The sequence below is a fragment of the Nitratireductor sp. J20-h4 genome (assembly GCF_056780505.1).
On sequence record NZ_CM165557.1, the window covers coordinates 3,788,501 to 3,844,007 of the forward strand.

Annotated in this window: 56 protein-coding genes, 1 riboswitch and 1 other annotated feature (2 of these 58 cut by a window edge); of the genes, 29 read left to right on the plus strand and 27 right to left on the minus strand. The window is 65.7% G+C overall.

The features are described 5' to 3' along the window. A protein-coding gene (locus ACT2B0_RS18200; protein WP_473459741.1) for an N-formylglutamate amidohydrolase crosses the window boundary here: on the plus strand, positions 1-257 show its 3' end. The gene continues 559 nt to the left of window position 1, outside the view; only the last 257 of its 816 coding nucleotides appear in the window; its start codon lies beyond the left edge, outside the window; the stop codon is at positions 255-257. After that, complete coding sequence (locus tag ACT2B0_RS18205) at positions 254-562, plus strand: DUF1244 domain-containing protein (RefSeq protein WP_473459742.1); 309 nt, start codon at positions 254-256, stop codon at positions 560-562. Before ACT2B0_RS18200 ends, ACT2B0_RS18205 begins: the two co-directional genes overlap by 4 nt. Here ACT2B0_RS18205 and ACT2B0_RS18210 read toward each other — a convergent pair. The 3 genes from ACT2B0_RS18210 to ACT2B0_RS18220 form a co-directional block, all read right to left on the minus strand. Continuing rightward, entirely contained in the window at positions 559-972 is a 414-nt protein-coding gene (locus tag ACT2B0_RS18210) for a GNAT family N-acetyltransferase (RefSeq protein ID WP_473459743.1), read from the minus strand. The genes ACT2B0_RS18205 and ACT2B0_RS18210 overlap by 4 nt on opposite strands. Before the next feature lie 62 nt (positions 973-1,034). Continuing rightward, on the minus strand, positions 1,035-2,873 hold the full coding sequence (locus ACT2B0_RS18215) for an ABC-F family ATP-binding cassette domain-containing protein (protein WP_473459744.1): 1,839 nt from the start codon (positions 2,871-2,873) through the stop codon (positions 1,035-1,037). 6 nt (positions 2,874-2,879) lie between these two features. Then, positions 2,880-3,527 (minus strand): thiamine diphosphokinase, encoded by a 648-nt coding sequence (locus ACT2B0_RS18220; protein WP_473459745.1) that lies wholly within the window; start codon positions 3,525-3,527, stop codon positions 2,880-2,882. Between the two features lie 133 nt (positions 3,528-3,660). Next, positions 3,661-3,781, plus strand: a riboswitch (TPP riboswitch). A gap of 90 nt (positions 3,782-3,871) precedes the next feature. Here ACT2B0_RS18220 and thiB point away from each other — a divergent pair. The 4 genes from thiB to ACT2B0_RS18240 all read left to right on the plus strand — a co-directional run bounded on the left by thiB (position 3,872) and on the right by ACT2B0_RS18240 (position 8,870). Then, on the plus strand, positions 3,872-4,843 hold the full coding sequence (thiB, locus tag ACT2B0_RS18225; RefSeq protein ID WP_473466079.1) for a thiamine ABC transporter substrate binding subunit: 972 nt from the start codon (positions 3,872-3,874) through the stop codon (positions 4,841-4,843). Further along, the gene (thiP, locus tag ACT2B0_RS18230; RefSeq protein ID WP_473459746.1) at positions 4,843-6,444 is read left to right on the plus strand and encodes a thiamine/thiamine pyrophosphate ABC transporter permease; all 1,602 of its coding nucleotides are present in this window, start codon (positions 4,843-4,845) and stop codon (positions 6,442-6,444) included. Before thiB ends, thiP begins: the two co-directional genes overlap by 1 nt. Beyond that, the gene (gene thiQ / locus ACT2B0_RS18235; RefSeq protein ID WP_473459747.1) at positions 6,441-7,181 is read left to right on the plus strand and encodes a thiamine ABC transporter ATP-binding protein; all 741 of its coding nucleotides are present in this window, start codon (positions 6,441-6,443) and stop codon (positions 7,179-7,181) included. The genes thiP and thiQ overlap by 4 nt, the downstream gene beginning before the upstream one ends. Before the next feature lie 84 nt (positions 7,182-7,265). Then, on the plus strand, positions 7,266-8,870 hold the full coding sequence (locus ACT2B0_RS18240) for a M48 family metalloprotease (RefSeq protein WP_473459748.1): 1,605 nt from the start codon (positions 7,266-7,268) through the stop codon (positions 8,868-8,870). Between the two features lie 39 nt (positions 8,871-8,909). Here ACT2B0_RS18240 and ACT2B0_RS18245 read toward each other — a convergent pair whose 3' ends face one another. Next, positions 8,910-9,779: an RNA polymerase factor sigma-32 gene (locus tag ACT2B0_RS18245; RefSeq protein ID WP_473459749.1), complete on the minus strand. Its 870-nt coding sequence runs from the start codon at positions 9,777-9,779 to the stop codon at positions 8,910-8,912. Positions 9,780-9,926: 147 nt separating this feature from the next. Between ACT2B0_RS18245 and ACT2B0_RS18250 the strand changes: the two genes are divergently transcribed. Further along, positions 9,927-11,717 (plus strand): acyl-CoA dehydrogenase family protein, encoded by a 1,791-nt coding sequence (locus tag ACT2B0_RS18250; protein ID WP_473459750.1) that lies wholly within the window; start codon positions 9,927-9,929, stop codon positions 11,715-11,717. 44 nt (positions 11,718-11,761) lie between these two features. Here ACT2B0_RS18250 and ACT2B0_RS18255 read toward each other — a convergent pair whose 3' ends face one another. The 17 genes from ACT2B0_RS18255 to ACT2B0_RS18335 form a co-directional block, all read right to left on the minus strand. Further along, a complete protein-coding gene (locus ACT2B0_RS18255) occupies positions 11,762-13,015 on the minus strand; it encodes a sensor histidine kinase (RefSeq protein WP_473459751.1) in 1,254 nt (417 codons plus the stop codon). Positions 13,016-13,045: 30 nt separating this feature from the next. Next, entirely contained in the window at positions 13,046-13,741 is a 696-nt protein-coding gene (locus ACT2B0_RS18260) for a response regulator (protein WP_473459752.1), read from the minus strand. Between the two features lie 42 nt (positions 13,742-13,783). Then, positions 13,784-14,317, minus strand: a complete 534-nt coding sequence (locus tag ACT2B0_RS18265; protein WP_473459753.1) for a Spy/CpxP family protein refolding chaperone — start codon at positions 14,315-14,317, stop codon at positions 13,784-13,786. A gap of 119 nt (positions 14,318-14,436) precedes the next feature. Beyond that, on the minus strand, positions 14,437-15,837 hold the full coding sequence (locus ACT2B0_RS18270) for an adenylate/guanylate cyclase domain-containing protein (RefSeq protein WP_473459754.1): 1,401 nt from the start codon (positions 15,835-15,837) through the stop codon (positions 14,437-14,439). Positions 15,838-16,023: 186 nt separating this feature from the next. Beyond that, the gene (gene lpdA / locus ACT2B0_RS18275) at positions 16,024-17,430 is read right to left on the minus strand and encodes a dihydrolipoyl dehydrogenase (protein ID WP_473459755.1); all 1,407 of its coding nucleotides are present in this window, start codon (positions 17,428-17,430) and stop codon (positions 16,024-16,026) included. A 241-nt stretch (positions 17,431-17,671) separates the two neighbouring features. Further along, on the minus strand, positions 17,672-18,223 hold the full coding sequence (locus ACT2B0_RS18280) for a hypothetical protein (protein WP_473459756.1): 552 nt from the start codon (positions 18,221-18,223) through the stop codon (positions 17,672-17,674). Positions 18,224-18,225: 2 nt separating this feature from the next. After that, positions 18,226-18,654, minus strand: coding sequence for a VOC family protein (locus tag ACT2B0_RS18285; protein ID WP_473459757.1), 429 nt, complete (start codon positions 18,652-18,654; stop codon positions 18,226-18,228). A 55-nt stretch (positions 18,655-18,709) separates the two neighbouring features. Next, entirely contained in the window at positions 18,710-19,324 is a 615-nt protein-coding gene (locus ACT2B0_RS18290) for a LysE family translocator (RefSeq protein WP_473459758.1), read from the minus strand. 26 nt (positions 19,325-19,350) lie between these two features. Beyond that, entirely contained in the window at positions 19,351-20,925 is a 1,575-nt protein-coding gene (gene odhB / locus ACT2B0_RS18295; RefSeq protein ID WP_473459759.1) for a 2-oxoglutarate dehydrogenase complex dihydrolipoyllysine-residue succinyltransferase, read from the minus strand. 40 nt (positions 20,926-20,965) lie between these two features. Further along, positions 20,966-23,953: a 2-oxoglutarate dehydrogenase E1 component gene (locus ACT2B0_RS18300; RefSeq protein ID WP_473459760.1), complete on the minus strand. Its 2,988-nt coding sequence runs from the start codon at positions 23,951-23,953 to the stop codon at positions 20,966-20,968. A gap of 120 nt (positions 23,954-24,073) precedes the next feature. Then, the gene (gene sucD / locus ACT2B0_RS18305) at positions 24,074-24,979 is read right to left on the minus strand and encodes a succinate--CoA ligase subunit alpha (RefSeq protein ID WP_473459761.1); all 906 of its coding nucleotides are present in this window, start codon (positions 24,977-24,979) and stop codon (positions 24,074-24,076) included. 106 nt (positions 24,980-25,085) lie between these two features. Continuing rightward, positions 25,086-25,706: a hypothetical protein gene (locus ACT2B0_RS18310; RefSeq protein WP_473459762.1), complete on the minus strand. Its 621-nt coding sequence runs from the start codon at positions 25,704-25,706 to the stop codon at positions 25,086-25,088. Positions 25,707-25,710: 4 nt separating this feature from the next. Next, the gene (sucC, locus tag ACT2B0_RS18315; RefSeq protein WP_473459763.1) at positions 25,711-26,907 is read right to left on the minus strand and encodes an ADP-forming succinate--CoA ligase subunit beta; all 1,197 of its coding nucleotides are present in this window, start codon (positions 26,905-26,907) and stop codon (positions 25,711-25,713) included. Positions 26,908-26,921: 14 nt separating this feature from the next. Next, positions 26,922-27,887 (minus strand): malate dehydrogenase, encoded by a 966-nt coding sequence (mdh, locus tag ACT2B0_RS18320; RefSeq protein ID WP_473459764.1) that lies wholly within the window; start codon positions 27,885-27,887, stop codon positions 26,922-26,924. 263 nt (positions 27,888-28,150) lie between these two features. After that, the gene (gene zapE / locus ACT2B0_RS18325) at positions 28,151-29,335 is read right to left on the minus strand and encodes a cell division protein ZapE (protein WP_473459765.1); all 1,185 of its coding nucleotides are present in this window, start codon (positions 29,333-29,335) and stop codon (positions 28,151-28,153) included. Positions 29,336-29,382: 47 nt separating this feature from the next. Continuing rightward, on the minus strand, positions 29,383-29,952 hold the full coding sequence (locus tag ACT2B0_RS18330) for a protease inhibitor Inh/omp19 family protein (RefSeq protein ID WP_473459766.1): 570 nt from the start codon (positions 29,950-29,952) through the stop codon (positions 29,383-29,385). A 100-nt stretch (positions 29,953-30,052) separates the two neighbouring features. Beyond that, positions 30,053-30,520 (minus strand): VOC family protein, encoded by a 468-nt coding sequence (locus ACT2B0_RS18335; protein WP_473459767.1) that lies wholly within the window; start codon positions 30,518-30,520, stop codon positions 30,053-30,055. 182 nt (positions 30,521-30,702) lie between these two features. Here ACT2B0_RS18335 and ACT2B0_RS18340 point away from each other — a divergent pair, with 182 nt between their 5' ends. The 7 genes from ACT2B0_RS18340 to ACT2B0_RS18370 all read left to right on the plus strand — a co-directional run bounded on the left by ACT2B0_RS18340 (position 30,703) and on the right by ACT2B0_RS18370 (position 36,872). Further along, positions 30,703-31,245: a hypothetical protein gene (locus ACT2B0_RS18340; RefSeq protein ID WP_473459768.1), complete on the plus strand. Its 543-nt coding sequence runs from the start codon at positions 30,703-30,705 to the stop codon at positions 31,243-31,245. Positions 31,246-31,351: 106 nt separating this feature from the next. Then, positions 31,352-31,513, plus strand: coding sequence for a DUF1328 family protein (locus tag ACT2B0_RS18345; protein ID WP_473459769.1), 162 nt, complete (start codon positions 31,352-31,354; stop codon positions 31,511-31,513). A gap of 88 nt (positions 31,514-31,601) precedes the next feature. After that, positions 31,602-32,483, plus strand: a complete 882-nt coding sequence (gene dapF / locus ACT2B0_RS18350) for a diaminopimelate epimerase (RefSeq protein WP_473459770.1) — start codon at positions 31,602-31,604, stop codon at positions 32,481-32,483. Continuing rightward, positions 32,483-33,763, plus strand: coding sequence for a tRNA (N(6)-L-threonylcarbamoyladenosine(37)-C(2))-methylthiotransferase MtaB (gene mtaB, locus ACT2B0_RS18355; protein ID WP_473459771.1), 1,281 nt, complete (start codon positions 32,483-32,485; stop codon positions 33,761-33,763). Before dapF ends, mtaB begins: the two co-directional genes overlap by 1 nt. 11 nt (positions 33,764-33,774) lie before the next feature. Continuing rightward, positions 33,775-35,598, plus strand: a complete 1,824-nt coding sequence (gene ftsY / locus ACT2B0_RS18360) for a signal recognition particle-docking protein FtsY (protein ID WP_473459772.1) — start codon at positions 33,775-33,777, stop codon at positions 35,596-35,598. A gap of 5 nt (positions 35,599-35,603) precedes the next feature. Further along, a complete protein-coding gene (locus ACT2B0_RS18365; protein ID WP_473459773.1) occupies positions 35,604-36,254 on the plus strand; it encodes a septation protein A in 651 nt (216 codons plus the stop codon). Positions 36,255-36,257: 3 nt separating this feature from the next. After that, positions 36,258-36,872: a pyridoxamine 5'-phosphate oxidase family protein gene (locus ACT2B0_RS18370; RefSeq protein ID WP_473459774.1), complete on the plus strand. Its 615-nt coding sequence runs from the start codon at positions 36,258-36,260 to the stop codon at positions 36,870-36,872. Between the two features lie 16 nt (positions 36,873-36,888). Here the strand turns inward: ACT2B0_RS18370 and ACT2B0_RS18375 are convergent, their stop codons facing one another. Both ACT2B0_RS18375 and ACT2B0_RS18380 read right to left on the minus strand, forming a co-directional pair. After that, a complete protein-coding gene (locus tag ACT2B0_RS18375) occupies positions 36,889-37,929 on the minus strand; it encodes a DUF2332 domain-containing protein (RefSeq protein WP_473459775.1) in 1,041 nt (346 codons plus the stop codon). A gap of 31 nt (positions 37,930-37,960) precedes the next feature. Next, a complete protein-coding gene (locus tag ACT2B0_RS18380; RefSeq protein WP_473459776.1) occupies positions 37,961-38,485 on the minus strand; it encodes an NUDIX hydrolase in 525 nt (174 codons plus the stop codon). Between the two features lie 171 nt (positions 38,486-38,656). On the opposite strand from ACT2B0_RS18380, the gene ACT2B0_RS18385 reads away from it, so the two are divergent. The 4 genes from ACT2B0_RS18385 to ACT2B0_RS18400 all read left to right on the plus strand — a co-directional run bounded on the left by ACT2B0_RS18385 (position 38,657) and on the right by ACT2B0_RS18400 (position 41,650). Continuing rightward, positions 38,657-39,454: a transporter substrate-binding domain-containing protein gene (locus ACT2B0_RS18385; protein ID WP_473459777.1), complete on the plus strand. Its 798-nt coding sequence runs from the start codon at positions 38,657-38,659 to the stop codon at positions 39,452-39,454. Between the two features lie 67 nt (positions 39,455-39,521). Next, positions 39,522-40,343, plus strand: a complete 822-nt coding sequence (locus tag ACT2B0_RS18390; protein ID WP_473459778.1) for an amino acid ABC transporter permease — start codon at positions 39,522-39,524, stop codon at positions 40,341-40,343. Positions 40,344-40,455: 112 nt separating this feature from the next. Further along, positions 40,456-41,097, plus strand: coding sequence for a class I SAM-dependent DNA methyltransferase (locus tag ACT2B0_RS18395; protein ID WP_473459779.1), 642 nt, complete (start codon positions 40,456-40,458; stop codon positions 41,095-41,097). 61 nt (positions 41,098-41,158) lie between these two features. Beyond that, the gene (locus ACT2B0_RS18400) at positions 41,159-41,650 is read left to right on the plus strand and encodes an MgtC/SapB family protein (protein WP_473459780.1); all 492 of its coding nucleotides are present in this window, start codon (positions 41,159-41,161) and stop codon (positions 41,648-41,650) included. Positions 41,651-41,686: 36 nt separating this feature from the next. Here the strand turns inward: ACT2B0_RS18400 and ACT2B0_RS18405 are convergent, their stop codons facing one another. Then, complete coding sequence (locus ACT2B0_RS18405; RefSeq protein ID WP_473459781.1) at positions 41,687-42,403, minus strand: hypothetical protein; 717 nt, start codon at positions 42,401-42,403, stop codon at positions 41,687-41,689. 97 nt (positions 42,404-42,500) lie between these two features. On the opposite strand from ACT2B0_RS18405, the gene ACT2B0_RS18410 reads away from it, so the two are divergent. The 6 genes from ACT2B0_RS18410 (at position 42,501) to ACT2B0_RS18435 (ending at position 49,377) form a co-directional block, all read left to right on the plus strand. After that, a complete protein-coding gene (locus ACT2B0_RS18410; RefSeq protein ID WP_473459782.1) occupies positions 42,501-43,058 on the plus strand; it encodes a MarR family winged helix-turn-helix transcriptional regulator in 558 nt (185 codons plus the stop codon). Positions 43,059-43,143: 85 nt separating this feature from the next. Beyond that, positions 43,144-43,199, plus strand: a sequence feature (sul1 is cis-regulatory element that is thought to sense ions involved in sulfur or methionine metabolism; They are found in Alphaproteobacteria). Positions 43,200-43,271: 72 nt separating this feature from the next. Then, positions 43,272-44,756 carry a SulP family inorganic anion transporter gene (locus ACT2B0_RS18415; protein WP_473459783.1) on the plus strand — a complete coding sequence of 495 codons (1,485 nt, stop codon included), beginning with the start codon at positions 43,272-43,274 and terminating at the stop codon, positions 44,754-44,756. Positions 44,757-44,792: 36 nt separating this feature from the next. Then, positions 44,793-45,641 carry a universal stress protein gene (locus ACT2B0_RS18420; RefSeq protein ID WP_473459784.1) on the plus strand — a complete coding sequence of 283 codons (849 nt, stop codon included), beginning with the start codon at positions 44,793-44,795 and terminating at the stop codon, positions 45,639-45,641. Positions 45,642-45,980: 339 nt separating this feature from the next. After that, entirely contained in the window at positions 45,981-47,387 is a 1,407-nt protein-coding gene (gene leuC, locus ACT2B0_RS18425) for a 3-isopropylmalate dehydratase large subunit (protein ID WP_473459785.1), read from the plus strand. 287 nt (positions 47,388-47,674) lie between these two features. Further along, positions 47,675-47,983 (plus strand): hypothetical protein, encoded by a 309-nt coding sequence (locus ACT2B0_RS18430; protein ID WP_473459786.1) that lies wholly within the window; start codon positions 47,675-47,677, stop codon positions 47,981-47,983. Positions 47,984-48,177: 194 nt separating this feature from the next. Then, positions 48,178-49,377 (plus strand): GGDEF domain-containing protein, encoded by a 1,200-nt coding sequence (locus ACT2B0_RS18435; RefSeq protein ID WP_473459787.1) that lies wholly within the window; start codon positions 48,178-48,180, stop codon positions 49,375-49,377. Between the two features lie 15 nt (positions 49,378-49,392). On the opposite strand, the gene ACT2B0_RS18440 is transcribed toward ACT2B0_RS18435, so the two are convergent. The 3 genes from ACT2B0_RS18440 to ACT2B0_RS18450 all read right to left on the minus strand — a co-directional run bounded on the left by ACT2B0_RS18440 (position 49,393) and on the right by ACT2B0_RS18450 (position 52,062). After that, positions 49,393-50,241 carry a COG3904 family protein gene (locus ACT2B0_RS18440; protein ID WP_473459788.1) on the minus strand — a complete coding sequence of 283 codons (849 nt, stop codon included), beginning with the start codon at positions 50,239-50,241 and terminating at the stop codon, positions 49,393-49,395. Then, positions 50,238-51,590 (minus strand): hypothetical protein, encoded by a 1,353-nt coding sequence (locus ACT2B0_RS18445; protein WP_473459789.1) that lies wholly within the window; start codon positions 51,588-51,590, stop codon positions 50,238-50,240. Before ACT2B0_RS18445 ends, ACT2B0_RS18440 begins: the two co-directional genes overlap by 4 nt. A 103-nt stretch (positions 51,591-51,693) precedes the next feature. Further along, positions 51,694-52,062, minus strand: a complete 369-nt coding sequence (locus ACT2B0_RS18450; RefSeq protein ID WP_473459790.1) for a hypothetical protein — start codon at positions 52,060-52,062, stop codon at positions 51,694-51,696. Between the two features lie 130 nt (positions 52,063-52,192). Between ACT2B0_RS18450 and ACT2B0_RS18455 the strand changes: the two genes are divergently transcribed. The 5 genes from ACT2B0_RS18455 to sdhA form a co-directional block, all read left to right on the plus strand. Further along, positions 52,193-52,654 (plus strand): GNAT family N-acetyltransferase, encoded by a 462-nt coding sequence (locus tag ACT2B0_RS18455; RefSeq protein ID WP_473459791.1) that lies wholly within the window; start codon positions 52,193-52,195, stop codon positions 52,652-52,654. Between the two features lie 126 nt (positions 52,655-52,780). Further along, complete coding sequence (locus ACT2B0_RS18460; RefSeq protein WP_473459792.1) at positions 52,781-53,050, plus strand: MliC family protein; 270 nt, start codon at positions 52,781-52,783, stop codon at positions 53,048-53,050. Between the two features lie 207 nt (positions 53,051-53,257). Further along, positions 53,258-53,674 (plus strand): succinate dehydrogenase, cytochrome b556 subunit, encoded by a 417-nt coding sequence (gene sdhC, locus ACT2B0_RS18465; RefSeq protein WP_473459793.1) that lies wholly within the window; start codon positions 53,258-53,260, stop codon positions 53,672-53,674. A gap of 2 nt (positions 53,675-53,676) precedes the next feature. After that, on the plus strand, positions 53,677-54,060 hold the full coding sequence (gene sdhD / locus ACT2B0_RS18470; protein WP_473459794.1) for a succinate dehydrogenase, hydrophobic membrane anchor protein: 384 nt from the start codon (positions 53,677-53,679) through the stop codon (positions 54,058-54,060). A gap of 8 nt (positions 54,061-54,068) precedes the next feature. Continuing rightward, on the plus strand, positions 54,069-55,507 hold the 5' portion of the coding sequence (gene sdhA / locus ACT2B0_RS18475; protein WP_473459795.1) for a succinate dehydrogenase flavoprotein subunit. 394 nt of this gene lie beyond the right edge of the window; the window shows 1,439 of its 1,833 coding nt (coding positions 1-1,439); its start codon is at positions 54,069-54,071; its stop codon lies off the right edge, out of view.

Sequence of the window (55,507 nt, forward strand, 5' to 3'; positions counted from 1 at the left end):
ACCTCGTGGTGGGCGACAACGAGCCTTACGACGGCGCGTTGCGCGGCGACACCATGTTCCGCCATGCAATCGTCAACGGCTACGCCCATATACTGATAGAGCTGCGCCAGGACCTGATCGCGACCGAGGTCGGCGCGGCGCGCTGGGCCGAGCGGCTGGCGCCGATCCTTGACGCGGTCGATCGCCGGGACGATATCCATCAGGTGAAACAGTTCGGTTCGCGAACCGGTCCGGCCTCACAGGGAGCGAGCACATGAAAAAATTGACGCCGGAACAGCAGCGCGATTTCGAGGCCGCCGCATTCCGTAGCTTGCGCGATCATCTGCGCGCGCGGCCCGACGTGCAGAATATCGACCTGATGAACCTGGCCGGATTCTGCCGCAACTGCCTGTCCAACTGGTACCGAGACGCGGCCGAGGCCGATGGCGTCACGCTGTCGAAGGAGGACGCACGCGAGATCGTCTACGGCATGCCCTACGAGGAATGGCGCGCAAAACACCAGACCGAGGCTTCCGCCGACCAGAAGGCCGCTTTCGAGAAAAGCCACCCGCGGCACGGTTAGAGGTCAAGTACCAGGCACGGCAGGAAACGGCCGGGGATCGAGCCGGAGGGCGACCGGCCGGCGTCGCGCGCGCCATATTTGCGGTAGAAGGCTGCCGCATCGGGGTCGGCCTCGATGACCATGCGCAGGGCGCCGCCGTGCCGGCACGTCGCCACCGCCCATTCCAAAAGCATGCCTCCCACGCCGCAGCCCATCGCCTCGGGAACGACGAACAGTTTTTCCAGGCTGGCCTCGTCATCGGCCAGCGCGATCTCGGCCACGCCGACGATCGCGCCGTCGCGCTGGGCGACCCGCAGCCGGCCCCGGTCGAGATCGGCCTCCGCCAGCGTGAGTTCCGCGCGGCAGGCCTCCATGAACGCCCGGTCATAGCCCCAATGCGCCTTGGATCGCAGGCACACGGTCGTCAGCAAGCCGGCCTCGCCCGGTCGCGGCGGCCGCAAGGTCACCGCGGAGGCCGACCCGCGCACCGGTCCTACCCCTGCTCGACCGTCTCGCGCAGCATCTCCAGTTCCAGCCATTCCTCCTCCATGGCGGCCAGTTCCGCCTTCTTGCCGTCCAGCCTGGCGGCAATTTTGGCAAAACCGTCGGGATCGCGCACGTAAAACTCCGGGTCTGCCAGCCGGGCCTCCAGTTTTTCGATCTCAGCTTCGGCCTGATCGATCTTGCCCGGCAAGGTCTCGAGCGCGAATTTCTGCTTGTAGGACAGTTTCCGGGCCGGCTGTCTGGCTGGTTGCGGTCGCGCGGCCGATGCGACCGATGACGACGGGGCGCCGTCCGGCTTGGTCCCGCCTTTCTTGTCGCCGCCCCCAAGCGCAAAGCGCGCGCTGCCGCGCTGGGCAAGCATGTCGCTATAGCCGCCGGCATAGGCGACCCAGCGGCCGCCTCCCTCCGGGGCGATCGTGCTGGTCACCGTGCGGTCGAGGAAGTCGCGATCGTGCGAGACCAGGATCACCGTGCCGGGAAAGCCGGCGACGAGTTCCTGCAACAGGTCGAGCGTCTCCATGTCGAGATCGTTGGTCGGCTCGTCGAGCACCAGAAGATTGGCCTGCCGCGCCAGAAGCCGGGCCAGGATCAGTCGCGCCTTTTCGCCGCCCGATAATTCCCGCACCGGTGTGCGCGCCTGTTCCGGCGTGAACAGGAAGTCCTTCATGTAGGAAACGACATGGCGTTCCTCGCCATTGACCGACACCGTATCGCCGCGCCCGTCGGTCAGGAAATGCGCCAGGGTTTCGTTGGGGTCGAGCGCGTCGCGCCGCTGGTCGAGCGTGGCGATCTCCAGGTTCGCGCCGAGCCGGACGGTACCGCTGTCGGGCGCAAGCGCCCCGATCAGCATCTTCAAAAGCGTGGTCTTGCCGGCACCGTTCGGGCCGACCAGGCCGATCCGATCGCCGCGCTGGATACGGATCGAGAAATCATCGACCACGGGCGGACCGTCGAAGCGCTTGGCGATCGCCTTGGCCTCGATGACGAGCTTGCCCGAGTCCGCAGCGTCGCTGGCGACAAGCTTGGCCGCGCCCTCCGCGCCGCGATGACTGCGAAACCGCTCGCGCAGCGTGGTCAGTTCACCGAGACGGCGCACATTGCGCTTGCGCCGCGCGGTCACGCCGTAGCGCAGCCAATGTTCCTCGCGCACGATCTGGCGGCCGAGCTTGTGCTGCTCACGCTCCTCCTCCTCCAGGAGCGTGTCGCGCCAGGCCTCGAAATGGGCGAACCCCTTGTCGAGGCGCCGCGCCGATCCGCGGTCGAGCCACACGGTCGCGCGTGTCACCGTCTCCAGGAAACGCCGGTCGTGCGAAATCACCACGAGCGCGGAGCTTGTCCGCGACAGCTCGTCTTCCAGCCACTCGATCGTCGACAGGTCGAGATGGTTGGTCGGTTCGTCGAGCAGGAGAATGTCCGGCTCGGGGGCGAGGACCCGGGCAAGCGCCGCCCGGCGCGCCTCGCCGCCTGAAAGTCGATGCGGATCCGCATCCGCCTCAAGCTCAAGACTCTCGATCAGATAGGTCGCGCGATACGCATCGTCCGCCGGACCGAGCCCGGCCTCGACATAGGCCTCGACGGTGGAAAACCCTTCGAAATCCGGCGCCTGCGGCAGATAGCGGACCGTCACGGCGGGATGACGAAACACCTCGCCGTCCTGCGGTTCGACCAGTCCGGCCGCGATCTTCAACAAGGTTGACTTGCCCGATCCATTGCGTCCGACAAGCGCGATCTTTTCGCCCGGCGCGACCGAAAGCGTCACATCGTCGAGAAGTGGCGTGCCGCCGAATGTAAGACGAATGGCGTCGAGGCGCAGCAGCGGTGGAGCCATGAGCGGTCAGTCCGCCTTTCCCGGTTGCGGATGGGCAAGCAGCATCGCGCGCCCCGTGTCGAGAGACAGATGCAGCCGCCCGGCCACCTCGTTCGACAATGTCAGAGAGGACCCGAACGCGATCTCGACATTGTCGAGCGGCCATTTCGCGCCCTCAACGCTCAGGCCGGACAAGGCCGAAAACGCGAGAACGCTAAACAGCGTGCCGGGCGCGTAGTCGTAATGCGTGTCCGTCCCGGCCAGGAGCGGATGGCCCTCCTCAACGCCGCTTGTAAGCATGGTCGCCACGCCGCGTTCGGCCAGCCTGATCGCCGCAGACATGTGCAAAAAGGCATGGTCGGCGCGCGGACCGCCGAACGCGCCCACCAGAGCGAGCCCGCTCGCCCCCCTGGCCAGCGCCGCCTCGATGGCGAGTTCGCCGTCGGTCTGGTCCTTGTCCGGCGGAAAGACCTCGCGCGCGACCGTGCCGTGCCGGGCGATCTCGGCTTGCGAGACCGAATCGAAATCGCCGACCCACAATTCCGGCACGACCCCGAGCGGGGCCGCGTGGCGCATGCCGGAATCGGCTGCGATCACCCGCGCACCGGCAAGCTTGGCGTCGAGACGCGGCGTGCGGACCACGTCGCCGCCGAGAAGAATGGCAAATCTGCTCATGCCGAGCCCCAGTATCAAGGACCGGAGCCGAGAGGAAGCCCAGGTCGTCAACAAGAGCGTTCGCCAGGTCAGCAATCGACGGCACGGTGTTGTCGGCTGGCTTGCATGGGTCCGCGCAACGTCTTATGAAACCGGTGCTCTAACGGGGTGCCACGGCAGGTTTGCCGCGGCTGAGAGGCATTCGGGTCCGTCCCGGCCAACCCGCCGAACCTGATCCGGTTTGTACCGGCGGAGGGATTAGACGCTCCTTGCAAAGCGCCTGATTTCCCTTTCAACACCAACGAGAGGAGGCGCTCATGCGCGCACTGGGACCAACGACGATTTTAACGACCGGCCTGGCGGCCATGCTGCTCGTCCAGCCTGCGGTCGCGCAGGACGTCAAGGACAAGGTCACCGTCTACACTTATGACAGCTTTACCGCCGAATGGGGCCCCGGCCCGCTGGTGGAAAAGGCTTTCGAGGCCGAATGCGCCTGCGATCTGGAATTCGTCTCGGTCGCGGACGGCGTCGCGCTTCTCAACCGGCTGCGCCTGGAAGGCGATGCCGGCAAGGCCGATATCGTGCTCGGGCTCGATACCAATCTCGTCGTCGACGCCAAGCAGACCGGCCTGTTTGCCCCGCACGGGATCGACACCGGCAACGTCTCGGTTCCCGGCGGCTGGGCCGACGAGGTTTTCGTGCCGTATGATTACGGCTATTTCGCCATTGTCTATGACGGCGAAGCGATCCAGAACCCGCCAGCCAGCCTGAAGGCCCTGGTCGAGGGCGACAGCGAGGACAAGATCGTCATCCAGGATCCGCGCACCTCCACACCAGGCCTCGGCCTGCTGTTGTGGGTGAAGTCGGTCTATGGCGAAGACGCCGCCGCGGCCTGGGAGAAGCTCTCCGACCGCGTCCTGACCGTGACGCCCGGCTGGAGCGAGGCCTATGGGCTGTTCACCAGCGGCGAAGCGCCGATGGTGCTGTCCTACACGACCTCGCCCGCCTATCACATGATCGCCGAGGACACCGACCGCTACCGGGCGGCGGCGTTCGCCGAAGGCCATTATCTGCAGATCGAGATCGCCGGCCTGACCCGCAAGGGAGCGGAAAACCCGCTCGCGCGTGCGTTTCTTTCCTTCATGACCGGACCCGCCTTCCAGGATGTCATCCCCGAGACCAACTGGATGTTTCCGGCCGGAAAAACCGATAAGCCGCTCGATCCGGCCTTCGACAAGCTGGTTCAGCCGCAAGAGAGCCTGCTGTTCAGCCCCGAGGAGGTCGCCGAAAACCGCGACGCGTGGGTCGACGAATGGCTGGCCGTCATGAGCCGCTGATGACCGCCGGCCCTCCCCGGGCCGGCTTCGCCGCGCTCGCCTTCATCGCACTGCTCGTGGCGGGTGCGGGCGCCGGCCTGCTGTTGGAGGCGATGCGCGCGCCGCAGGCGCTTATCGTCGCGCCCGACGCCTATCTGCTGCGCGTTGTGCGCTTCACGCTGTGGCAAGCCCTGCTGTCGACCGTGCTGTCGGTCGTGCCGGCGATCTTCGTGGCGCGGGCGCTGGCGGGTCACCCGAATTTTCCCGGCCGCACCCTGGTGCTGCGGCTGTTCGCGCTGCCGCTCGCCCTGCCGCCGCTGGTCGCCGCTCTCGGCATTCTGGCGCTGTTCGGCCGTTCGGGCCTGATCGCCGATCTTTATGCCGCGCTGGGCGGCGGCCGCTGGCCGGGCATCTACGGTCTCGCCGGTATCCTGGTCGCCCACACCTTCTTCAACCTGCCGCTTGCCACGCGTTTCCTGTTGCAGGCGCTCGACACCGTACCGGCCGATCAGTGGCGCCTGGCCAGCCAACTCGGCATGAACGCCCGCGCCCGTTTTCGCTTCATCGAATGGCCGGCGATCCGCGCCAGCCTCGGCGGCGTGGCCGGCATCGTCTTCATGCTGTGCGTGACCTCCTTCACCATCGTCCTCGTGCTCGGCGGCGGGCCGGCCGCGACCACGCTCGAAGTGGCGATCTACCAGGCGCTGCGCTTCGATTTCGATCCCGCGCGCGCGCTGGTCCTGACCGGGTTGCAACTCGCCCTGACCGGATTTGCCCTCTATTTGCTTTTTCGCCTCGGCGCGGACCTGACTGCCGAGGCCAACCCCTCCGTGTCGGCGCGGCGCTTTTCGGCGCCCGGAACCGGCGAGCGCCTTGCAAATCTATGCCTGATCGTGCTCGCCGCAACCTATGTCGCCGCGCCGCTGGCGGCTGTTCTGGTCGCCGGGCTGCGGGCCGACCTGCCGCGCCTGGCCGGCGAGGCCGCCGTTCATCGGGCCGCCGCGACCAGCCTCATCCTGGCGGTCTGCGCGGCAACCTTATGCCTGATGCTGACTTACGCGCTCGTCAGGACGCGCCACGCGCTGGCAGGCGCGCGCGCGGCAAGCCCGGCCTCGCTCGCCGAACGCGCCATGGACCAGGGCGCCGGCCTGGTGCTCGTCGTGCCCCCGATCGTCCTGGGCGCGGGCTGGTTCATATTGTTGCGCCATTTCGCCGACGCCTTCGCCATCGCTCCGATCATGGTGATCACCGTCAATGCGGTGATGGCGATGCCGTTTGCGCTCAGGGCGTTGCGCCCGGCCCACGATGCGGCGGCCGAACGCCACGACCGACTCTGCGCCAGTCTGGGCATCACCGGCTTCACCCGGTTGCGGCTGATCGATTGGCCGGCGCTCAGGCGTCCATTCCTGACCGCGTTCGCCTTCGCCATGGCCCTGTCGCTCGGCGACCTCGGCGTGATTGCGCTGTTTGGCAGCGACCAGGTGCAGACATTGCCCTATCTGCTGTTTGCGCGGCTCGGCAGTTACCGTACCGCCGACGCGGCCGGGCTCGCACTGGTGCTTGCGGTCTTGTGTTTTGCTCTGATGCTGCTGGTCGACCAGCGCGGGAGGACCTCGTCATGACCGGCCCCGCCACCGGACCATCCGCCGACATCGTTCTCGACCGGGTGGGCTTCGCCTATCCCGGCGGTACCGAGATGGTCTTCGACCTGACCGTGCCCGCCGGACAGATCATGGCGCTGATGGGTCCCAGCGGATCGGGCAAGTCGACGCTTTTGTCGTTAATTGCCGGCTTCGAGACACCGCGTTCAGGCCGCATCCTGATCGGCGGCCGCGATATCGCGCCCTTGTCGCCGGCCGCGCGGCCGGTCACGATGGTGTTTCAGGAAAACAACCTGTTCGCCCATCTCGACGTCGCCGCGAATGTCGGGCTCGGCCGCGCGCCCAATCTGCGCCTCACCGCGTCCGACCGTGCCGACGTGGCCGACGCCCTTGCCCTGGTGGGCCTCGCCGGCAAGGAGAAGCGGCTGCCGCGCGAATTGTCGGGCGGCGAACGGCAGCGCGTCGCGCTCGCCCGGGTTTTCGTTCGCAATCGCCCGGTGCTGCTGCTCGACGAGCCCTTCGCCTCGCTGGGACCGGCCCTGCGCCAGGACATGCTCGCGATCGTGGCCGACCTTCAGCGAAAAACCGGCATGACGGTGGTCATGGTGACCCACAATCCCGACGACGCGCGCGCCATCGCGCCGCATCTCGCCTTCCTCGAAAATGGACAGGTGGTTGAAACCGGGGCCACGGACCACATGTTCTCACACAAGGGCGGCGCCGCGCTGGGGCGATATCTCGGCGACGCACGGTCATAATTGACGAATTTCGGTCCCGGTAACGGAAAGTTGCCCGCAAGCCGCCAAAATTGTACGCCACATCTGTGGCGTTGCAATAAAGGCATGCGTGCTATCGTTGATCATCGCGCATGGCCGAAACCGGTGGCGATCGGACGCGCCACACGTCGCGAGGCCAGGAAAGGAAGCGTTCTGTCCACGACAACTCAGCCAACCCTTGCGGGGCACGAATTAGTGTTTCCCGGCCGCTTGGCGCGCCGCCTTGCCGGCGTGCTTGCGCTCGCGCTGTGGGTTGGCGCGTGCCAGAGCCTGGACGGCGCCATAAGCGAACAGGCTTTCGTGCCGTCCACCAATCCGGTGACCGTCGACACGGTGACGCGCAACGACCGCATGGTCGAGCTGGCGCGCGCCCAGCATCCGCGCATCCTGGCAACCTATGGCGGCGAGTATTCCGATCCCAAGCTGGAGCGCATGGTCGCCAAGGTGGTCGGCAGCCTGACTCTGGTTTCAGACAATCCCGAGCAGACCTACCAGATCACCATCCTGAATTCGCCCAACGTCAATGCCTTCGCCCTGCCCGGAGGGTTCCTATACGTGACCCGCGGCCTGCTGGCGCTCGCCAATGATTCGGCCGAGCTGGCCGCCGTCATCGCACACGAAATGGGCCACGTCACCGCCAATCACGGCCTGCAACGCCAACAAAAGGAAGCCGAGGAACTGCTGGCCTCCAAGGTCGTCAGCGACGTGCTCGGCGGCAGCCAGGTAGCCAAGGCCGCGCTGGTGCGCGGCAAGCTGCGCTTGGCGCAATTTTCGCGCAACCAGGAATTGGAGGCCGACAAGATCGGCATCGGCATGATCGCCGAGGCCGGTTACGACCCTTACGCGGCGGCGCGCTTTCTCCAGTCGATGGCCTCCTATTCCGATTTCCGCAGCATAAGCGGCGCCACCGACGCCAGTCTCGACTTCCTCGCCTCGCACCCCAACGCGCCGCAGCGCATCGACCTGGCACGCGGCCATGCGCAGCGCCACGCGCAATCGGGCGCCAACGGCCGCGATCGCGATTCTTTCCTGAACGGGATCGACGGCATGCTGTTCGGCGACACGCCGGAAGAGGGTTTCGTGCGCGGCAACAATTTCCTGCATCCGCGGCTTGGCATCGCCTTCGCGGTCCCCGACGGGTTCGTGATCGACAACTCGGCCACCGCCGTCACCGCCGCCGGTCCCGGCGATGTCGCCATCCGTTTCGACGGCGTGACGCTCAAGCGCGGCGTGTCGCTGGAAGACTATCTGAAATCGGGCTGGGTCACCGGTCTCGATGCCAACAGCATCCGTTCCACCACAATCAATGGCAGCCAGGCCGCGACCGCGCGCGCGCGCGCGGAGGGCTGGCAGTTCCACATCGCGGTTTTTCGCGCCGGCGACCAGGCCTACCGCCTGCTGACGGCCGCGCCGCAGGCAAGCAGCGCGCTGATGCCGACGGCCAACACCGTGGCCGGCAGTTTCCGGATTCTCAGCGCGTCCGAACGGCGCAACCTCAAGCCGCTGCGCGTGCGGGTGGTGACGGTTCAGCCTGGCGAGACGGCGGGTTCGCTTGCCGCGCGCATGAGCGGCCTGGGCCGCGCGCTGGAAATGTTCCGGTTGTTGAATGCCATGCCGCCCGGAGCCGGCATCTCGGCAGGCGACCGGGTAAAGATTGTCACCGACCGCTGAGTTCTCCCGTACCGCACCAAGGCGGGAGCGCCGCCGCGCTCACCTTACGAACGGCGCTGCGTCCGGATAGCGCTCAAGCAGTACCGACTTCAGCTTCGCCAGGGCGCGGTTTTCGATCTGGCGCACCCGTTCCTTGGACACTCCAAGCCTGTCGCCAAGGCTTTCCAGCGTCGCGCCGCTCTCGTGCAGGCGCCGCCGTTCGATGATCTCGCGCTCGCGCGGGTCCAAAGCCTCCATCGCCTCGCGAAGCCAGCGGCTGTGACGCTCGCCGTCGATCATGCCGCCGACCGTCTGGTCCGGCAAAGGCGCGTCCGAAACCAGAAAATCCTGTCGTTCACCACCCGGCCCGTCTTCCCGCTCGCCAATCGGCGCATTTAGGGACTGGTCCGGCGCGGACAGCCGTGCATCCATCAGCGCGACGTCGGCCGCCGACACGCCGACCGCGTTTGCGATCCGGTCGAACAGCACCCTGTCGGGCACACCCGGCTCCATGCGCGCAAGCCTGGCGCGCAATCGCCTGAGACCGAAGAACAGAGATTTTTGCGAGGAACTCGTGCCGCTGCGTACGATCGACCAGTTGCGCAGGATATAGTCCTGGATAGAGGCGCGTATCCACCACGTCGCATAGGTCGAGAAGCGCACGCCACGGTCGGGGTCGAAGCGCGCGGCCGCCTCGAGCAGCCCGACATGGCCTTCCTGGACCAGTTCGCTCATCGGCAATCCGTAGCGGCGAAACTTGGCGGCCATCGAGATGACCAGACGCATATGCGCCAGAACGACCTCGTGCAATGCCTCCTGATCCTGACGTTCCTTCCAGCGAACCGTGAGCGCGTGTTCCCGGTCGCGCTGGAGATAGGGCGCCTTCATCGCCGCCCGCACCATGCTGTCATTCGCGATATGCCTGTGCATTCGACCCTCCGCTTGCGATGGCATGCGCCACGTTCTACGCTTTCGCGGCGGGCCTGGATCAGCGCCACTGCGGTGCGCTTGAGGCCCCCACGGGCGGGGGTCGATCGGTCTGTTGAATGCGAAACGCAAAATGACGTCATTCGTTGCATGATCACCATCGACCGGACCGACCTTGCCTTTCAACTGCACGATCTGCTCGACAGCGCACGGCTTGCCGCACATGCGCGTTTTGCGGACTATGACCGGGCCGCGATCGACGGCGTTCTCGACACGGCCGAACGGATCGCGATCGACCATTTCCTGCCGCACGCGGCGCTGCTCGACGCAAACGAACCTGCATTCGTCGACGGCAAGGTGAAGATGGATGACGCGGTGGGCGAAGCGTTGCGGCATTATCGCGAGGCCGGCTTCTTCGGCGCCGCCTTCGACCACGAATGGGGCGGCATGCAGATGCCGGAAACGGTCCGGCAGGCGGCAGCGTTCATGTTCATGATGGCCAATGTCGGCACGTCGGGTTATCCCTTCCTGACCGCCGGCGCCGCCAATCTTGTCGCCAGTTTCGGTAGCCCAACGCAAAAGGAGCTGTTCCTGCGCCCGATGGTCGAGGGCCGTTTCTTCGGCACGATGTGCCTGTCCGAACCGCAGGCCGGCTCCTCGCTCAGCGATATCACCACCAGTGCTGTGCCGGCGGGCGACGGCGAGTACCGGATTGCCGGCCGCAAGATGTGGATTTCGGGCGGCGACCACGAGATAGCCGACAATATCGTCCACATGGTTCTCGCCCGCATCGATGGCGCGCCGCCCGGCGTGAAAGGCATATCCTTGTTCATCGTGCCCAAATACCGTCTCGGGCCAAACGGCGAACCCGCAGAACGCAACGGCGTCGTCTTGGCCGGCCTCAATCACAAGATGGGATATCGCGGCACCACCAACACCCTGCTTCATTTCGGCGAGGATGAACCCGCGATCGGCTGTCTTCTCGGCGAGCCGCATCGCGGCCTCGCCTACATGTTCCAGATGATGAACGAGGCGCGGATCGGCGTTGGCCTCGGCGCGGTGGCGCTTGCGGCGGCGGGATACCGGGCCTCTCTCGCCTACGCCCGCGAACGCCCGCAGGGACGCCATCCCGACAGCAAGGACCCGGCAAGCCAACCGGTGGCCATCATCGGGCATGCCGACGTCAAGCGCCTGCTTCTGGCGCAGAAGGCGGCGGTAGAGGGGGGGCTCTCACTCGCCCTTTATGCGGCCGACCTGGTCGATCGTATCCGCGTGGTACAGGACGGGGAGGCACGCCGCGAAGACGAACGCCTGCTCGACCTGTTGACGCCGCTGGTGAAATCCTGGCCGTCCGAATACTGCCTGGAGGCCAACAAGCACGCCATCCAGGTGCTGGGCGGCTACGGCTATACGCGCGACTATCCCGTCGAGCGGCTTTATCGCGACAATCGGCTCAATCCGATCCATGAGGGTACGCACGGCATCCAGGCTATGGATCTCCTCGGTCGCAAGGTCACGCAAGCCGGCGGGACCGGCGTCAAAACGCTGGCCGAGCGCATCATGACCGACATCAAGATCGCACACGGGCTGGACGGGCTCACCGGTTTCGCCGAGACGCTGGCCGCCCATCTTTCCGAAACGGTCGCCACCACCGGCAGGCTTGCAGGAACGGTCGCGGAGAACCCGCGCCTGGGGCTCGCCAACGCCACGATCTATCTCGACATGCTCGGCCATGTCGTCATCGCCTGGATGTGGTTGAGGCAGGCGGTCGTCGCGGCAGGCAAACGCGCAAACGGCGAAGGCAACCCGGACTTCCTCGACGGCAAGCTTGCCGCCTGCCGCTATTTCTTCGTGCACGAGCTGCCGGCCGCCCGCGTCAAGCGCGCGCTGCTTGACAGTCTCGACGACACGACCCTGACGATGAAACCCGACTGGTTCTGAATGCCGACGGCGGGCGGGCGACAAACGCAGGCGCCGGTTTCCGCTCAGCGCGCATCCGGATACGGAAAGTCCACCACGAACCGCGCGCCGCCGCCTTCCGGCGTTTCGAGCCGAACGCGTGCACCGTGATGGCGGGCGATCTGGCGCACCAGCGACAGGCCGAGCCCCCAGCCGCCGGCCGTCTCGCCACGGCCTGCCGGCCGATAGAACGGCTCGAACACCCGCTCGCCTTCGCTCTCCGGGATCCCCCCACCGTGATCCTCGACGCTCAGCCGGACGAAATCGGGGGTCAGCGCGACGCCGACCGTCACCGGGCGGGCGCCGTGGCGCAGCGCGTTCTGCATCAGATTGCGCACCAGCCGGGTGATCAGCCGCGCATCGCCCGTGATCTGCGCGGGCGTGCCGCTGACCGGAATTTTTAGGCGCGCGCCCTCTTCTGTCACGAGCGCGAGGAGATCGAGCGTCTGGGGATTGTCGAGTCGCTCGAGATGGTCGAGCCGGCTTGCCAGCAGGATCTCGTCGACCAGTTCGTCGATCTCGGCCAGGTTGCGGATGATCTCCTGCTTTGTGGCCTCTGTCGGCGCACGCTCGTAGAGGTCGATCGCCATGCGCAGCCGGGCGAGCGGCGAACGCAGTTCATGACTGGCATTGGCGAGCAGGCTGCGGTGCGCCGTAATCAGATGCTCGATCTGGGCCGCGGCGCGGTTGAAGCTTTTCGCCACCGCGGCAACCTCGTCACTGCCACGGTCGTCGACGCGCGTCACCAGCGCGCCGTCGCCCCAGGCGTCGACCCCGTGGCGCAGCCGTTCCAGGCGCCGCGTCAACTGCCGCACGACCGGATAGGCGGCCAGGCCGATAACGCCGGCTATCAGCGCCAGATAGGGAATGGGGTTGCGGCCGGGAGGTCCGAAAGGCCGATCCATGCGCGCGGCCAGCGCGCGGCCGTCGGCAAGCCGCATGACGAAGACATGGTGATCCTCGCGCCGCGCATGCATGCCGCGCCGGTCCAGCACCCTGGCATCGATCGGCGCACCGGCGCGCGCCAGCACGACACCGTAGCGATCGAACAGGGTCAGGTCGGTGTCGAACGTCTCGGAAAGGCGTCTTAGCGTCGCCGCGATGTCTTCCGGCCTGCCGTCGGCGGGCAGGATCGCCGCCACGAACAGGTCGCGCTGTGCGCGCCAGCCGGTATCGCGCTCGTCCAGGCCGATCCGCACGACCACGGCAGCGACGATCGCCACCACGGCCAGGCTTGCCAGCAGGGTCACATATATCTTGAAAAAAAGACTGCCGCGCATGAGCCGGTTCCGATCGAGACAACGAGAAAGCTAGAGATCGTCCTGATAGCGCGCGAAAACATATCCGGCGCCGCGCACGGTGATAAGCCGGCGCGGATGTTTCGGGTCGGCCTCGATCGCGGCGCGGATGCGCGACACATGCACGTCGATCGACCGGTCGAACGCCTCCAGTTCCTCGCCGCGCGTCATGTCCATGAGTTGGTCGCGCGACAGGGTTCGTCCCGCGTTCCTCGCCAGCGCCAGCAAAAGGTCGAACTGGTGGCTGGTCAGCCTGCATTCGCTCCCGTCGAGCCTGGCCGCGCGCGAGCCCGGATCGATCTCCAGTCGCCCGAAGCGCAGCACGCGCTCGCTGCCGGCGGCGCCATGGCGCCGGCGCAGGATCGCCTTGAGCCGGGCCAGCAATTCGCGCGGGTTGAACGGTTTCGGCAAATAGTCGTCCGCACCGAGTTCGAGCCCGACGATGCGGTCTGTCTCCTCCCCTTTCGCCGTCAGCATCAGCACCGGAACGTCGGACACCGCGCGGATGCGCCGACAGGTCTCGAACCCGTCCATGTCCGGCAGCATGATGTCGAGGATGACGGCGTCGGGCGCCCGCCTTTGCAGGTCGGACAGCCCCTCCGCCGCGCTCGCCGCGCTTCGCACGGCGAAGCCGTTCCCGGTCAGGTAGTCGGCCAGCATGGCGGACAGGCGGGTGTCGTCGTCGACGATCAGAACCTGTTCCGCCATGCCCGGCCTCCTTCCACGACCGCCGGCCCCAGAGCCGTCCGGTTAGCGGCGATGACGCCCGCCGCGCTTGTTCATATGCTCGGCCAGTTTGGCGCGCTGCTCCGGCGTCAACACCTCGGCGGCGTCGAGCAGGGCCGCGGTCATCCTGCGCGAGGCCTCGTCCATCGCCTGCACCCTCTCGCTGCGCAGCTTTTCGGCCGCTTCGCGATCGATGGTCGGCGCGCTGATGATATTGACGATATCCGCGTGCGTGTCACGGAATTCGCGGAACATCGGCCGCATTTCGGCGCGCGCGGCGTCGATGATCTTCCACAATTTGTCCTGCTGCTCGTCCGTCGCGTCGATCTGGTCGAGCATGTTGCCCATCCGCCGTTCCATCATGAAACCGCCCATGCCGCCCATGCCGCCCATATGGCCGTTCGAAGCCCCGAAACCACCGGCGGCGGCGGCCACCAGTCCGGTGCCGGCGATCGCGGCCAGAGCCAACCCGCCCACGACCGCGCCACGCATCCAGCCGCGCGAACGCGGCGCGCCGTCGTTGATCGAATCGTCGAAATGATGCTTGTCGTCCTGCATGGTCCCGATCCTCTGTTGGGCAGCACTGTCGCTGCAATGGGATCAGACTAGGCGGCCAACGTTTCCCGCCTTACCGGTGGTTGTAAAGAAGTGTGAAGCCGCATCGTGCCCGTGCGAACCTATCGCGATATGCGGATGCCGCCGGCCGCCAGGACAGGCACCATGTCGGGCTCGGGAAGCGACAACTCCATAACGTCGACCGCGCCGTCGATCCCCTCGACCGCCACCCGGCGCGACACCGCCGTCAGCGACCCGTCATAACCCTGCGCGATCGCCAGCCGCCAACTCGCCGCATCGACGATGCAGGCGCTTTTGAGGTGCTTGTTGAGCTTCTCGAGCTTCGCCGCGAGATTGACGGGCGCGCCGATCACCGTCATCTCCAGCCGCTCGTCGCGCCCGACCGTGCCCCAGCTGACCAGCCCGGAGGCAAGGCCGATGCCGATCTCCAGCGGGCCGTCGTGGCCGGAAAACGCGGGCTCCCGCGACCAGCCGCTGGCATCGCGCAGGATCGCCTCCGCCGCCCGCAGGCCGTCGGCGGCGAACGTCTCACTGGCCCGTCCGAGACCGAAAACGGCCAGAATGCCGTCCCCAATGAACTTGTCGATGAGGCCGCCCTGAGCATGGACAAGCGGCAGGACCCGGCCCTGATAGGCGCCGAGAATGCGCATGACGGTGTCCGGATCGCACCGGTCCGCAATTTTGGTGAAGCCGCGAATGTCGACGGTCAGCACCGTCACGTCCTGACGCTCGGCCTTGCCCGGCACCAGCCTTTCACTGGCGGAGCGGATCGTGCGGGCAACCGGCGCGTCGAAGAAACGCGCGAATTCGGCCGCTGCGATGCCCTCCGTCATCGAGGTGACCAGAAAGTTGCGCGACCCGTTCACCGCCAGCGCCAGCACGACCGTGACCAGGAAGATCGACAGAAGCTTGTCGAGCTCGGCGCCGATCAGGATCGAATTGGAGGTCAGATAGTCGACATAAGAGCGCGTCAGCATGCTGTCATGGGGATCGATGCGTGTCACATAGACCATGATCGCCGCCCAGCCGACCATCGCGGCGAAGCCTGAAAACAGCACGAATTTCGGGTTGAAGCGCAGCGCGCGGATGGCGATGAAAATGAACACGTAAAGCAGTGCCGGCGCCTTGAGGACGAAGGTCGCCGGCTGCTCGTACTGGATGTGGAAACTGACCATCAGCCCGTAGAGCAGGCCAAAATCAAAGAGAATGGAGACATAACTCGCCCAGTCAGGCGGCTCGCGAACAACGCACCACACGATGCCGATCAGCGACAGCGCGAGATAGGCGGCCAGCACATAGGGCGCGATCGCCATCGCGCCATCGGGATGCGTCTTCGGCGAGACGGCGTAGATCACGCAGAAAATTACGATCACGGCGAGCTGGATCGACCGCAGCAGGAGCTCGTTGGCCCAATCCCGCTCGCGGATCCGGTCTCGGATGCGCTGCGGAAGCACGGCAAGATCCGGCGCGGTAAGAAAGGTGCGGCGTGCGTCGCTCAGCAAGAACCGGACTCCCGGAAAAGCGTTCCTGATCGTCGGCGAGCTTACGGGCGTTTCGCCTCACCGGCGATCACATCGGCGCGGGCATCCGTGATCGGCGCACCGTGCACGCCCTCGCACGAAAAAGCCCGGTCGGGGTCCGGCCAGGCCTTGTCGCGCATGGTCTCGGAGGCCGAAGCCGCGTCAAACCTACATATGGATCGGCTTTGCGAAGGTGGCGAGCGCTGCTTCCTTGACCGATTCCGACATGGTCGGATGACCGTGACACGTGCGGGCCAGGTCTTCCGACGAACCGCCGAATTCCATCAGAACCGCGACTTCATGGATCAGTTCCCCGGCCCCGAACCCGACAATATGGGCGCCGAGTACGCGATCGGTCTTCTTGTCGGCGAGGATTTTGACGAATCCGTCGGTTTTCAGCATCGCGCGCGCGCGTCCATTGGCCGAGAACGGGAATTTTCCGGTCCGGTAGTCGACGCCGGCCTTTTTCAGCTCTTCCTCGGTCTTGCCGATCGAGGCAACCTCCGGGCTGGTATAAACGATGTTTGGAATGACGTCGTAGTTCACATCGCCGGCCTGGCCGGCGATGATTTCGGCAACTGCCACGCCTTCGTCCTCGGCCTTGTGCGCCAGCATCGGGCCGGCGATCACGTCGCCGATCGCGTAGATGCCCGGGATAGACGTGCGGAAATGACCATCCGTGCGCACCCGCCCGCGTTCATCGAGCACGATGCCGGCCTGTTCGCAGCCGAGACCTTCGATGAACGGCTTGCGCCCGGTCGCGACAAGCACGACATCGGCGTCAAGCGTTGCGGCGTCGCCGCCCTTGACCGGTTCGAAGGTGACGGTCACGCCCTTTTTGGCCTTTTTCACCCCGGTCACCTTCTGGCCGAGCTTGAACTCGAGGCCCTGCTTGCCGAGCAGGCGCTGGAACTGCTTGGCGACCTCGCCGTCCATGCCGCCGAGAATGGTGTCGAGAAACTCCACCACGGTGACTTTGGCGCCGAGGCGCGCCCATACCGAACCCAGTTCGAGCCCGATCACGCCGCCGCCGACCACCACCATCGAGGACGGCACCTTCTCCAGCGTCAGCGCCCCCGTCGACGACACGATCGTCTTTTCATCGAACTCCAGCTCGACACCGGGAATGCCGGCGACGTCGGAGCCGGTGGCGATCACGATGTTCTTCGCCTCGATCTCCCTGGTCGCGCCATCGGCGTCGGTCACCTCCAGCTTGCCTTCGCCGAGGATCCGGCCGGTGCCGCGCAGGCCGTCGATCTTGTTCTTCTTGAACAGGAAATCGAGACCCTTGGTGTTCTGGTCGACCGTCTGGGTCTTGTGCGCCATCATCGCCTTGAGATTGAGCTTCGGCTTGCCGACCTCCACGCCCAGCGCCTCCAGGCCGTGCCCGGCCTCCATGAAGGCCTCCGAGGCGTGCAGCAACGCCTTGGAGGGAATGCAACCGACATTGACGCACGTCCCGCCATAGGTCGGGCGCTTTTCCACCACCGCCGTCTTCAGTCCCAGTTGCGCGGCCTTGATGGCACAGACATATCCGCCCGGCCCGCCCCCGATCACGACAACGTCATATGTCATGCCTGCTTCCTTTCATTCGGTTCTTTCAGCGGCCGCCGCCCACTTTTTGGGATCGCGCCCGTGGTATAAGACGCCTCGTCGGACAAATGCCAGAGCACCACCGATGCTATTTCGTCCGGTCTGCCTTCCCGTTTCGTAGACGCGGACCCGCGCAGGCGCCCGAGCCCGGCGGGCGGCCATACATGGAGCCGCTTCCCGTGAGAACGCAACCCGCCGGTGTCCGGATACACGTTGCCGCCACTCATTCCTGGCACCCGCTGAGCGCAAAAACGTCCCAGGGAAGGACGCTGACGCCATCGGCGCCGAAGATGCGTGAATGGCGCACGGCTGCGCCGAAACCGGGCAAAAGCAGTTGCGCGGCCGCCGACGTTCCGCGTTCGGGCATCGTCGCGACAGCGCCATCGGCATCGATGCCGTAGATCGGCCCTTCCCAGATCGTACACGCCGCCAGTTCCTCGCCCGTGACGTCGCCGTCCGGACATTGGTGCATGGCCAGGCCGTAAGGGCGCGCGCCGGGGTCGGTTTGCATCACGATACCATCGAGCACGACGTCGTTCTGCGCGAATACCAGCTTGAATTCGATCGCGTGCAGGGCCGCGCCCGGCAGCGCGGGACGAAAATCGATCCCCGCCGACCCTTCCCGTTCGGAATAGACGGCCAGTTCCTGCGGACAGGCTGCGCGCGCCTCGGCGTACGGCAAGGCCAGCGCCGTGAGCACGGCGACAGCCGCGTGTACCCCGTACCCGTCTCGGCCACGCGCGGGAGCAGGCCGGATCTGCGCGGCGCCCTTCATCGTTACCCGCCTTGTTCCAACGGCGCGTTGAAGGACCACACATGCCCGAACGGGTCGCGGATCTTGCCGTAGCGGGCACCCCAGAACTGGTCGTCGACCGGCATGACGATCTCCGCGCCGGCCGCCATGGCGCGGGCAACGGCCGCGTCGACCTCGTCCGGCTTGGCAAGATTGATGTTGATGGTCATGCTTGCGCCGCCGCGCGAGAGCGGCCCCAGCACGTCGGTGGAGTACTCGGGAAACTCGTCCTGCAGCATCACTTCCGAACCAAACATCGACAGGTTGGCATGCAGCACGCGCTCTCCGTCTTCGGCCATCTGCTCGAACGTCTCGACGGCGCCGAACGCCGCTTCATAGAAAGCGATCGCCGCCTTGCCGTCCTTGACGCACAGATGAACCTGGATCGGTGGAATCTCCGGCTCGAAGCCCATATCGACTCAATCCTGTTTATTGGCTATCGCGCCGGGCCGCGCCGGCATTCGCGCCCTACCGCTCCGCGAGCGCAAGACGCAGGCCGAACCCGGCAAATGTCAGGGCGACCGTGCGCCGCATCCAGCGCAGCACCGCGTCACGCGTCAGCACCCTCGCACCGATCATCGCCGCGAAACTGCCATAGACGACGAACACCACGAAGGTCATCGCCATGAACGTTGCGCCCAGCCCCAGCATCAGGCCGACCGGCGAGGCCGCCGCCGGATCGATGAACTGCGGCAGAAAGGCCAGGAAAAACACCGACAGTTTCGGGTTGAGGATGTTAATCACAAAACCCGTGCGCACCGTCGACAACAGGTCCCGGTCCGCCCGGCGATTGCCGTCAAGCCGCATCGGGCCGTTCTCCTGCAGCGTACGCCAGGCGAGGTAGAGGAGATAGGCGGCGCCGGCATATTTGAGCACCTGGAACAGGACCGCGCTGGTATGCAGGATCGCAGCCAGGCCGAGCACCGAGGCGAGGATCGCGGGAACAATACCGAGCGTGCAGCCAACGGCAGCGGCGATACTGGCCCGCCGCCCGGCCGAAAGTCCGATCGCGATCGTATAGACCACGCCAGTGCCCGGCACGAGAATGACGATCAGCGCGGTGATCAGATACTCGATACTCATCGCGACGCCTCCCAGCGCTTGGGCGTTTAGAGGTCCAGCACCAGCCTTTCGGGATCCTCCAGGCTTTCCTTGACCCGCACCAGGAAGGTGACTGCCTCCTTGCCGTCGACGATACGATGATCATAGGACAGCGCAAGATACATCATCGGCCGGATCTTGATTTCGCCGCCCACCGCCATCGGCCGCTCCTGGATCTTGTGCATGCCCAGAATGCCCGATTGCGGCGCATTGAGGATCGGCGTCGACATCAGCGAACCATAGACGCCGCCATTGGAAATGGTGAAAGTGCCGCCCTGCATGTCGGCGAGCGCCAGCTTGCCGTCCCGGGCGGCGGCGCCCAGTCGGCCGATCTCCTTCTCGACCTCGGCGATTCCCATCCGGTCGGCATCGCGCACCACCGGCACCACCAGCCCCTTGTCGGTGCCGACCGCGACGCCGACATGGCAGAAGTTCTTGTAGATGATGTCGGTGCCGTCGATCTCGGCGTTCACGGCCGGAATTTCCTTCAGCGCGTGACAGACCGCCCTGGTGAAGAAGCCCATGAAGCCGAGCTTCACGCCGTGCTTCTTCTCGAACAGATCCTTGTAGCGCTTGCGCAGGTCCATCACCGCGCCCATGTCGACCTCGTTGAAGGTCGTCAGCATCGCAGCCGTATCCTGCGCATCCTTCAGCCGCCGCGCGATCGTCTGGCGTAGCCGCGTCATCTTCACGCGTTCCTCACGCGGTTCGTCGGCGCCCGTGGACGGCGCGCGTGCCACGTTCGGCGTCTCCGCCGGAGCGCTTGCGGCGCGGCGGGCCGGTTCGTCGCCGCCCTTTGCGGGCGCGCCGGCGTCCTTGCCGCGCTCGATCGCGGCCAAGACGTCGGATTTCAGGATCTGGCCATCCTTGCCGGACCCAGCAATATCGCCGGCGGCAAGCTTGTGTTCCTCCATCAGCTTCTGCGCGGCCGGAGCCGGCGGACGCGCAGACTCCGTGCCGCCACCGCTGTGGCGCACGTCGCGCGCTGCCGTCGACGCGGATTCGCCGCTCGCCGACGCGCCCGCCTCGATCCGCGCAAGCAGCGCCCCCACCTTAACTTCGTCGCCGGCCGTGACCGCGAGTTCGCGCAGCACCCCGTCGACCGGCGACATCACTTCCTGGGCCGCCTTGTCGGTTTCCAGTTCCAGGATCGGCTCGTCAACCTTCACCACATCGCCGACGGCCTTGTAGACCTCGCCGACCTGCGCCTCGGTCACGGATTCGCCGGCTGACGGCACGTTGACATCGATCAGCTTGCCGCTGCTGGTCGAGGCGGTCTTCTCGCCGCTCGCCTCCGCATTCGCACTCTTCCTATCGTCGTTCGCCTTCGGAGTGGCGGCGGCGCCGGCCTCGCCAAGCGTGCCCAAAAGCGCGCCCACCGCGACGGTCTCGCCTTCCTGGACGGCGATCTCCTCGAGCGTGCCAGCGGCCGGGGCCGGCACCTCCAGGGTCACCTTGTCGGTCTCCAGTTCGACGATCGGCTCGTCGGCGGCGACGGTTTCGCCCGCCTTCTTGAACCAACGGCCGACGGTGGCTTCGGTAACCGATTCACCGAGAGTGGGAACGCGAATTTCGCTTGCCATGATATGTACTTCCGTTGCCTTCAGTTGGACCCGGACGGGTTCATTCGCCGAGCGCGTCTTCGAGGAACGCCTCGAGCTGCGCGAGATGTTTGGACATCAGCCCGGTCGCCGGCGAGGCCGCGGCCGGACGGCCGGCATAACGCACGCGCTGATGTTTGGCGTCGATATGGGCAAGCACCCATTCAAGATAGGGGTCGATGAACGACCAGGCACCCATGTTCTTGGGTTCCTCCTGGCACCACACCATTTCCGCGTTGCGGAACCGTGACAGCTCGTTGATCAGCGCCTTGGCCGGGAACGGGTAGAGTTGCTCGACCCTGAGCAGGTAGACATCGTCGATGCCGCGGTTCTCCCGATCCTCGTAAAGGTCGTAATAGACCTTGCCCGAGCACAGCACGACACGCCGGATTTTGGAATCCTTGACCAGCTTGATCTTCTGATCCGGCAACATCTGAGCGTCATCCCACAACAGCCGGTGGAACGTGCTTTCGCCCGCCATTTCCGCCAGTGTCGATACCGCGCGCTTGTGGCGCAGGAGCGATTTCGGCGTCATCAGGATCAGCGGCTTGCGAAAATCGCGCTTCAACTGGCGTCGCAGGATGTGGAAATAGTTTGCCGGCGTTGTAACGTTGGCGACCTGCATATTGTCCTCGGCGCACAATTGCAGGAAACGCTCCAGCCGCGCGGACGAATGCTCGGGGCCTTGCCCCTCGTATCCGTGTGGCAGCAGGCACACCAGTCCCGACATGCGCAACCATTTGCGCTCGCCCGACGAGATGAACTGATCGAACACCACCTGGGCGCCGTTGACGAAGTCACCGAACTGGGCTTCCCACAACACCAAGGCGCGCGGATCGGCAAGAGAATAGCCGTATTCGAAGCCGAGCACGGCCTCTTCCGACAGCATCGAGTTGATGACCTCGTAATGGGCCTGCGCGGGACCGAGATTGTTGAGCGGGATGAAGCGCCGTTCGTCTTTCTGGTCGTAAAGCACGGAATGCCGCTGCGAAAACGTGCCGCGCTCCGAATCCTGCCCCGACAGCCGCACCGGCGTGCCGTCCTGAAGAATCGCGCCGAACGCCAGCGCCTCCGCCAGCGCCCAGTCGATGCCCTCGCCGGCATCGAGCGCCTTGCGGCGGTTTTCCAGGAAACGGTTGATCGTGCGGTGCGCCTCGAAATCCTTGGGCACCTCGGTCAGCTTCTTGCCGATCTCCTTGAGAGTCTTGAGCGGCACGGCGGTCTTGCCGCGGCGCTGTTCGTCCTGGTTGTCGGCCGTCCTCAGGCCCGACCAGGCGCCGTCGAGCCAGTCCGCCTTGTTGGGCTTGTAGGTCTGACCAGCCTCGAATTCCTCTTCCAGACGGGTGCGCCAGTCTGCCTTGAGCTTCTCGAACTCGCCTTCGGTGATAAGGCCTTCCGCAATCAGCTTCTGGCCGTAAATCTGGACGGTCGTGGGATGCGTCCGGATCTTCTTGTACATCATCGGCTGGGTAAACGCCGGCTCGTCGCCCTCGTTATGGCCGAAGCGCCGGTAGCAGAACATGTCGATGACCACCGGCTTGTGGAACTTCATCCGGAATTCGGTCGCCACCTTGGCCGCGTAGACCACGGCCTCGGGATCGTCGCCATTGACGTGGAAGATCGGCGCCTCGATCATCTTGGCGACGTCGGACGGATAGGGAGAGGAGCGCGAGAAGCGCGGATTCGTCGTAAAGCCGATCTGGTTGTTGATGATGAAGTGAAGCGTGCCGGCGACGCGGTGCCCGCGCAGGCCGGACAGGCCCAGACATTCCGCAACCACGCCCTGCCCGGCGAAGGCCGCATCGCCGTGCAGGAGCAACGGCAGCACTTTCACGCGTTCGGGCAGCGGCACGATCTCCTCGCGCTTGCGCCCGAATATCTGGTCCTGCTTCGCGCGCGCCTTGCCCATCACCACCGGATTGACGATTTCCAGATGGGACGGATTGGCGGTCAGCGACAGATGCACGGTGTTGCCGTCGAATTCGCGGTCCGACGAGGCACCGAGATGGTATTTGACGTCGCCCGACCCTTCGACGTCGTCGGGCGCAAAGGAGCCGCCCTTGAACTCGTGGAAGATCGCCCGGTGCGGCTTGCCCATCACCTGCGACAGCACGTTGAGCCGGCCGCGATGCGCCATGCCCAGCACGACTTCCTTCATCCCGAGCGCGCCGCCGCGCTTGAGGATCTGTTCCAGCGCCGGTATCAAAGCCTCGGCGCCGTCGAGACCGAAACGCTTGGTGCCCTTGTACTTGACGTCGATGAACTGCTCGAAGCCTTCCGACTCGATAAGCTTCTGCAAGATGGCGAGCTTGCCGTTGGTGGTAAACGCGATGCCCTTGTCGGGACCTTCGATCCGCTCCTGGATCCACGCCTTCTCCTCCGGATTGGAGATGTGCATGAATTCCACGCCGAGCGTCGAGCAATAGGTGCGCCTGAGGATATCGAGCATTTCGCGGATGGTCGCGAATTCCAGCCCCAGCACATGATCGATGAAGATCGGCTTGTCGTAATCGGCCTCGGTAAAGCCATAGGCCTCCGGCGACAGCTCGTTATAGTCCTCGAGCGGGTTTGCAAGGCCGAGCGGATCGAGATTGGCATGGAGATGGCCGCGCATGCGATAGGCGCGGATCATCATGATCGCGCGCACCGAATTGCGCGTCGAACGCAGCATTTCCTCGTCGCTGAGCGCGACGCCGCCCTTGGCGGCCTTGTCCTTGATCTTGCCGGAGATACGCGTTTCGACCTGCGCCCAATCGCCGTCGAAGGCCGAGACCAGTTCGCCATTGGCCGTAATCGGCCAGTTGGCACGCTCCCACGAGGGTCCCTGCGCATTCTTGCGCACGTCGTCGGCATCGTCCTTGAGCTGGGCGAAATAATCGCGCCAGTCCGCATCGACGGACGCCGGGTCGTCCTGATAGGCGGCGTAGAGCTCCTCGATATAGTGGGCGTTGCCGCCATAGAGGAATGAGGTGATCGAGAACCGGTTGTTGGCCTGATCCTGCCGTGACATTACCCTGTCGGAGCCTTTGCGCCCCGTCCCTAGTTTAAGTCCGCCCGCCGCTACGCGGCCGGGCATTGTTGTTGTTCGTCCGCCCCATGCGTCGCCATCGTGGCCAACACATGGCGGCGATCAGCCTTTGATCGCCTCGACCAGCGTCTGTCCCAGCCGCGCCGGCGACGGCGACACCTTGATCCCGGCCGCCTCCATCGCGGTGATCTTGTCTTCCGCGCCGCCCTTGCCGCCGGAGATCACCGCGCCGGCATGGCCCATGGTGCGTCCGGGAGGCGCCGTGCGCCCGGCGATGAAGCCGGCCATCGGCTTGCTACGGCCCTTCCTGGCCTCGTCTCTGAGGAACTGCGCGGCGTCCTCTTCGGCCGAGCCGCCGATCTCGCCGATCATGATGATGGATTCGGTTTCCGGATCGGCCAGGAACATCTCCAGGACGTCGATGAACTCGGTGCCCTTGACCGGATCGCCGCCAATGCCGACCGCCGTCGTCTGGCCAAGCCCGGCATTGGTGGTCTGGAACACCGCCTCGTAGGTGAGCGTGCCCGAGCGCGAGACGACGCCGACCGAACCCTTCTTGAAGATATTGCCCGGCATGATGCCGATCTTGCATTCGTTCGGCGTCAACACGCCCGGGCAGTTCGGGCCGATCAGACGCGAATTCGACCGGTCGAGCCTGGCCTTGACCTTGACCATGTCCATGACCGGAATGCCTTCGGTGATGCACACGATCAGCGGGATCTCTGCCTCGATCGCCTCGATGATGGCGGCCGCCGCGCCCGCCGGCGGCACATAGACCACCGAGGCGTTGGCGCCGGTCTTCTCCTTGCCCTCGGCGACCGTCGCGAAGATCGGCAATTGCGCGCCGCTTTCGACCGAACCCCAGGTCTCGCCGCCCTTCTTCGGGTGGACGCCGCCGACCATCTTGGTGCCGTGATAGGCCAGCGCCTGCTCGGTGTGGAAGGTGCCGGTCTTGCCGGTCAGACCCTGGACGAGAACTTTGGTGTTTTTGTTGACGAGAATGGACATGCGAACGGTAACTCCAGAGCCTGTCAGGATTCGAATGGGAAAGCCGCGCCGGCGCGTGCGGCCGGCAGGGTAATGGGGGCGGAAACGCAGGCAGCGTTGAAACGGATCACTTCCCGTCCTCCCGCGGCTGCGAGGTCGAGAATTTCAGCATTTGGCCGTCGAAGCCGGCCTGCTCGGCATAGGGGCTGCCGGGCGGAATGAAGGTCAGATAGGTGTCGAGGGTGCGCGGCATCGACGGCGGCGGTCCCCACAGATGGGAAACCACGGTCTCGTCGCTGTGCGACTGCGCCGGCTTGCTGCCCAGAATATCGGACACCGCCGCGGCCGCGACGGGCTCCGTCGCCTCGAAATCATAGAGATAGCAGCCGATCGCATCGAGAGGCTCCGACACTGTCAGCGACACGACGAGATGCAGCACGCGACCTTCCACGTCCCGCGCGAAAGTCTGCGCGCGAAACGACATGCCGGGCATGTCGGTTTTGGCCTCCTCAAGCGCGGCCGCCGACTTCGCCATCAGCGCGCCGAACTCGCTCTGGCCGGCGGGCGTGAAAACCTCCCAGCCCGCCTCCCTGGCCTGAGCGAGCGTGCCCTCGTAGCTCAGGCGCTGCGGCACGCAGCTTTCTTGGAAGGTTGTCGCAAAACGCGTCGACCAGTCCTCGACCGCCTGAACGCCTGACGGCGCCGACAGCGCCGCCACGAGCACGACAATGGATGCGGCGCGTCGCACGCGACTAACCCTCTTTCACCGCCTCGACGATCTTGCGGGCGGCATCATCGAGATCGTCGGCCGCAATCACGTTGAGGCCGCTCTCATTGATGATTTTCTTGCCAAGTTCGACATTGGTGCCTTCCAGCCGCACGACCAGCGGAACCTTCAGACCCACTTCCTTGACCGCGGCGACCACGCCTTCCGCGATCACGTCGCAGCGCATGATGCCGCCGAAAATATTCACCAGGATGCCCTTCACGGCCGGATCGGCGGTGATGATCTTGAAGGCGGCCGTAACCTTTTCCTTCGAGGCGCCGCCGCCGACGTCGAGGAAGTTTGCCGGTTCGGCGCCGTAGAGCTTAATAATGTCCATCGTCGCCATGGCAAGGCCCGCGCCGTTGACCATGCAGCCAATATTGCCGTCGAGGGCGACATAGGCGAGATCGTGCTTGGACGCCTCGATTTCCTTCTCGTCCTCCTCCGTCTCGTCGCGCAGCTCGACCATGTCGGGATGGCGGTAGAGCGCGTTGTTGTCGAACGACACCTTGGCGTCGAGCACCCGCAGTCTTCCGTTGGTCATGACGATCAGCGGATTGACCTCGAGCAGGCTCATGTCCTTCTCGACAAAGGCCTTGTAGAGGATCGGAAACAGCGTCTCGCCGTCCGTCGCCGCTTCGCCCGAAAGCTCCAGCGCCGCATTCAGCCTGGCGATGTCGGCCGCCGTCACGCCGGCCTCGGGATCGATCGCCACGGTGATGATCTTGTCGGGCGTTTCCTCGGCCACGGCTTCGATGTCCATGCCGCCCTCGGTTGAAACCACGAAGGCGACCCGGCCGACGGTGCGGTCGACCAGGATCGACAGATAGAGTTCGCGGTCGATGTCGGCGCCGTCCTCGATATAGAGCCGGTTGACCTGCTTGCCGCCCGGTCCGGTCTGCTTGGTGACCAGCGTGTTGCCGAGCATCTCGCCGACATTGGCAACCACGTCCTCGACCGATTTCGCCAGCCGGACCCCGCCTTTGGCGTCGGCGCCGAGTTCCTTGAACTTGCCCTTGCCGCGCCCGCCGGCATGGATCTGGCTCTTGACCACATAGAGCGGACCGGGCAGCGATTTCGCCGCCTTTTCCGCCTCATCGGCCGACAGGATCGCCACGCCCTCGGCGACCGGCGCGCCAAAGCCTTTCAGGACCTGTTTGGCCTGATATTCATGAATGTTCATTGGGCCGCGCTCGCTTATTTCTTCAGGTTCGGGGCGATATTCATGCACGCTTCGCACAGACCGGTGACGGCGGCCACCGACTTGTCGAACATCTTCTGCTCGGCCTTGTTCAAGCTGATCTCGATGACGCGCTCGATGCCGCCGGAGCCGATCACCGTCGGCACGCCGACATAGAGATCCTTGACCCCGTACTGGCCCGACAGATGCGCCGCGCAGGGCAGGACGCGCTTCTTGTCCTTGAGATAGCTCTCCGCCATCGCCACCGCCGAGGCCGCCGGCGCGTAATAGGCCGAGCCGGACTTCAACAGCCCGACAATCTCCGCGCCGCCGTCCCGCGTGCGCTGGACGATCTCGTCGAGCTTTTCCTTGGACGTCCAGCCCATCTTGACGAGGTCGGGCAGCGGAATGCCGGCCACGGTCGAATAGCGCGTCAGCGGCACCATCGTGTCGCCATGACCTCCGAGCACGAAGGCGGTGACGTCCTCGATCGAGACCTTGAATTCCTCGGCGAGGAAATAGCGGAACCGCGAGGAATCGAGCACGCCGGCCATGCCGACCACGTGGGTCTTCGGCAGGCCGGAGAATTTCTGCAGCGCCCACACCATGGCGTCGAGCGGGTTGGTGATGCAGATGACGAACGCCTTGGGCGCGTATTTCTTGATGCCGGCGCCGACCTGTTCCATCACCTTCAGATTGATGCCGAGAAGATCATCGCGGCTCATGCCCGGCTTGCGCGGCACGCCCGCGGTGACGATGCAAACGTCGGCGTCCTTGATCGCCGAATAGTCGTTGGCGCCCGCAAAATGGGCGTCGAAGCCCTCGACCGGCGCGGACTGTGCGATATCGAGGCCCTTGCCCTGGGGGATGCCTTCGGCGATGTCGAACAGGACGACGTCGCCGAGTTCCTTCAGGCCGATCAGATGGGCGAGCGTTCCGCCGATCATGCCGGAACCGATAAGCGCGATCTTTCTACGTGCCATTCGAGAGCTATCCCCGCAATGTGTGGGCTAACATGGCCCAGTCAGGTTGAGATTGAAAGGCATCGGCTGGTGTTCAATGCCTTTCGTCGAGGCGAAATTCGCGCGTGGCCTTAGACTCGCACGAAAAAAAAGACAACCGATTCCTCGGGTATAAATAATTTCAATCGTTTAGAAACGACAGGGATTACGTAAACGTCAAAAATTTACGACACCTCGCCGTCCGCACGATGCCGTGAAGTGCCGAACGGGCTGGCCGGCGCTGCTCACGCCTGACCGGCCGTGTCGACCGCTTCGGCTGCTTCCTCGCCGGGCCAATCGCGGCTTTGCATTTCGATCAGCCGCGAGGCCGTGCGATCGAATTCGAAGGATTCCGTCGTCCCGGTTCGGCCGCGATAAAGTCCTTGCGGCTGGGCAGCGGCGCTGGCGACGAGGCGCAGACGCTTGTCGTAGAGCGTGTCGATCAACAGGATGAACCGTTTGGCCTCGTTCCGGCCGCGGTCGTCGAAAACCGGAATGCCCTCGACGAACAGCGTCTTGAAGCGGGCCGCGATCGCCAGATAGTCCCGCGCGCCCAGCGGACTGGCGCACAATTCCTCGAAAGTGAAGCGGGCGGCGTCGCGCACGCAGCGCGCGACGCGGATGGTGCGGCCCTTGACCTTGATCGTCTCGGCCGCCTCGTCTGCGCCGTCGGCATAATTCGCCCACGCGGTCTCGAAAGCCGCCCGGCTGTCGGCGTCGAGCGGCGTCAGATAGACCGGCACACGGTTCAGCTTTTCCAGCCGATAGTCGATCTCGCTGTCGAGGTTCATGACGTCGGCATGGCGTTCGAGGATCGCGATGAAGGGTTCAAACAGCGGCCGGTTCAGCCCGTCGCGGTAAAGGTCTTGCGGGGCTACGTTCGACGTCGCCACGAGCACGACCCCCTCGTCGAACAGCGCCGAAAACAGTCGCGACAGGATCATCGCATCGGCGATGTCGGTGACGGCGAATTCGTCGAAGCACAACACCCAGGCTTCGTTGGCCAGCGCCCGCGCCACCGGCGGGATCGGGTCGTCGCTCTTGGCCTCGCCCGACTTGACGGCGGCGCGGTGTCGACCAATCCGGTCGTGCACATCGGCCATGAAGTCGTTGAAATGGACCCGCCTCTTGCGGTTAACCGGCGCCAGGTCGTAAAACAGGTCCATCAGCATGGTCTTGCCGCGCCCGACCGCGCCGTGGACGTACAATCCCTTGACCGGCGCCTTCGTCTCGCGCCGGCGCGCGAACAGCCAGCCGAGCGCACTCGATTTGGATGCGAGTCGCTTGGTCGCCAGGTCCTCGATCAGCCGGTCGAACCGGTCGGCGATTTTTTCCTGCGCGCCATCCCGCTTCACCGCGCCGCGCTCGACCCGATCGTCATAGGCCTGGCGCACCGAGGCAAAGGGTTTGAGTCCGTCGCGCAAAGACATGGGCCGGCCTCGATATCGCGATCAGCCTGGAAAGCGGAGAGCCGCGTTCACCGCGACAGCGAGATCGGCTGGCCGGACGTCATCTGGCCGTCGAAGCGCTCGGCGCCGGACGAGTAGAGCCGGGCGAGAACTGCGCCGCTCGCGTCATAGAGCGAGAGCTGCTTGCCCGCGACGTTCCAGGATTTCACGCCGTCGAGCGGCGCCGGACAACGCAGCGGCCCGGCCCGAAATCCCTGGCCGAACTTGGTCTGCGGCGTGGCGACCCGGCAGGACTGGCCAGAAACGGACGCGTTCCAGACGCCGGCGACGCTACCGACGGTCAAATCGGTCGCCGTCGCGGGCGCCCCAGGCAATTCGGCCGGCGCGTTCGGATCGAGCGCGGCAACGTCCGTCTCACCGGTTTCCGTGGCGGTCGAAGGCGGCTTGGGGAAGCTCGACGGATCGGTCGGGCCGGTGGGTGCGGGCGGCGGCAACTGCCCGGCCGTGACCGTGCCGGCTGGCGCCGGGTTGAGCGGCTCCGGACGGCCGCCAAGCGACCCGAGCCGGGAACTCTGGCATCCGGCGAGCGCGACCGCGAACAGCGTCAGCACCAGCGGGCCGGAAATCGAAAAACGCATCATAGTCCTCCGTGGGAACTCACGACGGGGCACGCCCCGCAGTCGCGAGTTGAATCGCGACAATCATGGCAATGTTGGGGTTAATTGCACGATGGCATGGTTAAATTTGGGTTTCCGCCGTCGAATCTTCTCGCGATATAGCGCGGCTGGGAACGAATATATAGCCCGAAGGCCCGACGATGTGGCATTCGCGCAGCCCGTGCGGTTTGTCGAGCGCGCCTGACAGGACGGTCGAACCCGCGCTGCGGGCGCGCTTTTCGATGCGATCGGGATCAACGCCGTAGATCCGGATTTCCATGCCAGTGCCGCGCAACCCGGCATCGGCGACGACCCCGGCCATCTCGTGATCGGCGTAGGTGTGATCGGCATGCAGCATCAAAACCGACCCTGCGATTTCGATGACCGCGAAATCCTCGTCTGCATAGACCGTGTTGGCGCCGATCACCTCGCGGCAGAACCGCTCCATCGGTCCGATCTCGGGCACCAGAAGGTTGAGGCCGATGCCGCGCGGCAACGATCGGCCGAAATCGTCCGCCGGCATCCACGGATCCTTGCTACGCTTTTTCAAGCCTGCCTCCGCTCGCTACCGGCAAGTTCTTATCCCGTCCGCCATGCAAGGTCGAGCCCGATGCCACCGGTCGGGCCAAGGCGCCGGCTTGTCGACACCGATTACCAACAGCGTAAGATTGGGATAGGGTGGCACCCGAGGGGGATTGGACAATGCGCGGTTTACGGGCGATCTTGATACTCATGACAACAGCAGCATTTTGTGGAGCCGTTGCCGCCGGCTCGATTGCCGACAAAGGCGCTGAGGCCGAAAACCAGGTCGCCGCCGGCGATCCGGCCGCCGCGATCGAAACCCTCGACGCCGCCATCGCCGAAATCTGGGACGCCATGCCCCTGACGATCCGCAAGGCGGTACCCGTCGACAGCGCCACAGGCTACGGGGTCTACGCCGAGCGCGAAAATACGGTCTACAAGACCGGCGAGAAGGTTCTGGTCTATGTCGAGCCGATCGGCTTTACCTATGGGCGCGGCCCGCTTGGCGATCGGCTGATCTCGCTCGGCGTCGATCTCGCCATTCTCGACGCCGACGGCGACAAGGTTTTCGGCAAGGAAGATCTGATGCGCCTCGAACTGCCGGTGCGCTACCGCAACCGCGAGTTCTTCCTCACGCTCAACATCAACCTGGAAACCCCGCCGCCCGGAAAATATACCGGCCGTTTCCTGCTCAAGGACACTCATTCCGACAAAACGGCCGAATTCGAGATTCCGTTCGAGGTCGCGGACTGATCCGCAGCGGATTCACCGCGGTGACGGGAACGCGATGCGTTCTGACGCGTTGTCTGTAGCGTTGGCTTCGGGGGCGGGCCCCGGGTCGCAAGCCGGAGAAAAACAGATGCTCAAATGGATTCTCATCCTTCTCGTCGTTGCGGCCGTGGCCGGCCTGCTCGGCATGAACTCGCTCGCCGGCGCCGCCATGACCGGCGCCAAGGTGCTGATCGCGATCGCGCTGATCCTGTTCCTGCTGGTCCTGTTCGGTCTGGTGGCGATAGCCTGACCATCCTGCGTCTTCCGCGTCGGCCGCACGTCTGGTAATTGCGGCCCCGTTCCGCCATATAGGGGCCGGATCGACAGGCATGGCCGGCATGGAAAAACGCCCACCCTTTGCGAAGATGAACGGGCTCGGCAACGAGATCATCGTGGCCGACATGCGCGGGCGCGCCGATCGGGTCGCACCGGCCGCCGCGCGGGCGCTGGCCGCCGATCCGGCGACCCGCTTCGACCAGATCATGGCCGTCCACGACCAAAGAACGCCGGGCACTGCGAATTTTGTCGAGATCCTCAATGCCGACGGTTCATCGGCCCAGGCCTGCGGCAACGGCATGCGCTGTGTGGTGCAGGCGCTGGCGGCCGAAACCGGCACTCGCCGCTTTACCTTCGAGACCGTCGCCGGCATCCTCAATGCCGAAGAACACGCCGACGGGTCGATTTCCGTCGACATGGGCAGGCCGCGCTTCGACTGGCAGGATATTCCACTCGCCGAGGAGTTCCGCGACACCCGCATGATCGAGCTGCAGATCGGCCCGATCGACGCGCCCGTCCTGCATTCGCCTTCGGTGGCCTCGATGGGCAATCCGCACGCGATCTTCTGGGTCGAGGACGATGTGTGGCGCTACGATCTCGAACGGTTCGGACCCCTGCTCGAAAACCACCCGATCTTCCCCGAGCGCGCCAACATCACCATAGCCCGGGTGACCGCCCCGGACGCCGTCACCATCCGAACTTGGGAACGCGGCGCCGGCCTGACGCGGGCCTGCGGGTCGGCCGCCTGCGCGACCGTTGTCTCGGCCGCACGCACGCGTCGCACCGGCCGCGCGGTCACGGTGACGCTACCGGGCGGACCGCTGGCGATCGAATGGCGCGACGACGACCACGTCATCATGACCGGCCCGGCCGAATGGGAATTTTCCGGCCGGTTCGACCCCGCAACCGGGGCCTGGAGCCGCGACGCGGAAGGCGTGGTCTGATGGCGGTCGACATCGTCACCTTCGGATGCCGCCTCAACACCTACGAATCCGAGGTCATGCGCCGCGAGGCCGACAGCGCCGGTCTCGGCGCGCTCGATGGCGGCGCGGTGGTGTTCAACACCTGCGCCGTCACCGGCGAGGCGGTGCGTCAGGCCCGACAGGCAATCCGCAAGGCCAGGCGCGAGAACCCGCAGGCGCGTATCGTCGTCACCGGCTGCGCCGCACAGACCGACCCCGACGCCTTCGCGGCGATGGACGAGGTGGACCTGGTGCTCGGCAACGAGGAGAAGCTGCACAGCCACAGCTACCGCGCCCTGCCCGATTTCGGCGTCAACGACACCGAGAAGCTGCGCGTCAACGACATCATGTCGGTCACCGAGACCGCCGCCCACATGGTCGACGCCATCGACGGCCGCGCGCGCGCCTTCGTCCAGGTGCAGAACGGCTGCGACCACCGCTGCACCTTCTGCATCATCCCCTATGGTCGCGGCAATTCCCGCTCCGTGCCGATGGGCGCCGTCGTCGAGCAGGTGAAGCGGCTGGCCGGCAACGGTTATCGCGAAGTGGTCATCACCGGCGTCGACATCACCAGCTACGGCGCCGACCTGCCCGGCACCCCCCGGCTCGGCCGGCTGGTGCGCACCGTGCTGCAACAAGTGCCCGATCTGGACCGGCTGCGATTGTCCTCGATCGATTCGATCGAGGCCGACGACGACCTGATGGAGGCGCTCGCCACCGAGCCCCGGCTGATGCCGCATCTGCATCTGTCGCTGCAATCGGGCGACGACATGATCCTCAAGCGCATGAAGCGTCGCCATCTGCGCGACCATTCGATCCGCTTTTGCCACGCGGTCCGCTCTCTGCGTCCCGATGCCGTCTTCGGCGCCGACATCATTGCCGGCTTTCCCACCGAGACCGAAGCGATGTTCGACAACTCGCTCAAGATCGTCGCCGAATGCGGCCTGACCCATTTGCACGTCTTCCCCTTCAGCCCGCGCGAGGGTACGCCGGCCGCCCGCATGCCCCAGCTCGACCGCCGCATCGTCAAGGACCGCGCCGCCAGGCTGCGCGCGGCGGGCGAGGCCGCCTATGGCGCGCATCTCGAAACCCTTGTCGGCTCCACGCAGAAGCTCCTGATCGAGCGCGACGGGATCGGCCGTACGGAAGGCTTTGCCCTCGCCGCGGTCGCCGCCGGCGCACCGGGCGAGATCGTGTCGGCGCGCATCACCGGCCATGACGGCGCTCTGCTGAAGGCCCAATTCCTGGCCGAGGCGGCCTGACGGACGAAAGCATGGCATTCGGATTCATCAAGAAGGTCTTTTCCTTCGGTCGCAAGAAGGTCGAGGACCGCGACGAGGACGGCGCGCCGCTGCCTGAGACGGCGCAGCCGGACGATGCGGCGCCTGCGGCCCAAGACGCGGCGGTCACGCCGGCCGGGGCGACCGAAACCCTCGAGCCGGCAGCCCCCGAACCCGCGGACCAAGACCCCGTCCGGCCCGAGCCGGACGACGAAGCCGGAACCGAGCACCGCAGGGACGATGGGCCGGAGGCCCGGCCGTCGGACATCGAGAAGATCACGGCCAGGGCGCCGGATCAGGACGGCGAAGAATCCGATGCGCCCTTATCGGCCCCGGAGCACCCGGACGCCAAGCCGGTCGACCCGCCTGCACCGCAGACACCGGAAGACGAACCCGCCGAAGAGACCATTGACGCGGAGCCGCGGAGCCCCACGACCGCCGACGACACGAGCGATACGCGGGAAACGGCCGCACCCTCGCCAAGCGACGGCTCCGAACCGATTGCCCCCCAACCGGCGGCCGCCGCGCCGGCCAGGCCCAGGGCCTCAGCCAAGAAGGCTGACCGGCCCGTCTCGACCGAAAAGCCGCAAGACGACCCCATCGCTCCGCGACCGGCTGAACGGCTGGCCGGCGACAAGCCCGTCACGCCATCCGAACCGGAGCCTGCCGCGGCCGCCCCGGAGGCGACGACGCCACCGGAACCGGCTACGCCCGACATCGCGCCTGACGCGTCGCCCGGCCAGCCCGAGCCGACGCAAACCGAGTCGGATGCCGATCAACCGACCGCGCCGCAATCCCCGCCGAGCCCGAAGCCCACCGCACCGGTCGGCAAGGTTACGGTGGCAAAATCCGTCGAGGCCAAACGCGCCGACGAACCCGCGCCGCCCGAGGCGGCGGCCAGGTCGAGCTGGTTCCAGCGTCTGCGCCAGGGGCTGGCGCGCTCCTCGCGCGAGCTCACCGGCAACATCGCCGGCGTGTTTACCAAGCGCAAGCTCGACGATGACGCGCTGCAGGATCTCGAGGACGTCCTGATCCAGGCCGATCTCGGCATGGAAACGGCGATCCGCATCACCGATACGCTGGCTTCGGGCCGGTACGGCCGCGACGTGTCGGAAGAGGAAGTGCGCGCGGTAATGGCGAGCGAGATCGAAAAGGTTCTGACGCCGGTGGCGCTGCCGCTCGAGCTCGACCTGTCGCACAAGCCGCATGTGGTGCTTGTCGTCGGGGTCAACGGCACCGGCAAGACGACCACGATCGGCAAGCTCGCCGCCAAGCTGACCGCCGGCGGGCTCGACGTCATGCTGGCGGCCGGCGACACGTTCCGCGCCGCAGCGATCGAGCAGCTCAAGATCTGGGGCGAGCGCACCAATTCGCCGGTCGTCGCCTCCAGGCTCGGCGCCGACGCGGCAGGGCTGGCTTACGATGCCTTCGAGAAAGCAAAGGAGGCCGGCTCCGACGTGCTGATCATCGACACCGCCGGTCGGCTGCAGAACAAGGCCGAACTGATGGCCGAACTGGAAAAGATCGTCCGCGTGCTCGGCAAGCTCGATCCCGAGGCCCCGCATACCGTGCTGCAGACCGTGGATGCGACAACCGGCCAAAACGCGCTCAACCAGGTCGAGATCTTCCGCAATATCGCCGGTGTCAACGGCCTGGTGATGACCAAGCTTGACGGCACCGCGCGCGGCGGCATCTTGGTCGGCATCGCGGCGAAGCACAAGCTGCCCGTCTATTTCATCGGCGTCGGCGAACAGGTCGACGACCTCGAACCCTTCTCGGCCGGCGATTTCGCCAAGGCGATCGCGGGCGTGGCGTGAGCGACATGAACCAACAGATTTTCGAACGCGAACCCGACGACCCAAAGCGCAAACCGATGAACCCGCTCCTGAAACTGGTGCTGGAGCTGGGCCCGCTGGTGGTCTTCTTCTTCGCCAATGCGCGCGGCGAATGGCTGGCCGAGCTCTTTCCGGCCCTGGCCGCGTTCGGCGGACCGATCTTCATCGCCACCGGCCTGTTCATGATCGCCACGGCGCTGTCGCTCGGTGTGTCCTGGCTTCTGGTGCGCACGCTGCCGATCATGCCGCTGATCTCGGGTGTGGTGGTATTCGTTTTCGGCGCGCTGACGCTGTGGCTGCAGGACGACACCTTCATCAAGATGAAGCCGACCATCGTCAATTCGCTGTTCGCCGCCGTCCTTCTCGGCGGCCTGCTGTTCGGTCGTTCCCTGCTCGGTTACGTCTTCGATCAGGCTTTCAGGCTCGACGCGGAGGGCTGGCGCAAGCTCACCTTCCGCTGGGGTCTGTTCTTTGTCTTCCTGGCCCTTGTCAACGAGATCGTCTGGCGGTCTTTTTCCACCGACATATGGGTGGCGTTCAAGGTCTGGGGCATCATGCCGATCACGCTCATCTTCACCTTCAGCCAGATGCCGCTAATCATGCGCCACTCGCTCGACGACCGGTTTCGCAAGGAGTAGGCGATGCGTTTCATCGAGACCCGTGAGGAATTGCGCGATCATTACAGGGCGCCCAGCGACCGGGCGGTCCGCAAGGAGTTGAACGCGCTCGACGGACATTGCCGCGCCTTCATCGAAAAAAGCCCGTTCATGCTGATCGGCTCGTCGGACGGCGCGGGCAATGGCGACGTCACGCCGAAAGGCGACCGGCCGGGTTTCGTGGCCGTTCTCGACGAGACCACGCTCGCCATTCCCGACCGGCCCGGCAACAACCGGCTCGACACGCTGGAAAATCTGATCGCCAACCCCGCCGTCGGCCTGCTGTTCCTGATCCCCGGCATGAACGAGACCTTGCGGGTCAACGGGAGCGCGCGCATCACCGCCGACGAGGCGCTCAGAGAGCTTCTTGCCGTCGATGGCAAGAAGCCGGCCACGGTGATGATCGTGTCGGTCGAGGCCTGCTACATGCACTGCGCCAAGGCGTTCATGCGCTCCGCGCTCTGGGACCCGCAATCCTGGCCGGCGCGTAGCGCCATGCCGACGCTCGGCCAGATCCTGACGGATCAGCTCGCCATGACCACACCGGCCGACCATACCGACCGGACCCTGGAGGAGGGATACCGCAAGACGATGTGGTGACCTCTGCCCCGCGCGCTCAGAGCCATTCGATCCAGCGGCCGTGATAGTCGCAATGGGCGAGATGGCGCCCCTCGCCGCCCGGCCACACCGTCAGGCTCAGCGTCGCGTGCGGATCGCTGGTATCGATCGGCTCCATCGCCAACCGCGCGATCGGATTGTCCGGGCCTGCCGCGTCACCCGCCGTGTCAAGCGCCGCCTCGATCCTCGCCTTGGTCGCGGCCGGCAGATATTGCCACATGATGGTGTGAAACAGCACCAACGCCGTTCCCGGTTCTCGCGCCGAAAGCCGGCGGTCCACGAAATCGGCCGCGTCGGCCTGCTGTACTGAAAACGGCGTCGTCCCGGCAAGGCCGATCGCAGCGTCGAGGCGTTGCAGCCGCGCCTGCTGATCGGGCCACACATAGGAGCGCAGCCGCAGCCTCTGTGCCGGATCGTGGCAGTCGATCGGGCGGATGTCATTGCCGTTGCGCGCGACGATCTCGACGACTCCATCGAGCGGTGGCGCCTTGCCGCGAACCTCCGGTTGGAGCCGCACCGGCGAGGTGGTTTCGCCCCAGCACGATCCGCCGTAATCGTAGTGGAACCGGTCGAACAACAGATTGAGCCCCGCGCTCGAACCGATCTCTGCCAGAGAGATCGGCCGGTCGAGTTCCCGCGCAGCGGCGAGAAGGCCCGGCAAGATCATGCCGGCGCGGGCGATTTCGTTGGTTTGCGGCGCGCTGTCGAGCGCGCGCAACAGCGCCTCGTCATTGCGCCGGATCGCGGCGTCGAGCTCGGCGCGGAAAGTCGGCTCCGCCACCCGCGCCGGCGGATAGAGCCCGGCCAGGGCGTCGTCCTCGCCCACCAGGACCAGTGCGTGCAGCCCGCCGCACAGCCTGAGCGCAACCGCGTCGGCGCGTGGATCGCCGTCCCATTCCAGAACCGCCAGACCGGTCACGCTGGAGCGATCGAGGATCGCGGCCAGGGCCCGGCACAGCCGCGCCGTAAACGGCGAGCCGAGCGTCGCGCATCCTGCCGCCTGACGTTCGAAATCGGCCCGGATATCGTTGTTTGTCATTTTGCGCTCCGGGCTCCGGGCCTGAGAAGAATCATCCCTCGTCGGGATTGGAAAACGGCGCGCCGCCACCGCCGTCCTGCACCTGTCGCTCGTGCGCCAGCATCCAGTGAACGCTCGGAAACGCAATCTCGTCCCAGGGAATCTCGTCCCAGGAAAATAGCCCGACCTCCAGGCTCTCCTCGCCGGCCGAAAAGCCCGGCCGGGCGAGGCCTGCCTGGTAGATGAGCTGTACTTGCGACAGTCTCGGCACGGAATAGACCGCCAGCAGGCTCTCGATCGACAGCCGGGCATTGGCTTCTTCCAGCGCCTCGCGGCGCGCGCCGTCCTCGGGCGTTTCGTGCAGTTCCAGGAAGCCGGCCGGCACGGTCCAGAAACCGCGGCGCGGCTCGATCGCCCGTCGGCACAACAACAGCTTGCCGTCATGGCGGACCACCGAACCGACGACGATCTTCGGGTTTTCGTAGTTGACGAACCCGCAGGTCTCGCAAACGGCGCGCTCATGCGTGTCGCCGTCGGGTACGGTGCGGGTGAAAATGGGTGACAGCGGATAGGTCATGCCGCCACGCTAAAACCTTTCGGGACCGGATTGAAGCGAATCCATTTCATGCTTCCCCAAACACGGTTTCACGTTGACGGAAAGCCACACGCCTTGCGTGCCGGCGTCCGGTCGCTAAACTGCCGCCCGAACCGGTCGCGACGGCCGGGACGCTGCCCCCAGGAGCTCCAGATGTCGAAATTGCTGTCAACGTTCGCGGCACTTGCCGCCCTCGTCTTCGTCCCGCTTGCCGCCCAGGCGCAGGACGTTCCCGATCTCGGCGGCCGCACGGTCGTGGTGGTGACGGAAAACGCCTACCCGCCGCTGCAGTTCATCGATCCCAAGACCGGCGAGCAGATCGGGTGGGAATATGACGCCATGGCCGAAATGGCCAAGCGGCTGAATATTGCCGTCGAATATCAAAACACCAGCTGGGATGCGATGATCCAGGCCGTTTCCGACAGCCAGTACGATCTCGGCATGACCGGCATCACGATCCGCGACGACCGCAAGGAGAAGGTCGACTTCTCCGCCCCCTACATGCATTCAGAGATGCGCATGCTGGTGCGCGCCGACGAGGAACGGTTCGCCGACGAGAAAGAATTCGCGGCCAAGGACGATCTTTTGATCGCCGCGCAGCCCGGCACCACGCCGTTTTACGTCTCCGTCTACGACGTTCTCGACGGCGACGAGGCCAATCCGCGCATCAAGCTGTTCGAGACGTTCGGCGCAACCGTGCAGGCGCTGCGCGCCGGCGATGTCGACCTCGTGCTCACCGACGGTGTCGCCGCCAATGGCTATGTCGCCGCCTCGGACGGCAAGCTGAAGGTGATCGGCGGCCCGCTCGGCTCGGAGGATTTCGGCTTCATCTTCCCGAAGGGCTCCGATCTGGTCGAGCCTTTCAACGCCGTGATCGCGGCGATGAAGGCCGACGGCACCATCGACGCCCTCAACAAGAAATGGTTCCTCGACTACAAGCTGGGGCAGTGACGCCCAGCCGCCGCCGTGGCCGCGCCAAGCGCGGACACGGCCGCCTGCTTGAAAGCACCACAGCCTGATGAACCAGCCCTCCGCTTCGTCGACCGGGGAATTTCCCTGGTGGCTGGTCGTCGCCGCCATCATCGCGGCGACGATCGCCATCCTCATCGCCGCCAGCGACCTCTACTCCCAGGTCTTCGCCACCGTGTCGAAGGGCGTCACGATCACCGTTTTCGTGACCGGTGTCGCCTTTGCGTTCGCCTCGCTGATCGGGCTCGGCACGGCGCTGATGGCGCTGTCGGGCTCCGTGGTGCTGCGCCAGATCGCCCGTTTCTATGTCGAGATCATTCGCGGCGTGCCGGTGCTGGTGCTCTTGTTCTGGATCGCCTTCGCCGGCGTGCCGGCCTTCGTGGCGTTGTGGAACCTGGCGACCGCGCCGCTGCGGGATGCGGGCATGCTGGAACCGCTTCTGGTTCGCGACGTCTCGCTCCTGTGGCGCGCCATCATCGCGCTCACCATCGGCTATTCGGCCTTCATCTCGGAAGTGTTCCGCGCCGGCATCCAGTCCGTCGACGGCGGCCAGATCGAGGCGGCCAAGGCGCTCGGCCTGTCGCGCTTTCAGCGCTTTCGGCTGATCATCCTGCCGCAGGCGATCCGCATCATCCTGCCGCCGCTCGGCAATGATTTCGTCGCCATGGTCAAGGATTCCTCGCTGGTCTCGGTGCTCGGCGTCGCCGACATCACCCAGATGGGCAAGATCTACGCCTCCGGCTCCTTCCGCTTTTTCGAGACCTATTCGATCGTCGCCTATATCTATCTGATCCTCACCGTCAGCCTGTCACTGGCGCTGCGCGCGCTGGAAAAACGCCTGCGCCAAGGCGAGGCGCAGCGATCGCGCTGACGCGCCCAAGACCGCAGCATCGCAACAAAACCGGTTTCGATCGCCCTGGCCGCGCCACGCCGCCGACGAGACGCGGCTGGCGTCAGGCGGCGCATGACGGTACCATGACGCCATGTCCGAACATGCCACATCCGCCCCGCGCCCGCTCGACCAGGTCTATGCGGCCACGACCGAAACCGAACTCGCCGACGCCTATGCGGCCTGGGCTGCCGGCTACGACCGCGAGACGGCCGAGCTCGGTTATTGCCTGCCCTTCCTGATCACGAGTTGGCTTGCCCGCCACGTTCCGGCCGGCGAAGGGCCGATCCTCGACGCCGGCTGCGGCACCGGGCTCTCCGGGCCGTTCCTGAAGGCGCTCGGCTACGACCAGTTGGAAGGGCTCGACCTGTCCGACGAGATGCTGGCGATCGCTGCGTCACGGCAGGTCTACGGGAGGCTGAAAAAGGCCGCGCTCGGCGAGGCGCTGCCGTGGCCGGACGGCCATTTCCGCGCCGTGATCGCCGCCGGCGTCTTCACCGCCGGTCACGCGCCGGCGAGCGGATTGGACGAGATGGCCCGCATCACCCGTTCCGGCGGGCACGTCATGTTCACCGTACGCGACAGGCTGATCGCCGAGGCCGGCTTCCAGGACCGTTTCGACCGCCTTGAACAGGCCGGTATCTGGCGCCCGGTCGAGGAAAGCCCACCCTTCCGCGCCTTCGCCGTGGCCGAGCCGGACGTGTTCGTCAAGACCTTCGTTTTCAGGCGTACCTGACCGGCCAGATACGCACCGGCAACCTTTCCGGCGTCCCGGCGTTTACCGCACGAGGCGCGTCATGGAACCATTTTTCACCGATTTCGGCCGCGCGAGCTGGCTTCCCTCCGAGGTGGTCGCGGCCCGGTTACTGCTCGCCGCAACGCTCGGCGGCGTCGTCGGCTTCGAACGCGAATGGCGCAACCGGCCGGCCGGGCTGCGCACCCATATCCTCATCTGCCTGTCTGCGGCGACGATCGCCGTGCTTACCATCGAGATCACCCACCTGCCCGCCTTCGAGGACGACGCCATCCGCATCGATCCGGTCAGGCTTGTCGAGGCGGTCACGGCCGGCGTCGCCTTTCTCGCCGCCGGCCTCATCGTCTTCGCCCGTGGCGAGGTGCATGGCCTAACCACGGGCGCCGGCATGTGGCTGGGCGGGGCGGTCGGCCTCGCCTGCGGTCTCGGCTTCTGGCAGATCGCGCTTGTCGCGACCCTGCTCGCCGTCATCGTCCTGGCCGCGCTGCGGCTCGTGGAACGGCGCGCGAAAACCGACACCGGCGGCGGCGAATGACCGGCAGCCCGCCTCCCTGCCGCGCCGGCTGGCACATTACTCCTTGCGCATGATGACGCCCGGCTGCGACAGGTCGCCGGACGCGACGTCGTAGACCCCGGTCACGCACAGAAGCGGCGCCTGGCCTGTCTCGTTGACGGTCAGTTCGGACGTGACCGCGTCGAACGAGACGGTTTCGCCATCGGCGACCGGCACGGTGATCTCCACCCGCTTGCCGTCGAGCCGCGGCGACATGCCTGGGCTGTCGAGAGCGAGCGGCAACATCGGCGCGGTTGCCGGCAACAGGTCGACGCCGGGCGAGACATCGCGCACCTTCAGCCCCGCGACGCAGGCCTTGTCCTCGGCAAGCACCACCCAATGCGAATGCCAGTCCGCGCCGTCATTAGCCGGATCGCCGTCGCCGTTTTCGTCGAACAGCGGCGTGTCGTCGAAATCGGGATGCGCGGTGACGGCGAGGGCGAGAATTCCCGAACCGGCCGCAAAGCCCGCAACGGCCGGATCGAGCCCGGTCGGCCACACATAGGCGGCGACCTTGGCGCCCTTGAGCTGTCCGACCGCTTCTGGCTTTTGCGACCCCGCCTCGCCTGCCAGCTCCATCATGAAGGTCGCCAGCCGGCCATCGGTCGTGGCCGACGACACAACGATGTCGAAGGCCGGCGGTACGGTGGCGTCGACCGGGCTTTTGATGTCGTGCGCAAGCGCGGGCAGCGCCGTGCCGGCGGCAAGCAGGGCGGCGAAAACGAATCTGGTCATATGATCCTCCTAGTTAGTATCGAAACGATACCAAATAGGCGCTACCATGGCTTCGGCCGACTTGCAATAGTGGTTTCGTTACGATACCATCTTGACGATGACGGAAACGCACCGCACCCTGGAGCTGATGGAACGGCTCACCCGGCTGATCGGCCAGACCGGGCACGCGCACGGCATGAAACCGGCGCAATGGGATGCCCTGCGCTATCTGGCCAGAGCCAATCGCTTCTCGCGCACGCCAGGCGCGCTGACCGCCTATCTCGGCGCGACCAAGGGTACGGTATCGCAGACCGTGATCGCGCTCGAGCGCGCCGGCCTGGTGGAGAAATCGCCGCATCCCGGCGACCGCCGCTCGGTGCGACTGGAGCTGACGCCGGCTGGTCACGTCATGCTGGACGGCGACCGGATCGAGACATTGCGCCGTGCGCTCGCACGTCTGGCGCCGGCGCGCGCGGCAGCGCTTGGGGACAGCCTCCAGGCTCTACTTGCCGGGCTGATCGCCGATGGCGGTGGGCGGCCCTTCGGGCTTTGCCGCGCTTGCCGCCATTTCGGCAAAGACGAGCGCGGACCCGACCTGCATCTCTGCCGTCTACTCGACGAATCCCTGTCGGATGCCGAATCCGGCCAGATATGCGTCGAGCAGGAAGCAGCCTGACGCCGGAGCCTGGCGCAGGTTAAATGGGGCGACGCGAAGCCCGATGTTGCGCCGCAGCACGCCACGGTCTAGGGAAGAGCATTCATTCGGACCCGGTGCAATCCCGGGTGGCTCTTCCGGCCGCCGACCCGTCGGACAACTACACCCATACCGTCTTTCTTTGCGGTCCTGCCCTGTCGGGCCGCGGTTTGGTTTTTGACTTCCTGGACCCCGATGCCCTCATTCTACGCCTATCGCGCGCAATGGTTTTCCAACATCCGCGCCGATCTTCTCGCCGGCCTCGTCGTCGCGCTCGCGCTGATCCCCGAAGCCATCGCCTTTTCCATCATCGCCGGGGTCGATCCGAAAATCGGCCTCTACGCCTCATTCTCGATCGCGGTTCTGATCGCCTTCGTCGGCGGCCGGCCGGGCATGATTTCGGCCGCGACCGCCGCCACCGCCGTGCTGATGGTCACCCTGGTGCGCGACCACGGCCTGCAATATCTGCTCGCCGCGACGGTGCTTGCCGGACTGCTACAGATCGGCGCCGGGCTGTTGAAGCTCGGCCAGGTGATGCGCTTCGTCTCGCGCTCGGTGATGACCGGCTTCGTCAACGCGCTCGCCATTCTGATCTTCATGGCCCAGCTCCCCGAACTGATCGGGGTTCCCTGGCTGACCTATGTGATGGTCGCCGCCGGCCTTGGCATCATCTACCTGTTTCCATACCTGACCAGAGCCGTGCCCTCGCCCCTTGTGTGCATCGTCGTCCTGACGACGATCGCGATCGTCTTCGGCCTCGACGTGCGCACGGTCGGCGACATGGGCGAGCTGCCGTCGACACTGCCGGTCTTCCTGATCCCCGATATTCCGCTTACCCTCGAGACGCTGCTGATCATCCTGCCCTATTCGGCCGCGGTCGCGGTGGTCGGGCTTTTGGAATCGCTGATGACGTCGCAGATCGTCGACGATCTGACCGACACGACGTCCGACCGCGACCAGGAATGCATCGGCCAGGGCATCGCCAACACCGCCACCGGCTTCATCGGCGGCATGGCCGGCTGCGCCATGATCGGCCAGTCGATCATCAACGTGAAGTCGGGCGGGCGCGGCAGGTTGTCGACCTTCGCCGCCGGCGTGCTGTTGTTGTTCATGATTCTGGTGCTTGGCGACCTCGTCAGCCGGATTCCGATGCCGGCGCTGGTCGCGATCATGATCATGGTGTCGATCGGCACGTTCTCGTGGTCGTCGGTCAAGAACCTGAAGGACCATCCGCGCTCGTCTTCGATCGTCATGCTGGCGACGGTGATCTGCGTGGTGTTCACCCACAATCTCGCGATCGGCGTGCTGGTCGGCGTGCTGTTGTCCGGCATCTTCTTCGCCTGGAAGATCGCCCAGCTCTTCCGCGTATCGTCAACGCTGAGCGCCGACGGACGCCACCGCGCCTATGTGGTGGAAGGTCAGCTCTTTTTCGCCTCGGCCGAGGATTTCATGGCCGCCTTCGACTTCAAGGAGACCTTGGAAAAGGTAACGATCGACGTATCGCGCGCCCATATCTGGGACATTTCCAGCGTCAGCGCCCTCGACATGGCGGTGCTGAAATTCCGCCGCGACGGCGCCGATGTCGAGATCGTCGGCATGAACGAGGCCAGCGAGACGCTGGTCGACCGCCTCGCCATCCACGACAAGCCGGGCGCGCTCGACAAACTCATGGCGCATTAGCACCGTCTACGGCTAGGTTTCGGTCAGGAGAAGAAAATGACGGCTAGGATCATCGCGCTTGTCGACGGCTCGACCTACTCGAAAAGCGTATGCGAGAACGCCGCCTGGATCGCCGGGAGCACCGATGCGACGGTGGAACTGGTTCATGTGCTCGGCCGACGCGAAACGGCCTCGTCCGACCTTTCGGGCACGATCGCGCTTGGAGCCCGGTCGAGCCTTCTGGCCGAGCTCAGCAGCCTCGACGAGGAGCGCGCGCGGCTGGCCCAGAAGCGCGGCCGCGCCATACTCGAGGACGCACAGGCAATGCTGGCTGAAGCCGGCGTCGAGGCGAGCATGCGCCTGCGCAATGGCGATCTCCTGGAAACGGTGGCCGAGGCCGAAAAACAGGCCGACATGATCGTGATCGGCAAACGCGGCGAGGGCGCCGACTTCGCCAAGCTGCATCTCGGCTCCAATCTGGAACGCATCGTCCGCTCCGCCACGCGTCCGATCTATGTCGCCGCGCGCGCCTGGCGTCCGGTCGAAAAGGTGCTGATCGCCCATGATGGCGGGCCCAGCATCGGCCGCGCGGTGGATCACATCGCCCGCTCGGCGCTGTTTTCAGCGCTCGACATCCGCCTTCTCGCCGTCGGCGCCGACACCGCCGAACACCGCCGCAGGCTTGCCGACGCCGAGGCCGTGCTGAAAGCGGCCGGCCGCCAGGCCACCTCCCGGCTGGTCCAGGGCCAGCCGGACAAGGCGATCGCCGAGGCGGTCGAAAAGGACGGCATCGACCTCCTGGTGATGGGCGCCTATGGCCATTCGCGCATCCGCTCGATGATTATCGGCTCCACCACCACGGAAATGATCCGCGCCTGCAAGATCCCGATCTTGTTGTTCCGGTAGCGGAGCGCGCCCACGCAACGCCGGGCGTAAGGCGGCGAAGAACGGCGGTGCGGCCGACGACGCCCGCCCCCAAACCTCGGTGCGGAAGCCGGCCAACGCCCCGTTTCGCTCGGCCCGCCCCCAAGATTGCCGCCCTGCGTCTTTGCTGGTATGAGCCACGCCATGGAAGAATTGTTCGGCAATCCGGCCTATAAGCGCTTTGCCCTGCAGGACAGAAAGCGCCTGCCGGCGCGTTTTTTCGCGCGGATTTCGGGCGCCAAGGCGACCCGGCTCGCCTGAATGCCGCCCGACCGGCGCGCCACAGGCCCATCCAGCTCCCCTATCGACGGACGCAAGACAATGACCGCTCCCCGCACCCTCTACGACAAAATCTTCGACGACCACCTGGTCGACCGTCAGGACGACGGTACCTGCCTTCTCTATATCGACCGCCATCTCGTTCACGAGGTCACCAGCCCGCAGGCCTTCGAGGGCCTGAGACTGGCCGGTCGCCAGGTCCGCCATCCCGAAAAGACGCTCGCCGTCGTCGATCACAACGTGCCGACCACCGACCGCTCGCACGGCATCGCCAATCCGGAAAGCCGCATCCAGGTCGAGGCGCTGGCCAAGAACGCCGCCGATTTCGGCATCGATTATTACAACGAGGTCGATCTGCGCCAGGGCATCGTCCACATCGTCGGCCCCGAGCAGGGTTTCACCCTGCCCGGCATGACGATCGTCTGCGGCGACAGCCACACCTCGACCCATGGCGCCTTCGGCGCGCTGGCGCACGGTATCGGCACGTCGGAAGTCGAGCATGTGCTCGCCACCCAGACGCTGATCCAGAACAAGGCCAAGAACATGCTGGTGCGCGTCGACGGGCAACTGCCCGACGGCGTCACCGCCAAGGACATCATTTTGGCCATCATCGGCGAGATCGGCACGGCCGGCGGCACCGGCCATGTCATCGAATATGCCGGCGAGGCGATCCGCGCGCTGTCGATGGAAGGACGCATGACGGTCTGCAACATGTCGATCGAGGGCGGCGCCCGCGCCGGCCTGATCGCGCCCGACGAGACAACGTTCGACTATGTCAGAGGCAAGCCGCGCGCGCCGAAGGGCAAGGCCTGGGACATGGCCATGGAATACTGGAGAACGCTGCGCACCGACGAGGGCGCCCATTTCGACCGGACGGTGGTGCTCGACGCGGCCAATCTGCCGCCGATCGTCACCTGGGGATCCTCGCCCGAGGACGTCGTCTCCGTCACCGGCGTCGTGCCGGACCCCGACGAGATCGCCGACGAAAACAAGCGCAATTCCAAGAAACGTGCGCTCGACTATATGGGCCTGACCCCGGGCACGAAGATCACCGACATCGCGCTCGACCGCGTCTTCATCGGCTCGTGCACCAATGGTCGCATCGAGGACCTGCGCGCTGTGGCCAAGGTGGTCGAGGGCCGCTCGGTCAGCGAGCGCGTCGACGCCATGATCGTGCCGGGCTCCGGCCTCGTCAAGGCGCAGGCCGAGGCCGAGGGACTGGACGCGATCTTCAAGGCGGCCGGCTTCGACTGGCGCGAGCCGGGCTGTTCGATGTGCCTGGCCATGAACGAGGACCGGCTCAAGCCGCAGGAGCGCTGCGCCTCGACCTCGAACCGCAATTTCGAAGGCCGCCAGGGTTTCAAGGGCCGCACCCATCTGGTTTCGCCGGCCATGGCCGCGGCAGCGGCGATCGCCGGCCATTTCGTCGACATCCGCGACTGGCGCTGAGCGCCCGCACGACCGATCGCGAGGTCGCCCGCCTCAGCCGGCGGCCTCGCAGAGCCTGATGGCCGCTGTGCAGATCGGCGCTTGGTTTTTCGTCGTCCTCACCCAAATCTGGTGCATCCGACGTCTGTTCGGCGCTTTCGTGAACGACGATCAGCAAGCTGACAGGCAAGGCTGAGTGCACAGATGAAGCGGCCATGAACAGCGTCGTCAGACTCGCTTCAGGCACGTTCCTCCATTTTCGCCCCATTCCGGCTCGCAGCCAGCCGGTGTTTGTGGAGGAAACCGCCATGCTTGCCAGAACCACGATATCGACGCTTACCGCGATCCTGCTCGCCACATCGATCGGCCCGTCTTTCGCGGAAATGAAAATCCGGAAAGTCAAGGCGACGCGCGATCAGGTCCGCACGGCGTGCGAAAAAAACGACGACAATATCGGCTATGGCACGCATGCCAAGAAGGGCGGCTATGGCTGCGTGACCGACAACGGCTTCATCGACTGCAAGGAAAACGGCGAGTGCACCGGCGGAACAGTCGAACGCAGGCAGACGCGCCGCCTGCCACGCATGTCCAATCCGGGCACGCTCGCTCGTCGCTGATCCGTTTGGCGATCGGGGAGCCGGATCGTTTCAACGCCCGCCGTCCGGTCTGATCGACACCTTGTCGGAGCCCGTTGCATCCAAAAACGCAACGGGCCCCGTCACATGTGGAAGCAGGCTTTTGTCTCGTCGGCATTAACCTCTTTTTCGAACCCTTGCTCTAATGTCGCCCGGCACGCGAACAGGAGCCGAATATGAGTGCTGCCGGATATATTCTGGCGATCAACCTCCTCGTCGCCGGCCTGTTTGCCGGCGCGTTCGCATGGGTCAGCATCTATAGCAAGGTCCGCATTCCGGCGCGCTGGATCGCCGCCAGTTTCGTGCTGGGGATGGCAAACTTCGGCGTAGAATGGATGGTCGCGGCCGTCGACAACCCACGCTTCGTCGTGTTTTCAGCTTTCGTCGTGTCGATCGCGGCTCTGGTCGCGTTCAATGTCGGAATTCTGAAAAAATACGACATACGCATCCCCTGGCGATTGCTGGCAATCCTGGTTCTTGTGTCGCTGCCGCTCAATCTCGCCATCTACGACATGCCGCGCGACTCCTTCGCGCGTGTGCTGCTTTACCAACTGCCCTATTTCGCCATACAGGCCGGCGCTGTGTTTTGCCTGATACGCGTGCCGGGCAAGCGCTATCTCGATATTGCGCTGGCCGGCGTGCTCGGTGCGGGCGCGCTTCATTTCATGGCCAAGCCGTTCTTTGCGGCCGCCTTCGGGCCCGGCGATCGTCCTCAAACCTATGTCGACAGCATCTATGCGCTGATCTCGCAATCCATGGGCGCGGTGCTGATCGTGGCGACCGGCCTGCTGGTGGCGGTGATCCTGGTGCGCGACCTGTTGATCGACGCGACCGCGAAATCCGAAACCGATTCCCTAACCGGCCTGCTCAACCGCCGCGGTTTCGAAGAGCGCGCGCCTCTGGTGGCCCGTCTGGCTGCCGAAACCCGGATCCCGGCCTCGATCATCATCTGCGACCTCGATCATTTCAAGGCGGTCAACGACAGCTACGGACATCCCGGCGGTGATCTCGTCATTCGCGCATTCGCCACGCAACTGATCGAGGCGAAGGCGAAAAATCACATCGTAGGCCGCATCGGCGGCGAGGAGTTCGCCATCCTGCTGCCGGGAGCCAACGTGGCCGCGGCGCGCCTGTTCGCAGAAACGATCCGCGGTGCCTTTGCCGGACTCGCGATCCAGGGCATGCCGGAAACCGCGCGCTTCACCGCCAGCTTCGGCATCGCTGAACTGAAAGCCGACGATACGCTGTCCGACATGCTGCGGCGCGCCGATCTGGCGCTTTACGAGGCCAAGAACAGCGGTCGCAACTGCGTGCGCGTCGCGCCGACGCTGGTTTACGATAACGGTGATCGCCGCACGCACCGCGCGGCACGCTGACAGGTTCTTCCGGATCTACCGGGCGGCAACCGGGCCCGTGCCGGTCGCAAGGCCGTAACCGCGCATCTCGTCCATGCTGAGATAGTAGAGCGCGCGCGGCGGTGTATCGAGCGCATGCAGCCACAGGGCCGGGTCCACGCCCATCTCGTCCAGAAGACGTGAGATACGCGCCGTGGTCGCCTGCGCATCGGACATGGCCTGGGCCGGTTCGGCAGGCATCTCGCCGACGGCGTAGAACTGGTGCACCCCGACCGCCGATTTGGCCCCGACCGACCGCGTCACCCCGCCGGCCAGCATCAGCGGGCAGGACGAGGCGCAAAAGGCACCGTCCGTAACCCCCGTCGCCAGCCCGCGGCTGCGGATCTGACGGGCGATCGCGATCGCATCGTCGAGGGAACCGCCGGGCGAGTTCAACAGCACCGCGCGCACATATTCACCGCGCATCTCGATCTCGGCGGCGAAACGCGTCGCTGCGCCGACATCGACAAAACCTTCCGCTACCAACATGCCCCCTGGCTTGAGCGTGAAGCTGATCGGCCGGCGCAGCCGAACCTCGTCAACCAGCACCTGGTCGCGCGGATCGATCGTAGCCGCGCCGCCCTCGCCATCGCCGGTGTCCACCGCGGGCGGGAGGATCGGCGACGTGATGCCGGCGGGCGGCACGTCGCCCGGACGCCGCGCCTTGATCAGGTCGCGCAGATCCATTGCCAGCACGCCGACGGCGCCGATCAACAGGCCGCGAAACGCCCAGCGGATCACCTCGCCCTCGTCGAAACGTGCGAAATAACGCCCTATCGCCGCCCACGCACCCTGTGCGCGTCCGGAATTCTTGCGAGCGAGAGAGAGGTCGCCGGCGCGGCTCACGGATCGCTCCTCTTGCGCTCGGAAAGCGAAAGCGGCGTCACGTTCTCGCCCGCCGGCCTTTCCTCGCCGCGCCGGTCTTCGTCATCCGCCGGTTCCGTCCCGCCCGTCTCAGGCGCTTCCGCCGCGACCGCGTCCGAAGAAACCGACGCAGCCGCGACTCGGCGCGCCAGAAGCGCCTCGTGGATTTCCAGCGAGCGCAGCATGTCGGCCGCGGTGATGCGGTCAGTATCGGCCATCTGTTCCTCGCCGCGCCGCACCGCCGCCTGCACCACAGCCATGATCGCCACCAGCACGGCGGGGAGCAGGTCGATCGAGATCGCGCCTGCCCAGCTCGGAACGAAGTCGCCGCCGTAAAGCAGCACCGCCTCGGCCGACGACAGCGGCACGTAGCGCCGGTCAGGCACTTTGGGCTGGGCGAGAATCTGTTCGGCGGCCTTCGAAAGCGCCTTCGACTGCGCCTCGACGGAGGAGCGGATCGTCGCCATGACGACATCCTGCCGGCCGGCCAGGTCGGCGGTCGACCCGTCAGCCACCGGCGCGATGAAGCCGACCGAGAGATCCTCGGCCGCGCGCAGGACCGAGGGCGCAACCGATGTCTGCTCGAGTGCGGCGATCACGCCGGCAAGCGCCACGGCCTGCTCGGCGAAACGGTCCGACCGCGGCGCGATCGGGCCCGATCCGGAAACCAGCCCGCGCATCGCCGCCAGATGGGTCTGCCCCTCCTTGAAAAGTGTCGCCACCGTCTCCCGCGAAGCGAGGATATTGGCCTCGAGCTCGCGCATCTGCGCGGCCATCTGGGTCAGAAGCTGCACCACGCTTCCCGAGCCGGACGTGCCCGTCAGCGCCCCCGAATCGCGCTCGTCGCCGGCCAGCCTGGCAAACCGCTCGCCGGCGCGCTGGATATCGGGCAGCAGCGACAGCGCCCCAAGCGCGTTGGTGTTGGCCTGGTCGAGATCGCCGGTGTAGTCCTCCAGCGTCTCGGCCAGGTGCTGCTCGACCGCGGCCGAACCGGCGAGTGCGGCCGCGTTGAGCCAGGACGACATCGCCACGATCATCACCGACCCGACCGCCATGACAGCGACCAGCACCAGCCGCGAGACGCCGTCGCGCATTTCGGGCAGGAACCTGAGCAGGTAGGTCCAGAAACCGTAAATACCAACGGACACCGCGGCCGAATAGATAATGGCGGCGAAAAACACGATCGTCGCCGAACCGTCGAGAAGGCTGCGCACGCCCAGATAGGTGTAGACGCCTGAAGCCAGCGCCAGCGTGGCGAGCACAAACCGCGTCGTCGTCGTCAGCGACGCGGCGTGGTCCTTCAGTCTGCGGGCGGTCGCGGCTTCGCTCATTCTGTCTCCCGTCACGGCCTCGCCTTGCCCCGGCGTCGGGGCAGAAGCAGGCGGTGCAAACGTGACCAAATCAGGGCCGCCGGGCTCGATTCGGACGAATCGCTCAGCGGCAGGGCCCGACCAGCACCGGCACGGTGTTGTCGGGCAGGCCGTACATGTAGCCGCGGCCCTTGAGCAGCACGCCGTGGCGCCGGCAGTCGCGCCGCACCCGGTCAGCCTCGTCGTAATAGACGATGTCAGGACCCGCGCCGGCGCGGCTGTACTCGCCCAGCTCCTTGGCCAGATGGCCCTGGCCGACGACGATGCGTTTGTAGCCTGAAGGGCTGCGGATCACGAGATTACCGAAGCTGTCTGCGTAAACCCGGTCGTAGAGACCGCCGGCCGCAGCAGGCGCCAGGGTAGATACGAGCAGCGGAACGGCGAACGCGGTCGCTGCAAACGCTCCCGTCCAGGATTTCCAGTTCAGGCGCATGGTGCGTCCTTTCTCGAGGTCGAAGCCTCCTCATCCTCAACATTAACCGTTTCTTAACCTCTGTCACCTGGGACGGGAAATCCGCACGCGGCAATTGACAGACATGGTTAATATCCCCGATGGAGAACAAATGACCGATCAGCCCGCAATCGACATCGCCCTGCTTCGTCTCAAGGACGCCCCCGATCTGGCGCCGCTGCTTGCCGCTTATGCCCAGGCGCTCAAACGCGGCGCGCCGCGCCGCCCCGATCAATATTATGCCGAGGCGCTGTTACAGGACCGCACCGCCGAAGTGTTGGGCGCCCGCATCGACGGCCAGCTGGTCGGCTTCGCGATCTTCGCCGACTTGCCCGAGCCGGTCTCCGGCATGCGCTGCGGGGCCTGCGACCATATCTATGTCCATCACCAACACCGGTCGAAGGGCATCGCCAAGGCGATGGTCGACGTGCTCGCCGACCGCGCCGAGGAACGCGGCTGGACCAAGCTGATGCTGAGCGCCCCGCGCCAGCCAGAGGACGGCAAGAAGCTCTATGAGCAGATCGCCGGCCCCGCCGACTGGTCGAGCTACGTCATCCGGTTCGACGGCAAATAGCGCCCGGATCCGCTTGATCCCGCGCGGACAAAATTTGTAGTTTTCGCGCGGCCCGTCCGCAAACTGCGAGGAATTCCCCTGAAAAACCGCCTGATCCTGTTGCCGGTCCTCTTCCTCGCGGCGTGCGTGGCCGACGGACCGGGCGCCACGCCCGGCGGCGTCTCGGCGCCGCGTGGCAAAACCACCTATCACTGCGACGACGGCGCCCGCATGACGGTCGAAAACCGCGGCGCCAGCGTCCTCCTGACCCTTGGCGACAACGCGCCGATCACACTGCCGGCCTCCCCGGCCGATTCGCGCATCCGCTACGGCGCACCGCCCTATGCGCTGCTTCTGGACCACAACGAGGCACTGCTGATGAAGTCGGGAGCGGCGCCCAACACCTGCCGCCGCTGACGGCCAACCGTATATCCCGGCGCCCCGTGCTGCTTTAATCGATTGAAGCTGGGTCATCGCTGGACGGCGCCGCACCGCCGCTCTAAATGCCCGGTGCGGCATCTTTTTCCGGCTTTGACGCGGTGCAAAAAGACCATTAGAAACGGGCAACCGGGCGGGCGCCGGCAGTCGTCGCGCCGCATCCGGAGCCTTCTATCTGGGGGAGCCATGAGCAATTCCACAGCCACCCGACCTGGCATGAGACAAAGACCGCTTTCGCCGCATCTTCAGGTCTATCGCCTGATCCCGACCATGCTGATGTCGATCGTGCACCGCATCACCGGCGCGGCACTTTATGTCGGCACGTTGCTGGTCGCCTGGTGGCTGATCGCAGCGGCCACGTCGGAGAGCTATTTCGAGTTCGTCAATGGGCTCTACGGCTCCTGGTTCGGACGGCTGGTTCTGTTCGGCTACACCTGGGCGCTGCTGCACCACATGCTGGGCGGTCTGCGCCATCTGGTCTGGGACACCGGCACGGCGATGGGCAAGGAGACCGCGACGAAACTGGCATGGGCGACGATCGCCGGTTCGGTGACGCTGACCGTCCTGGTCTGGATTGCCGGCTACATGGCACGCGGAGGCTGACGATGAGCGACATGCGCACCCCCCTCGGCAAGGTCCGCGGCCTCGGTTCGGCCAAGGACGGCACCGACACTTTTTGGCGCCAGCGTCTGACGGCGATCGCCAACATTCCGCTGCTCTTGTTTTTCGTCGGTCTCCTGATCGCGCTCAACGGCGCCGGCTACGACGAGGTCCGCGCCACGCTGGGCAACCCCTTCGTGACGCTTGTCCTGATCCTCGTGCTGGTTTCCGGTTTCGTGCACATGCGCATCGGCATGAAGGAGATCATCGAGGACTACATCCATGACGAGGGCGTCAAGATCGCCCTTGTCGTGCTCAATATGTTTTTCGTGTTCACGATAGGCGCGGCCTGCGTGTTCGCGCTGTTGAAGATCGCGTTCGGAGGGTAATGGCGCCGATGGCTGAGGCAAGCAAGGCGGGCGGCAAAGCCTACGAGTTCGTCGATCACAAATTCGACGTGGTGGTGGTGGGCGCCGGCGGCGCCGGCCTGCGGGCGACACTCGGCATGGCCGAGCAGGGTCTCAAGACCGCCTGCATCACCAAGGTGTTTCCGACCCGCTCCCACACCGTGGCGGCGCAGGGCGGCATTGCCGCCTCGCTGCAGAACATGGGTCCCGACAACTGGCAGTGGCATCTTTACGACACGGTCAAGGGATCCGACTGGCTCGGCGATGTCGACGCCATGGAGTATCTCGCCCGCGAGGCGCCGGCCGCCGTCTACGAGCTCGAGCATTACGGCGTACCGTTCTCGCGCACCGAGGAAGGCAAGATCTATCAGCGTCCGTTCGGCGGCCACATGCAGAATTTCGGCGAAGGCCCGCCCGTGCAGCGCACCTGCGCGGCCGCCGACCGCACCGGCCACGCCATCCTGCACACGCTCTACGGCCAGTCGGTCAGGAACAACGCTCAGTTCTTCATCGAATATTTCGCCCTCGACCTGATCATGGACGACGGCGGCGCCTGCACCGGGGTCGTCGCCTGGAATCTCGACGACGGCACCATCCACCGCTTCGCCGCCAAGATGGTGGTGCTGGCCACCGGCGGTTACGGCCGCGCCTATCTGTCGGCGACCTCGGCGCATACCTGCACCGGCGACGGCAACGGCATGATCGCGCGCGCCGGCCTGCCGCTGCAGGACATGGAGTTCGTGCAGTTTCACCCGACCGGCATTTACGGCGCCGGCTGCCTGATCACCGAGGGCGCGCGCGGCGAGGGCGGTTACCTGGTCAATTCCGAGGGTGAGCGTTTCATGGAGCGCTACGCACCTTCGGCCAAGGATCTGGCCTCCCGCGACGTGGTTTCGCGCTGCATGACGATGGAAATCCGCGAAGGTCGCGGCGTCGGCAAGGACAAGGATCACATTTTCCTGCATCTCGACCATCTCGACCCGGCCGTGCTCGCCGAGCGCCTGCCCGGCATTTCCGAGTCGGCCAAGATCTTCGCCGGCGTCGACGTCACCCGCGAGCCGATCCCGGTGCTGCCGACCGTGCACTATAATATGGGCGGCATCCCCACCAATTATTGGGGCGAGGTGCTGAACCCGACCAAGGACGATCCCGACCGCGTCACGCCCGGCCTGATGGCGGTGGGCGAGGCCGGCTGCGCCTCCGTGCACGGGGCAAACCGGCTCGGTTCCAATTCGCTGATCGACCTCGTCGTATTCGGCCGCGCCGCCGCGATCCGCGCCGGCCAGGTAATCGACCGGGCGGCCGCTATCCCGGCGATCAACGAAAAGGCGGTCGACAAGATCATGGACCGCTTCGACCGCACCCGCCACGCCGACGGCGGCAGCCCGACCGCCGCCCTGCGCGACAAGATGCAGCGCGCCATGCAGGA

Excerpts from the sequence above, each read along its gene's own strand:
- thiB (WP_473466079.1), top strand. The coding sequence starts at position 3,872 with ATGCTGCTCGTCCAGCCTGCGGTCGCGCAGGACGTCAAGGACAAGGTC.
- ACT2B0_RS18250 (WP_473459750.1), top strand. The coding sequence starts at position 9,927 with ATGATCACCATCGACCGGACCGACCTTGCCTTTCAACTGCACGATCTG.
- ACT2B0_RS18290 (WP_473459758.1), bottom strand. The coding sequence starts at position 19,324 with ATGAGTATCGAGTATCTGATCACCGCGCTGATCGTCATTCTCGTGCCG.
- ACT2B0_RS18280 (WP_473459756.1), bottom strand. The coding sequence starts at position 18,223 with ATGAAGGGCGCCGCGCAGATCCGGCCTGCTCCCGCGCGTGGCCGAGAC.
- sucD (WP_473459761.1), bottom strand. The coding sequence starts at position 24,979 with ATGTCCATTCTCGTCAACAAAAACACCAAAGTTCTCGTCCAGGGTCTG.
- sdhD (WP_473459794.1), top strand. The coding sequence starts at position 53,677 with ATGAGCGACATGCGCACCCCCCTCGGCAAGGTCCGCGGCCTCGGTTCG.
- dapF (WP_473459770.1), top strand. The coding sequence starts at position 31,602 with ATGGAAAAACGCCCACCCTTTGCGAAGATGAACGGGCTCGGCAACGAG.
- ACT2B0_RS18400 (WP_473459780.1), top strand. The coding sequence starts at position 41,159 with ATGGAACCATTTTTCACCGATTTCGGCCGCGCGAGCTGGCTTCCCTCC.
- ACT2B0_RS18300 (WP_473459760.1), bottom strand. The coding sequence starts at position 23,953 with ATGTCACGGCAGGATCAGGCCAACAACCGGTTCTCGATCACCTCATTC.
- ACT2B0_RS18435 (WP_473459787.1), top strand. The coding sequence starts at position 48,178 with ATGAGTGCTGCCGGATATATTCTGGCGATCAACCTCCTCGTCGCCGGC.
- ACT2B0_RS18370 (WP_473459774.1), top strand. The coding sequence starts at position 36,258 with ATGCGTTTCATCGAGACCCGTGAGGAATTGCGCGATCATTACAGGGCG.
- ACT2B0_RS18395 (WP_473459779.1), top strand. The coding sequence starts at position 40,456 with ATGTCCGAACATGCCACATCCGCCCCGCGCCCGCTCGACCAGGTCTAT.
- ACT2B0_RS18260 (WP_473459752.1), bottom strand. The coding sequence starts at position 13,741 with ATGGCGGAACAGGTTCTGATCGTCGACGACGACACCCGCCTGTCCGCC.
- ACT2B0_RS18215 (WP_473459744.1), bottom strand. The coding sequence starts at position 2,873 with ATGGCTCCACCGCTGCTGCGCCTCGACGCCATTCGTCTTACATTCGGC.
- zapE (WP_473459765.1), bottom strand. The coding sequence starts at position 29,335 with ATGTCTTTGCGCGACGGACTCAAACCCTTTGCCTCGGTGCGCCAGGCC.
- ACT2B0_RS18405 (WP_473459781.1), bottom strand. The coding sequence starts at position 42,403 with ATGACCAGATTCGTTTTCGCCGCCCTGCTTGCCGCCGGCACGGCGCTG.
- lpdA (WP_473459755.1), bottom strand. The coding sequence starts at position 17,430 with ATGACATATGACGTTGTCGTGATCGGGGGCGGGCCGGGCGGATATGTC.
- ACT2B0_RS18390 (WP_473459778.1), top strand. The coding sequence starts at position 39,522 with ATGAACCAGCCCTCCGCTTCGTCGACCGGGGAATTTCCCTGGTGGCTG.
- ACT2B0_RS18385 (WP_473459777.1), top strand. The coding sequence starts at position 38,657 with ATGTCGAAATTGCTGTCAACGTTCGCGGCACTTGCCGCCCTCGTCTTC.
- sucC (WP_473459763.1), bottom strand. The coding sequence starts at position 26,907 with ATGAACATTCATGAATATCAGGCCAAACAGGTCCTGAAAGGCTTTGGC.
- ACT2B0_RS18380 (WP_473459776.1), bottom strand. The coding sequence starts at position 38,485 with ATGACCTATCCGCTGTCACCCATTTTCACCCGCACCGTACCCGACGGC.
- mdh (WP_473459764.1), bottom strand. The coding sequence starts at position 27,887 with ATGGCACGTAGAAAGATCGCGCTTATCGGTTCCGGCATGATCGGCGGA.
- ACT2B0_RS18375 (WP_473459775.1), bottom strand. The coding sequence starts at position 37,929 with ATGACAAACAACGATATCCGGGCCGATTTCGAACGTCAGGCGGCAGGA.
- thiQ (WP_473459747.1), top strand. The coding sequence starts at position 6,441 with ATGACCGGCCCCGCCACCGGACCATCCGCCGACATCGTTCTCGACCGG.
- ACT2B0_RS18345 (WP_473459769.1), top strand. The coding sequence starts at position 31,352 with ATGCTCAAATGGATTCTCATCCTTCTCGTCGTTGCGGCCGTGGCCGGC.
- ACT2B0_RS18285 (WP_473459757.1), bottom strand. The coding sequence starts at position 18,654 with ATGGGCTTCGAGCCGGAGATTCCACCGATCCAGGTTCATCTGTGCGTC.
- ACT2B0_RS18255 (WP_473459751.1), bottom strand. The coding sequence starts at position 13,015 with ATGCGCGGCAGTCTTTTTTTCAAGATATATGTGACCCTGCTGGCAAGC.
- ACT2B0_RS18340 (WP_473459768.1), top strand. The coding sequence starts at position 30,703 with ATGACAACAGCAGCATTTTGTGGAGCCGTTGCCGCCGGCTCGATTGCC.
- ACT2B0_RS18445 (WP_473459789.1), bottom strand. The coding sequence starts at position 51,590 with ATGAGCGAAGCCGCGACCGCCCGCAGACTGAAGGACCACGCCGCGTCG.
- sdhC (WP_473459793.1), top strand. The coding sequence starts at position 53,258 with ATGAGCAATTCCACAGCCACCCGACCTGGCATGAGACAAAGACCGCTT.
- ACT2B0_RS18365 (WP_473459773.1), top strand. The coding sequence starts at position 35,604 with ATGAACCAACAGATTTTCGAACGCGAACCCGACGACCCAAAGCGCAAA.
- odhB (WP_473459759.1), bottom strand. The coding sequence starts at position 20,925 with ATGGCAAGCGAAATTCGCGTTCCCACTCTCGGTGAATCGGTTACCGAA.
- ACT2B0_RS18240 (WP_473459748.1), top strand. The coding sequence starts at position 7,266 with ATGCGTGCTATCGTTGATCATCGCGCATGGCCGAAACCGGTGGCGATC.
- ftsY (WP_473459772.1), top strand. The coding sequence starts at position 33,775 with ATGGCATTCGGATTCATCAAGAAGGTCTTTTCCTTCGGTCGCAAGAAG.
- ACT2B0_RS18410 (WP_473459782.1), top strand. The coding sequence starts at position 42,501 with ATGACGGAAACGCACCGCACCCTGGAGCTGATGGAACGGCTCACCCGG.
- ACT2B0_RS18330 (WP_473459766.1), bottom strand. The coding sequence starts at position 29,952 with ATGCGTTTTTCGATTTCCGGCCCGCTGGTGCTGACGCTGTTCGCGGTC.
- ACT2B0_RS18220 (WP_473459745.1), bottom strand. The coding sequence starts at position 3,527 with ATGAGCAGATTTGCCATTCTTCTCGGCGGCGACGTGGTCCGCACGCCG.
- thiP (WP_473459746.1), top strand. The coding sequence starts at position 4,843 with ATGACCGCCGGCCCTCCCCGGGCCGGCTTCGCCGCGCTCGCCTTCATC.
- mtaB (WP_473459771.1), top strand. The coding sequence starts at position 32,483 with ATGGCGGTCGACATCGTCACCTTCGGATGCCGCCTCAACACCTACGAA.
- ACT2B0_RS18415 (WP_473459783.1), top strand. The coding sequence starts at position 43,272 with ATGCCCTCATTCTACGCCTATCGCGCGCAATGGTTTTCCAACATCCGC.
- ACT2B0_RS18450 (WP_473459790.1), bottom strand. The coding sequence starts at position 52,062 with ATGCGCCTGAACTGGAAATCCTGGACGGGAGCGTTTGCAGCGACCGCG.
- ACT2B0_RS18430 (WP_473459786.1), top strand. The coding sequence starts at position 47,675 with ATGCTTGCCAGAACCACGATATCGACGCTTACCGCGATCCTGCTCGCC.
- leuC (WP_473459785.1), top strand. The coding sequence starts at position 45,981 with ATGACCGCTCCCCGCACCCTCTACGACAAAATCTTCGACGACCACCTG.
- ACT2B0_RS18205 (WP_473459742.1), top strand. The coding sequence starts at position 254 with ATGAAAAAATTGACGCCGGAACAGCAGCGCGATTTCGAGGCCGCCGCA.
- ACT2B0_RS18265 (WP_473459753.1), bottom strand. The coding sequence starts at position 14,317 with ATGCAGGACGACAAGCATCATTTCGACGATTCGATCAACGACGGCGCG.
- ACT2B0_RS18420 (WP_473459784.1), top strand. The coding sequence starts at position 44,793 with ATGACGGCTAGGATCATCGCGCTTGTCGACGGCTCGACCTACTCGAAA.
- ACT2B0_RS18245 (WP_473459749.1), bottom strand. The coding sequence starts at position 9,779 with ATGCACAGGCATATCGCGAATGACAGCATGGTGCGGGCGGCGATGAAG.
- ACT2B0_RS18455 (WP_473459791.1), top strand. The coding sequence starts at position 52,193 with ATGACCGATCAGCCCGCAATCGACATCGCCCTGCTTCGTCTCAAGGAC.